At 59.0% G+C, this 56,078-nt stretch carries 55 protein-coding genes and 5 pseudogenes (1 of these 60 only partly in view); 15 read left to right on the top strand and 45 right to left on the bottom strand.

All coding sequences use genetic code 11. The annotated features are described in order from the left end of the window. The 5 genes and pseudogenes from FHT71_RS19545 to FHT71_RS19525 form a co-directional block, all read left to right on the top strand. On the top strand, positions 1–1,000 hold the 3' portion of the coding sequence (locus FHT71_RS19545; RefSeq protein ID WP_132589773.1) for an alpha/beta hydrolase. 47 nt of this gene lie to the left of the window's left edge; only the last 1,000 of its 1,047 coding nucleotides appear in the window; the start codon falls outside the window, past its left edge; it ends in the stop codon at positions 998–1,000. A gap of 24 nt (positions 1,001–1,024) precedes the next feature. Continuing rightward, positions 1,025–1,537 (top strand): cytochrome P460 family protein, encoded by a 513-nt coding sequence (locus FHT71_RS19540; RefSeq protein WP_132589775.1) that lies wholly within the window; start codon positions 1,025–1,027, stop codon positions 1,535–1,537. Between the two features lie 41 nt (positions 1,538–1,578). After that, entirely contained in the window at positions 1,579–2,427 is an 849-nt protein-coding gene (locus tag FHT71_RS19535; protein ID WP_132589548.1) for an oxidoreductase, read from the top strand. 81 nt (positions 2,428–2,508) lie between these two features. Further along, entirely contained in the window at positions 2,509–3,285 is a 777-nt protein-coding gene (locus tag FHT71_RS19530; RefSeq protein ID WP_132589550.1) for an alpha/beta hydrolase, read from the top strand. Beyond that, positions 3,282–3,785: pseudogene (locus FHT71_RS19525) on the top strand (alcohol dehydrogenase catalytic domain-containing protein); the annotation flags it as partial. The gene FHT71_RS19530 and the pseudogene FHT71_RS19525, both read left to right, overlap by 4 nt. A 189-nt stretch (positions 3,786–3,974) precedes the next feature. On the opposite strand, the gene FHT71_RS19520 reads toward FHT71_RS19525, so the two are convergent. Beyond that, positions 3,975–10,808 carry a peroxidase family protein gene (locus tag FHT71_RS19520; protein WP_183721510.1) on the bottom strand — a complete coding sequence of 2,278 codons (6,834 nt, stop codon included), beginning with the start codon at positions 10,806–10,808 and terminating at the stop codon, positions 3,975–3,977. 446 nt (positions 10,809–11,254) lie between these two features. Between FHT71_RS19520 and FHT71_RS19515 the strand changes: the two are divergent. Continuing rightward, positions 11,255–12,042: pseudogene (locus FHT71_RS19515) on the top strand (HAMP domain-containing sensor histidine kinase); the annotation flags it as partial. Positions 12,043–12,134: 92 nt separating this feature from the next. After that, a complete protein-coding gene (locus FHT71_RS19510) occupies positions 12,135–12,680 on the top strand; it encodes a tyrosine-protein phosphatase (RefSeq protein ID WP_132592578.1) in 546 nt (181 codons plus the stop codon). A gap of 166 nt (positions 12,681–12,846) precedes the next feature. Here the strand turns inward: FHT71_RS19510 and FHT71_RS19505 are convergent, their stop codons facing one another. The 13 genes and pseudogenes from FHT71_RS19505 to FHT71_RS19440 all read right to left on the bottom strand — a co-directional run bounded on the left by FHT71_RS19505 (position 12,847) and on the right by FHT71_RS19440 (position 23,720). Then, positions 12,847–13,602 carry an isoprenylcysteine carboxylmethyltransferase family protein gene (locus tag FHT71_RS19505; RefSeq protein WP_132592580.1) on the bottom strand — a complete coding sequence of 252 codons (756 nt, stop codon included), beginning with the start codon at positions 13,600–13,602 and terminating at the stop codon, positions 12,847–12,849. Positions 13,603–13,613: 11 nt separating this feature from the next. Beyond that, positions 13,614–14,375, bottom strand: a complete 762-nt coding sequence (gene cmoA / locus FHT71_RS19500) for a carboxy-S-adenosyl-L-methionine synthase CmoA (RefSeq protein ID WP_132592582.1) — start codon at positions 14,373–14,375, stop codon at positions 13,614–13,616. Positions 14,376–14,483: 108 nt separating this feature from the next. Continuing rightward, positions 14,484–15,125, bottom strand: coding sequence for a phosphatase PAP2 family protein (locus FHT71_RS19495; protein ID WP_246718046.1), 642 nt, complete (start codon positions 15,123–15,125; stop codon positions 14,484–14,486). Positions 15,126–15,172: 47 nt separating this feature from the next. Continuing rightward, a complete protein-coding gene (locus FHT71_RS19490; protein ID WP_132592586.1) occupies positions 15,173–15,526 on the bottom strand; it encodes a response regulator in 354 nt (117 codons plus the stop codon). A gap of 33 nt (positions 15,527–15,559) precedes the next feature. Continuing rightward, positions 15,560–17,191 (bottom strand): phosphoethanolamine--lipid A transferase, encoded by a 1,632-nt coding sequence (locus tag FHT71_RS19485; protein ID WP_165933155.1) that lies wholly within the window; start codon positions 17,189–17,191, stop codon positions 15,560–15,562. A gap of 146 nt (positions 17,192–17,337) precedes the next feature. Next, positions 17,338–17,638 (bottom strand): annotated as a pseudogene (locus tag FHT71_RS19480) (hypothetical protein). A 253-nt stretch (positions 17,639–17,891) separates the two neighbouring features. After that, positions 17,892–18,110 (bottom strand): hypothetical protein, encoded by a 219-nt coding sequence (locus tag FHT71_RS19475; RefSeq protein ID WP_132592590.1) that lies wholly within the window; start codon positions 18,108–18,110, stop codon positions 17,892–17,894. Further along, positions 18,107–18,862: a COG4280 domain-containing protein gene (locus FHT71_RS19470; protein ID WP_132592592.1), complete on the bottom strand. Its 756-nt coding sequence runs from the start codon at positions 18,860–18,862 to the stop codon at positions 18,107–18,109. Before FHT71_RS19470 ends, FHT71_RS19475 begins: the two co-directional genes overlap by 4 nt. Before the next feature lie 296 nt (positions 18,863–19,158). After that, positions 19,159–19,932 (bottom strand): ABC transporter ATP-binding protein, encoded by a 774-nt coding sequence (locus FHT71_RS19460; protein ID WP_183721504.1) that lies wholly within the window; start codon positions 19,930–19,932, stop codon positions 19,159–19,161. Further along, positions 19,913–20,521: an ABC transporter permease subunit gene (locus tag FHT71_RS32365; protein ID WP_245505524.1), complete on the bottom strand. Its 609-nt coding sequence runs from the start codon at positions 20,519–20,521 to the stop codon at positions 19,913–19,915. The genes FHT71_RS19460 and FHT71_RS32365 overlap by 20 nt, the downstream gene beginning before the upstream one ends. A 299-nt stretch (positions 20,522–20,820) precedes the next feature. Further along, positions 20,821–21,492 (bottom strand): annotated as a pseudogene (locus FHT71_RS31815) (ABC transporter permease subunit); the annotation flags it as partial. Between the two features lie 222 nt (positions 21,493–21,714). Continuing rightward, on the bottom strand, positions 21,715–22,716 hold the full coding sequence (locus FHT71_RS19445; RefSeq protein WP_183721501.1) for an extracellular solute-binding protein: 1,002 nt from the start codon (positions 22,714–22,716) through the stop codon (positions 21,715–21,717). A 95-nt stretch (positions 22,717–22,811) separates the two neighbouring features. Continuing rightward, the gene (locus FHT71_RS19440) at positions 22,812–23,720 is read right to left on the bottom strand and encodes a MurR/RpiR family transcriptional regulator (RefSeq protein WP_132592600.1); all 909 of its coding nucleotides are present in this window, start codon (positions 23,718–23,720) and stop codon (positions 22,812–22,814) included. Between the two features lie 228 nt (positions 23,721–23,948). Between FHT71_RS19440 and FHT71_RS19435 the strand changes: the two genes are divergently transcribed. Next, positions 23,949–24,389, top strand: coding sequence for a hypothetical protein (locus tag FHT71_RS19435; RefSeq protein ID WP_132592602.1), 441 nt, complete (start codon positions 23,949–23,951; stop codon positions 24,387–24,389). A gap of 386 nt (positions 24,390–24,775) precedes the next feature. Here the strand turns inward: FHT71_RS19435 and FHT71_RS19430 are convergent, their stop codons facing one another. The 4 genes from FHT71_RS19430 to speB are packed head-to-tail and all read right to left on the bottom strand — an operon-like array spanning position 24,776 to position 28,034. After that, positions 24,776–25,429 carry an amino acid ABC transporter permease gene (locus FHT71_RS19430; RefSeq protein ID WP_132592604.1) on the bottom strand — a complete coding sequence of 218 codons (654 nt, stop codon included), beginning with the start codon at positions 25,427–25,429 and terminating at the stop codon, positions 24,776–24,778. Next, positions 25,426–26,094, bottom strand: a complete 669-nt coding sequence (locus tag FHT71_RS19425; RefSeq protein WP_132592606.1) for an amino acid ABC transporter permease — start codon at positions 26,092–26,094, stop codon at positions 25,426–25,428. The genes FHT71_RS19430 and FHT71_RS19425 overlap by 4 nt, the downstream gene beginning before the upstream one ends. Positions 26,095–26,130: 36 nt before the next feature. Further along, on the bottom strand, positions 26,131–26,922 hold the full coding sequence (locus tag FHT71_RS19420; RefSeq protein ID WP_132592608.1) for a transporter substrate-binding domain-containing protein: 792 nt from the start codon (positions 26,920–26,922) through the stop codon (positions 26,131–26,133). Between the two features lie 50 nt (positions 26,923–26,972). After that, positions 26,973–28,034 carry an agmatinase gene (gene speB / locus FHT71_RS19415; RefSeq protein WP_132592610.1) on the bottom strand — a complete coding sequence of 354 codons (1,062 nt, stop codon included), beginning with the start codon at positions 28,032–28,034 and terminating at the stop codon, positions 26,973–26,975. A gap of 272 nt (positions 28,035–28,306) precedes the next feature. On the opposite strand from speB, the gene FHT71_RS19410 reads away from it, so the two are divergent. Both FHT71_RS19410 and FHT71_RS19405 read left to right on the top strand, forming a co-directional pair. Next, complete coding sequence (locus FHT71_RS19410; protein ID WP_183721498.1) at positions 28,307–29,167, top strand: LysR substrate-binding domain-containing protein; 861 nt, start codon at positions 28,307–28,309, stop codon at positions 29,165–29,167. Between the two features lie 108 nt (positions 29,168–29,275). Beyond that, positions 29,276–29,635 (top strand): Rid family hydrolase, encoded by a 360-nt coding sequence (locus FHT71_RS19405; protein WP_132592614.1) that lies wholly within the window; start codon positions 29,276–29,278, stop codon positions 29,633–29,635. A 118-nt stretch (positions 29,636–29,753) separates the two neighbouring features. On the opposite strand, the gene FHT71_RS19400 is transcribed toward FHT71_RS19405, so the two are convergent. The 9 genes from FHT71_RS19400 to FHT71_RS19360 all read right to left on the bottom strand — a co-directional run bounded on the left by FHT71_RS19400 (position 29,754) and on the right by FHT71_RS19360 (position 35,741). Beyond that, entirely contained in the window at positions 29,754–29,930 is a 177-nt protein-coding gene (locus FHT71_RS19400; RefSeq protein WP_165933151.1) for a hypothetical protein, read from the bottom strand. A gap of 103 nt (positions 29,931–30,033) precedes the next feature. After that, complete coding sequence (locus FHT71_RS19395) at positions 30,034–30,447, bottom strand: hypothetical protein (RefSeq protein WP_132592616.1); 414 nt, start codon at positions 30,445–30,447, stop codon at positions 30,034–30,036. Positions 30,448–30,612: 165 nt separating this feature from the next. Beyond that, positions 30,613–31,413, bottom strand: coding sequence for a transporter substrate-binding domain-containing protein (locus FHT71_RS19390; protein WP_132592618.1), 801 nt, complete (start codon positions 31,411–31,413; stop codon positions 30,613–30,615). A 27-nt stretch (positions 31,414–31,440) separates the two neighbouring features. Further along, entirely contained in the window at positions 31,441–32,166 is a 726-nt protein-coding gene (locus FHT71_RS19385) for an amino acid ABC transporter ATP-binding protein (RefSeq protein ID WP_132592620.1), read from the bottom strand. An 11-nt stretch (positions 32,167–32,177) separates the two neighbouring features. Continuing rightward, the gene (locus FHT71_RS19380; RefSeq protein WP_132592622.1) at positions 32,178–32,855 is read right to left on the bottom strand and encodes an amino acid ABC transporter permease; all 678 of its coding nucleotides are present in this window, start codon (positions 32,853–32,855) and stop codon (positions 32,178–32,180) included. A gap of 12 nt (positions 32,856–32,867) precedes the next feature. Beyond that, complete coding sequence (locus tag FHT71_RS19375) at positions 32,868–33,545, bottom strand: amino acid ABC transporter permease (RefSeq protein ID WP_132592624.1); 678 nt, start codon at positions 33,543–33,545, stop codon at positions 32,868–32,870. After that, positions 33,542–34,465, bottom strand: coding sequence for an NAD(P)-dependent oxidoreductase (locus tag FHT71_RS19370; protein WP_132592626.1), 924 nt, complete (start codon positions 34,463–34,465; stop codon positions 33,542–33,544). The genes FHT71_RS19375 and FHT71_RS19370 overlap by 4 nt, the downstream gene beginning before the upstream one ends. 42 nt (positions 34,466–34,507) lie before the next feature. Then, positions 34,508–34,954, bottom strand: a complete 447-nt coding sequence (gene rpiB / locus FHT71_RS19365) for a ribose 5-phosphate isomerase B (protein ID WP_132592628.1) — start codon at positions 34,952–34,954, stop codon at positions 34,508–34,510. 28 nt (positions 34,955–34,982) lie between these two features. After that, the gene (locus FHT71_RS19360; protein ID WP_132592630.1) at positions 34,983–35,741 is read right to left on the bottom strand and encodes a FadR/GntR family transcriptional regulator; all 759 of its coding nucleotides are present in this window, start codon (positions 35,739–35,741) and stop codon (positions 34,983–34,985) included. Positions 35,742–35,884: 143 nt separating this feature from the next. Between FHT71_RS19360 and FHT71_RS19355 the strand changes: the two genes are divergently transcribed. Further along, the gene (locus FHT71_RS19355) at positions 35,885–36,781 is read left to right on the top strand and encodes a ribokinase (RefSeq protein WP_132592632.1); all 897 of its coding nucleotides are present in this window, start codon (positions 35,885–35,887) and stop codon (positions 36,779–36,781) included. A gap of 140 nt (positions 36,782–36,921) precedes the next feature. Here FHT71_RS19355 and FHT71_RS19350 read toward each other — a convergent pair whose 3' ends face one another. From FHT71_RS19350 to FHT71_RS19300, 11 genes are all read right to left on the bottom strand, one after another. Continuing rightward, complete coding sequence (locus tag FHT71_RS19350; protein ID WP_132592634.1) at positions 36,922–37,254, bottom strand: cupin domain-containing protein; 333 nt, start codon at positions 37,252–37,254, stop codon at positions 36,922–36,924. A gap of 10 nt (positions 37,255–37,264) precedes the next feature. Beyond that, a complete protein-coding gene (locus FHT71_RS19345; protein ID WP_132592636.1) occupies positions 37,265–38,269 on the bottom strand; it encodes a zinc-binding alcohol dehydrogenase family protein in 1,005 nt (334 codons plus the stop codon). A 40-nt stretch (positions 38,270–38,309) separates the two neighbouring features. Continuing rightward, positions 38,310–39,188 carry a 3-keto-5-aminohexanoate cleavage protein gene (locus FHT71_RS19340; protein WP_132592638.1) on the bottom strand — a complete coding sequence of 293 codons (879 nt, stop codon included), beginning with the start codon at positions 39,186–39,188 and terminating at the stop codon, positions 38,310–38,312. Next, positions 39,188–39,949 carry an SDR family oxidoreductase gene (locus FHT71_RS19335; protein ID WP_183721496.1) on the bottom strand — a complete coding sequence of 254 codons (762 nt, stop codon included), beginning with the start codon at positions 39,947–39,949 and terminating at the stop codon, positions 39,188–39,190. Before FHT71_RS19335 ends, FHT71_RS19340 begins: the two co-directional genes overlap by 1 nt. A gap of 3 nt (positions 39,950–39,952) precedes the next feature. Continuing rightward, on the bottom strand, positions 39,953–40,879 hold the full coding sequence (locus FHT71_RS19330; protein ID WP_245505518.1) for a dioxygenase: 927 nt from the start codon (positions 40,877–40,879) through the stop codon (positions 39,953–39,955). Positions 40,880–40,911: 32 nt separating this feature from the next. Next, entirely contained in the window at positions 40,912–41,694 is a 783-nt protein-coding gene (locus FHT71_RS19325) for a glutathione S-transferase family protein (RefSeq protein WP_132592642.1), read from the bottom strand. 67 nt (positions 41,695–41,761) lie between these two features. After that, positions 41,762–42,805: a branched-chain amino acid ABC transporter permease gene (locus tag FHT71_RS19320; RefSeq protein WP_132592644.1), complete on the bottom strand. Its 1,044-nt coding sequence runs from the start codon at positions 42,803–42,805 to the stop codon at positions 41,762–41,764. Further along, the gene (locus tag FHT71_RS19315; RefSeq protein WP_132592646.1) at positions 42,805–43,683 is read right to left on the bottom strand and encodes a branched-chain amino acid ABC transporter permease; all 879 of its coding nucleotides are present in this window, start codon (positions 43,681–43,683) and stop codon (positions 42,805–42,807) included. Before FHT71_RS19315 ends, FHT71_RS19320 begins: the two co-directional genes overlap by 1 nt. A gap of 13 nt (positions 43,684–43,696) precedes the next feature. Continuing rightward, positions 43,697–44,428 (bottom strand): ABC transporter ATP-binding protein, encoded by a 732-nt coding sequence (locus FHT71_RS19310; RefSeq protein ID WP_183721493.1) that lies wholly within the window; start codon positions 44,426–44,428, stop codon positions 43,697–43,699. Continuing rightward, complete coding sequence (locus FHT71_RS19305) at positions 44,428–45,174, bottom strand: ABC transporter ATP-binding protein (protein WP_183721490.1); 747 nt, start codon at positions 45,172–45,174, stop codon at positions 44,428–44,430. The genes FHT71_RS19310 and FHT71_RS19305 overlap by 1 nt, the downstream gene beginning before the upstream one ends. Before the next feature lie 72 nt (positions 45,175–45,246). Beyond that, positions 45,247–46,524, bottom strand: coding sequence for an amino acid ABC transporter substrate-binding protein (locus FHT71_RS19300; RefSeq protein ID WP_132592652.1), 1,278 nt, complete (start codon positions 46,522–46,524; stop codon positions 45,247–45,249). Positions 46,525–46,755: 231 nt separating this feature from the next. Here FHT71_RS19300 and FHT71_RS19295 point away from each other — a divergent pair, with 231 nt between their 5' ends. Continuing rightward, the gene (locus FHT71_RS19295) at positions 46,756–47,784 is read left to right on the top strand and encodes a LacI family DNA-binding transcriptional regulator (protein ID WP_132592654.1); all 1,029 of its coding nucleotides are present in this window, start codon (positions 46,756–46,758) and stop codon (positions 47,782–47,784) included. A 45-nt stretch (positions 47,785–47,829) separates the two neighbouring features. On the opposite strand, the pseudogene FHT71_RS19290 reads toward FHT71_RS19295, so the two are convergent. Further along, positions 47,830–48,349 (bottom strand): annotated as a pseudogene (locus tag FHT71_RS19290) (transposase); the annotation flags it as partial. A 179-nt stretch (positions 48,350–48,528) separates the two neighbouring features. Next, positions 48,529–48,891 carry a helix-turn-helix domain-containing protein gene (locus tag FHT71_RS19285; protein ID WP_132592656.1) on the bottom strand — a complete coding sequence of 121 codons (363 nt, stop codon included), beginning with the start codon at positions 48,889–48,891 and terminating at the stop codon, positions 48,529–48,531. 98 nt (positions 48,892–48,989) lie between these two features. Here FHT71_RS19285 and FHT71_RS19280 point away from each other — a divergent pair, with 98 nt between their 5' ends. Both FHT71_RS19280 and FHT71_RS19275 read left to right on the top strand, forming a co-directional pair. Next, positions 48,990–49,316, top strand: a complete 327-nt coding sequence (locus FHT71_RS19280; RefSeq protein WP_132592658.1) for a nuclear transport factor 2 family protein — start codon at positions 48,990–48,992, stop codon at positions 49,314–49,316. Then, positions 49,313–50,095 carry an SDR family oxidoreductase gene (locus tag FHT71_RS19275; RefSeq protein WP_132592660.1) on the top strand — a complete coding sequence of 261 codons (783 nt, stop codon included), beginning with the start codon at positions 49,313–49,315 and terminating at the stop codon, positions 50,093–50,095. Before FHT71_RS19280 ends, FHT71_RS19275 begins: the two co-directional genes overlap by 4 nt. A gap of 453 nt (positions 50,096–50,548) precedes the next feature. Here FHT71_RS19275 and FHT71_RS19270 read toward each other — a convergent pair whose 3' ends face one another. Then, on the bottom strand, positions 50,549–51,277 hold the full coding sequence (locus FHT71_RS19270; protein WP_245505519.1) for a class I SAM-dependent methyltransferase: 729 nt from the start codon (positions 51,275–51,277) through the stop codon (positions 50,549–50,551). A gap of 278 nt (positions 51,278–51,555) precedes the next feature. Continuing rightward, on the bottom strand, positions 51,556–51,744 hold the full coding sequence (locus FHT71_RS19265; RefSeq protein ID WP_132592664.1) for a hypothetical protein: 189 nt from the start codon (positions 51,742–51,744) through the stop codon (positions 51,556–51,558). Between the two features lie 381 nt (positions 51,745–52,125). Here FHT71_RS19265 and yghU point away from each other — a divergent pair, with 381 nt between their 5' ends. Beyond that, complete coding sequence (yghU, locus tag FHT71_RS19260) at positions 52,126–53,016, top strand: glutathione-dependent disulfide-bond oxidoreductase (protein ID WP_132592666.1); 891 nt, start codon at positions 52,126–52,128, stop codon at positions 53,014–53,016. Positions 53,017–53,222: 206 nt separating this feature from the next. On the opposite strand, the gene FHT71_RS19255 is transcribed toward yghU, so the two are convergent. The 3 genes from FHT71_RS19255 to FHT71_RS19245 are packed head-to-tail and all read right to left on the bottom strand — an operon-like array spanning position 53,223 to position 55,805. Beyond that, positions 53,223–54,011: an ABC transporter ATP-binding protein gene (locus FHT71_RS19255; RefSeq protein WP_132592668.1), complete on the bottom strand. Its 789-nt coding sequence runs from the start codon at positions 54,009–54,011 to the stop codon at positions 53,223–53,225. Beyond that, positions 54,011–54,811: an ABC transporter permease gene (locus tag FHT71_RS19250; protein ID WP_348649313.1), complete on the bottom strand. Its 801-nt coding sequence runs from the start codon at positions 54,809–54,811 to the stop codon at positions 54,011–54,013. Before FHT71_RS19250 ends, FHT71_RS19255 begins: the two co-directional genes overlap by 1 nt. 55 nt (positions 54,812–54,866) lie before the next feature. Continuing rightward, the gene (locus FHT71_RS19245) at positions 54,867–55,805 is read right to left on the bottom strand and encodes an aliphatic sulfonate ABC transporter substrate-binding protein (protein WP_183721562.1); all 939 of its coding nucleotides are present in this window, start codon (positions 55,803–55,805) and stop codon (positions 54,867–54,869) included. Between the last annotated feature and the right edge of the window lie 273 nt (positions 55,806–56,078).

Here is a 56,078-nt window from a genome sequence, read left to right as displayed (position 1 = left end):
TGCCGCCACCCTGGCCGCGGCGCAGCTTGGCGCTATTGGCATTGCGCGTGCACAAGGTGCCGGTACGCAAGCCGCAACCTCCGGCGCAATAAAGCGACGAACATCATTTGCTTCGCTCAAGCGGATCAACGCGGGTCTGCTCAACGTAGGATATGCCGAGGACGGCCCTCCGGGCGGACCGCCGGTCATCCTTCTGCACGGCTGGCCCTATGATATCTACAGCTATGTCGACGTAGCGCCTTTGCTTGCGAACGCAGGGTACCGGGTGATCGTGCCCTATCTACGCGGCTACGGGGCGACACGCTTCCTGTCGGACACCACTGCACGGAATGGCCAGCAGGCAGCGCTCGGCGTTGACGTCATAACTTTGATGGATGCCCTGGGAATTCAGAAGGCCGTCGTCGCAGGTTACGACTGGGGCGCGCGGACCGCCAACATCGTTGCCGCGCTCTGGCCGGAGCGCTGCAAAGCGATGGTATCGGTCAGCGGCTATCTGATCGGCAGCCAAGCGGCGAACAAGGCTCCACTGCCGCCGCAGGCAGAGCTTCAGTGGTGGTACCAGTTCTATTTCGCCACCGAACGCGGTCGCGCCGGCTACGCCAAAAACACCGACGATTTCGCCAGGCTCATCTGGCAGCTCGCCTCTCCGCAGTGGAAATTCGACGACGCCACTTTCGCGCTGAGCGCGGCAGCCTTCGCCAATCCGGACCATGTCGATATTGTCATCCACAACTACCGGTGGCGGCTCGGTCTCGCCGATGGGGAACCGGAATACGATGACCTGGAGAAGAAGCTCGCCACGTCTCCAATGATCAGTGTGCCCACGATTACGATGGAGGGCGATGCCAATGGCGCGCCCCATCCGGACCCCAGCGTCTACGCCAAGAGATTTGCCGGCAAGTATGAGCACCGGCTGATCAAGGGCGGCATCGGTCACAACCTGCCGCAGGAGGCACCTCAGGCCTTCGCCCAGGCGGTCATCGACGTCGACCGGTTCTAGCCACTCGACAGAAGGATCATAATGATGAGACGCCTTAATCTCGCATTGGCCGGGCTGGCAGCGACATTGATCGGAGCCGCGGGCGCCGCGCTTGGAGCCGGTGCTGGTTCGAACGTGACGAATGCGTCGCCGATCTACGGCGTGACGATCCCCGACGGCTACCGGGGGTGGGAACTGGTCGCGCCGGCGCTGGAAGCGGACCCGCTGAACGAGCTTCGTGCAGTCGTCGGGAATTCGATTGCAAGCGAAGCATATCGGGCTGGCACGCTGCCGTTTCCGGATGGCACGGTCCTCGTCAAGCTCGCATGGAAGCGGGAGCAATCGCCTGAATTCGAACCCGCATCCGTTCCCGGCGCGGCAACAACCGTCCAGGTGATGGTCAAGGACTCGAAGAAATACGCTGCCACCGGCGGATGGGGTTTTGGTCGGTTTGTCAACGGCAAGCCCGTCGATGAGGCTCAGCACCAGACCTGCTTCGCCTGTCATGAGGCGAGCGTTCAGGGGCACGACTACGTCTTCACGCGGTTCGCGCCGTAGCCCATATATCGGCAGTGCTGCTGCCTAGAAAGGAAAAGGCCATGTCACAACGATGGCTGATTACTGGAAGTTCGCGCGGCATCGGCCGGGCCTTATCCGAAGCGGTCCTGGACGCGGGTCACCGCCTCATTGCAACAGCGCGTGATCCTGTGCAACTGGCCGATCTCACTGAGCGCCATGGTGAAGCTGTCCGGGTCACTGCGCTCGATGTCACCGATCCGTCCGCCGCTCAAGCGGCAGTCCACTTGGCAACAGAGAGCTTTGGCGGGCTTGACGTGCTCGTCAACAATGCCGGTTACGGCGATGTCAATTCAGTCGAGGACACGGATCTTGATGAATTCCGCAGACAGTTGGAGACAAACCTCTTCGGGACGGTCATCGTGACCAAGGCCGCCATTCCGATAATGCGTGAGCAGCGCCGCGGCCATATCATCCAGTTCTCATCGGTCGGCGGACGCGTCGGCGCTCCGGGTCGCGCTGCGTACTCTGCCGCGAAATGGGGTGTGGAGGGCTTTTCCGAGGTGCTTGCTCAGGAAATGGCCTTGATCGGCGTCAAGGTCACGATCATCGAGCCGGGGGGCTTCCGGACCGATTTCGCGGGATCTTCAACCTTGCTGAAAGACGGAAGGTCAGAATACGACGCGGTCGTGGGGGCCGCAGCTCGTATGCAGCGAGCTTTCAATGGCCGTCAGCCCGGCGACCCGGCGCGGGCCGCAAAGGCTATCCTCGAGGTCACTGCGATGGATCGGCCACCGTTACGCCTGCCGCTGGGTAGCGATGCCATAGAGGCAATCGAGCGGGCCGATCGTACGAAACTGGAAGAGCTCCGCCTCTGGCGAGAGCTGAGCCTGTCCACGGATTTCCCGCAGGAAACCAGCACGTGCGGCTGATCGCCGGAGCAATCCGACGTTCCCATCGCCTGCGCGCCCACCGCAGCCGGCCATTTCGATCAACCATGAAGGATATATCATATGAAAACACTGCTTGCAGTCTTGGCAATCGCCAGCGCTTCGTTCGGTAATGCTTATGCGCAGGCCGACAAACCCACCATCGTTCTGGTTCACGGTGCGTTTGCCGATTCCTCAAGCTGGAACGGCGTCGTCAAAATCCTGGAGAAGGACGGCTATCCCGTTGTGGCTGTCGCCAATCCGTTACGCGGCGTGAAAAATGACGCCGGCGACGTCGCCGACATCCTTGGCTCCATCAAATCGCCTGTCGTCCTCGTTGGGCATTCCTACGGCGGCTCTGTCATCAGCGAAGCGGCCGAAGGTTATGCAAACGTCAAGGCGCTGGTCTATGTCGCGGCATTCGCGCCGGATGCGGGCGAGACCACCGCGCAACTCGCCGGCAAATTTCCCGGCAGCACGCTTGGTCCGACCCTCGCGCCACCGGTCGCCCTGTCGAGCGGAGGCAAGGATCTCTACATCCGGCAGGACAAGTTCCACGAGCAGTTCGCCGCCGACCTTCCTGAAGCCGAAGCCAGGCTCATGGCAGCGACACAAAGACCCATTCAAGAAACGGCGCTGAACGAAGCCCAAACGGAAGCGGCATGGAAGCAGATCCCCAGCTGGTTCATCTACGGTGACGGGGACAGGAACATACCGCCGGAAGCTTCGGCTTTCATGGCTGCACGGGCACACTCGCGGGATACCGTGGTGATCAAGGGTGCCTCTCATGTTGTGATGGTTTCGAATCCCGAACCGGTCGCGGGGCTGATAGAGAAGGCGGCTGCGGAGGCATCGCGATGAAAGCAATCGTAATGAGGCGAACCGGGGGACCGGAAGTTATCGAACTTGTCGAGCGTCCGGAGCCCGTCCTTGCGCGTGGAGAAGTCCTGGTTGAGATTGTGCCGCGGGCGTGAATTTTATGGACACTGGCGTTCGACGCGGGCTCGCCTGGACGGATACTCCGAATCCGAAAGTGCTAGGCGTGGAGGGCGCCGGTCGCGTGATTTCGATCCGCGCCGGAGTCGACCGTTTCCGGCCTGGCGACCGCGTCGCCTGGGTTTAGGCGGGAAGTTACGCGCAGCGGGCAGCGATCTCGGGGGATGCGCTCGTTCCCGTGTCGGATTCGATCGACGATCGCACCGCCGCCGCGGTGATGATGCAGGGGCTCACCGCCAGCCACTTTGCCACGGACTTCTAACCACGGGGAGGGCGATATCGCTCTCGTGCATGCAGGAGCGGGGGGCCTTGGCCTGCTTCTCACCCAGATCATCAAGCTCAGGGGCGGTCATGTGATCGGCCGCAGGAACCGGGTGTTGCGAACCCTCGCAACCAACAATTCCAAAACTATTAAAACTGTGTCGCCTTCCCATCGGGAGGCAGGAGTGGCGAGGCTGACGATCAGGGGTTCGAACCGGGTTAAGGGTCACAGCCTAAGCCGCTAGCTTTGACCCCGACCGGGATCCCCCGGTCGGGCAGGCGCGCTCGTCCCCTCAAGAGACGCCGTTGAAGTCGCTGGCCGTCAGGTTGTAGTTGCCCTTCAGCATCAGCACGAAGTCGGCATCGGTGTTGCTGTCGACATTGCCGTGGATCACCGTGAACTCGTCGCCGTTCAGCACCTCGTGGGTGACCACCACCTGGCCGGCCGCCGTCAGCGAACCGCCTGCCGCAAGCGAGAAGTGCTGCACACCGGCACTGCCCGTATTGGCGTCGATGGCCGCAAAGTCGATCTTGTCGCCCGGCTGGAAGCCATGGATCGTGTCGCCATCGGCAGCGCCCGCCGACAGGAAGCGGAAGGTGTCGTTGCCGAGCCCGCCGTCCATGACGTTGACCGCAGCCGTTGCCGTGATCGTGTCATGGCCGGAGCCGGTGATGACGTTCTCGAAGCCGTAGACGACATCCGTCCCGGTCGAGCCCCCCGACACCTGGCCACGCTGCATGAAGCCGTTGCCGAGGTCGACCGCCAGGTTGGCGCTCGCCACCGCATAGTCCAGCGTGTCGATGCCCTCGCCGCCCCAGTACTGGTCGTCGCCGTCGCCGGCAGAGGCGATGATCCCGTCATCGCCGGCCCCACCCCAGACCTGGTCGTCGCCGGCCCCGCCCTCGATGAAGTCGGAGCCGCCCTCGCCATGGATCATGTCCTTGCCGGCATTGCCAAACAGCATGTCGTCGCCTGACCCGCCATGCAGCTCGTCGTCACCGGCCCCGCCCGTGACGCTGTCGTTGCCGTCGCCAGCCGTCACCACGTCGTCGCCGTCCTCGCCGCGCAGGATATCGTGGCCGCCATCGCCGACCACGATATCCCCGCCGCCCCCGCCAAGCACAACGTCATCCCCGGCAGCACCAAGCAGCACATCACCAGCCGCCGTCCCGATCAACGTCCGTGCCGCAACCGGAAGCGGATCCGTGCCACCGTCACCGGAGCCATCGTCACCGCCGCCGTCATCGCCACCCTGGTTCTGGCCATCGTCGTCGCCACCGTTGCCGCCATCATCACCACCGCCATTGTTCTGGCCGCCGTTGCCCCCATCATCGCTGCCGCCATTGTTGTCACCGTCGTCGTCGTTGCCGCCGTCATCGCCGCCGCCACCATTTTGACCATCGTCATCGCCGCCGCCGTTCTGGCCACCATTGCCACCATCATCACCGCCGCCCGGGTTCTGACCGCCGTCGCCGCCGTCTTGGCCGCCATTGCTTCCACCGTTACCACCGCCACCATTGCCAGGGTCGACTTCGAAGGTCGGCGTACCGGCGCTGGCAAAGGTGATCGAATGCGTACCGTTCGACATTGTGGTCATGCCGTTGGCTGTCGTCGATTGATAATCGGCCAGCGTCGACCCGGGCGCGAGCCGCACGATATCCTGCGGACGCAAGGTCCCGACGATCGTGTCGTGACCGCCATTCGAGGTGAACACGATACGGTGTGCCGATGTCAGCGAACTGATATCGACGGTATCGTCACCCGCCGAGCCGTCAATATGAACAGTATTGAGGTTCAGGCTCGTGCTGGCAAAATTGCCGATCAGTTGCACGGTATCACCGTTTGCGGTTCCGGGTGTCGGTGTCGTCGTCACCGTCGTAGTATTGATACGGATCTCCTCGATCTCGCTGAGTTCGGCAATTACGCTCGTCTGCACGCCCCCAATGGGTGGCTGAACGGTGCGCGTGATGACGATTTCGGCCGCGTTGGTCGCGGCAACCACACCCGCGGTCACCGCAGCATCATGGGTGTAGATCCGGTACGTCTCAGTTGACGCAGAGCCGTTGATGACGACCGTGTCCCCGACGGTTCCTTCCGTGCCACCGTTGATGACATCGCGACCGTCGGTCGCAATATCGAAGCCCAACAGGCTGGTCGCGCTCCAGCTAATGGTGTCGTCGCCGGCCCCGCCTGCTATGGTATCGTTCCCGGCACCACCGTTGAGGGCGTCGTTGTCATTACCGCCGTCGAGCGTGTCCGCGCCGGCGCCGCCGTTCAGGCTGTCATTGCCATTGCCCCCGTTCAACGTGTCATTGCCACCGCTGCCGTTTAGGACATCATTGCCGTCGTTGCCGTTGAGGGTATCAGGACCGCCGCGACCGTTCAGGAGGTTCGGACCGGCGGTGCCGTTGAGGGTCTCAACGGCGACGTTGGCATTGTTGCCGACACGCGCCGTCATCACCGATGTCACAGTTTCGGCAGTGCCACCCTGATCGGTGTAGTCGACGACTACGCGCACGAGCTGTCCGACCCGCGCAGCAGGAACAGCGAAGCTCTGTGTAGTCGCCAGTGTCGTCGACCAGGTGAGGCCCTCGTCGGCTGACGCTTGCCAGCGGAAACTGAAGGCGCCGAGTCCGTTCGGGTCGGCGATGCCGGTGGTGTTGGCGGTCAGCACGTTCTCGGCGCCGGTAATCGTCGGTGCCCCGGTCGGCGGGCGGTTGACGATCATCACATCGCGATCGGTGAAGCGCAGCGTCTCGATGTTCCAAAGCTTGTCGATGCCGTCGTCGCCATCGGTGGCATCGGTGTCTGTAACCGTCCAGCTTCCGTCGAGATTATGCTGCCATGTGTAACCGGTCGATACGCCAAAATAGATCGAGACGTCATTGGCGGTATTGTCAGTATCGCCATCAAGGATTTCCCTGATCATCTCGAGCTGGCCCGGATTGAGCGAGCGGTCAAGCATCGCCTGCGACATCGTCTTTCCGTCTGCCAGGTAGATTGGGCTGCCATCCGGGTTGAACCTCAGATTTCCCGCGGCATCAACGGCATTGACCTTCATCGCCATACCGTCCGACGTGCCGATGACCGCGCCTGTGCCGTCCTTGTTGGCATGCACCAGGATGCGAACGTTAAGCCAGGAATCACCATCGATGATGTCATTGCCGGCCCGACCAGTGATCCGGTCGCTGCCGCCACCTCCGAGGATAATGTTTGCGCCGGTGCTGGTATTGAGGCGGATGCCGGGATGGGTGACGCCGAACTCGTCGACGTCGTCGTCGTCAATGCCGGTCAGCAAAGCGCCCAAACCGCGAATGCGGTCGACGCCTTCCTGCGTCAACGCGCTATCGAAGATCGTGCCGCCGACGACTTCCGCGCCGCCCGCGCCGACCGCACCGATCGGCTCATTGCTGCCCCATAGCTGGTCGTCGAACTTCCAGCCGGAAAGACCTTCGGTCGAGTCAAAACGGTCTCGCAGCGTGAGATCCTGCTGGATGTCGAAGCCGTTGATTGCCGGAATACCGTTGGCCGCGATGCCGAGCGCCAAATCGGAATGGGCGGGATTGGGGTCGAACTTGTGGACGCCCCAGTCGAAGCCCAGCATGCCGTTGTTGCGCTGAATGCCGGGACCTTCGAACATGATGTCGTCGCCGGATTCGCCGTCGTAGTCTGTATCGTTGTTCTGGCCGTTCAGGATATCGTGGCCGATGATCGTCGAGTTGAAGAACAGCTGCGAGTTTTCACCTGATAGCGTATCGAAGCCATCGCCACCTTCGATCCAGTCATCGCCTTCGTTGCCCATCAAGCCTTCGTTACCGATACCGCCGAGAACGAAGTCATTGTCTCGACCAGCAAACACCTCGCTGCCATCGGTGCCGGCAAGAATGAAGTCCTGACCTTCGCCCCCGAAGATTGTGTTAAAGCCCGCACCGGCGCTGACGACGTCGTTGCCCGCGTCCCCGCGCAAGAAGTTGTCACCGAACGGATCGACAATGATGTCGTCGCCGTCACCGCCGAAGACCTGGTCAGACTCCGTCTGGGCGTTCAAGTAGTCGTCGCCAGCGTCGCCCCAAAGCGTGTCGATGCCGCGGTCGCCGATCAGCGTGTCGTTGCCTTCCGTGCCCCCTAGTACAACATGCTCGCCGCCGCTGAAGCGCAGATAGCCGCCGTCGCCCTGCCCGTCCCCGTCCACGTCCGCCCCGGGATTTATGCGCGTAACCTTGGGATCAATCGCCTGGAGGATGTCACTGTCCTGCATCGGATCGGCAGAACCTCCCGCCTGGAAGATCGCGTGCCCAGTGGCATCCAGAACAAGATTGGTAATCTGCTTGATCGTGGGATCTAGTTCGAGAATGAGGTCCGGCGTGTCGAACAGCGTGCCCGGCAGGTGCGAAGAATGCGTGTCGCCGAGATCGGTGTTGCGCATGACAAGAGCTGCGAAGGTATTGGGCTCCAGTTCGTTCAGCAAGTTCAGACCCTGCAGACGGCTGAGGTAGTAGAGCCGGTCGCCATTCTGCAGCTTCTCCATCTGGTTTTCGAAGACATAGTTGAAGGTCGAGCCCAACATGCCACCGAATTCAGTCTTGCGTTCCGCCAGGCCGCCGATCCAGAGATCGACGAGGTTGAGGCCAGATTCTACGCCTGCCCAGGCACCGGTACTGTTGAGGAAGGCGATGCGATCGGCAATGCTGGCACCGATGACTGTTCGATCATCGGCCGCTGTGCTCGGATCTCCCAGGATGGTTTCCGTAGTGCCAAGCACCAAAGCGGTCGCGACCGCACGCTTGCCCTCCAGGGTCGTTTCAGCGAGGAGCAATGGATGTGTACCGTATGCGGCGATAAAGTTGACGATCGACAGCGGGTTCTTGAGATTTTGGGCGTAGGCCAGCCAGTTGTCATACGGCTTCAGGTCAATGTTTCCGCTATCGTGATAGAAACCTGCGCGAGCGACGTTGAAAGCTGGAACACCGGTATCGCGTCCGCGGGCAAGATTGAGTGCGGCAAGATCGAGCGGCAGACCGAGGAGGCGATTGCGCAGCGTGTCGACGACAAACTCGTCGATCTCGTTGCCTGCCTGTCGGGTCATGCCGCGAATGATCGCGCCCGCGGCTTCCGAAGCCGTGATGCCGCTAGCCTCGAATGCCTGCGGATTAAGGAATCCGTCGAAGAGCGCGATGTCATCGGCATTCATGTTGATATCGAGCCGATCGATCGTGTCGGTGAGCATCGAGTGTCCGAAGCGATAGACGACATGCGCGAATTCGGCGACGATCGCCGGATTGATATCCGGTGTGTTCGTAAACACGAATGGATTGACAGCCGGCTGAACCTTGCGGGCGAATTCCTCGAAGACAAGGTGCTGGTATTCCATCTCGGTTACGAATTTCGCCGATTGGAACAGGCGTTCGCCGTCCCAGACGAGCGATCCGGTGTTCGCGGGTGTCGGCAAGGCCGTGATTTGATGGTCCTTGTCCAGCCACTGATTGATGAAGGCAAGATCGCCTGAAGCGAGGATCGTCTGCTTGTTCGCGTCGACAAGCCGGTTGTGCTCGGAATGAAAGATGTTGTGAACAGCAGTCAGGCCGATATTCTCGTTGCCGCGCCCATCACCTGTAACGAAATGCGCGTCGAGCATTTCATTGTCGTAGGTCAGTGGGTTTCGGTCATCTGCAATCAGGTCGGCCGCAGTGATCTCGCCGTCGAGATTGACGTCGGCGAGATCGGCCAGGTCAATGACGCCGTTGTGATCGGCATCCTTAATCTGCCCGGCGCCGGCAGCCAGGTCAGCCGCATTGATCACACCATCCCCGTTGAAGTCGAGAACATCCGTATCCGCAACCTGCCTGACCGCAGGCGTTCCGGGGTCATGGTCCGTGTCGACCATGACCGGTTCTGCGTGATGGGCAATGTCGTTCAGGAACGCATGACCGGTGCGGAGCGCCGTTGGGGGGATTGCCAGCCCCGTTGCCGTGCCTTCCAAAAGCCAGTTGGTGGGATGAGTTGCATCCGGCGGCATGACCAATTGCGCAAAGCCGTTCGGTCCGCGGATGAATTCGCCATAAGGGTCAGTTGCGAGCAGCGGCACGTTGAGAACATCGTAATCATCGACAATGAGGCCCAGCATGGTCTTTGCCTGAGCCTTCGTATCAGCCCAGGTAGCGATGCCTCCGTGGCTGCCGTCCAGCAATTTTCCAGTCGAGACGGCGTGCGAGTCGAGTGTTCCATCGCCGTCGGAGTCAACCGAGAAAGCATATTGGCGCAGGAAAACCTGATGCGACGGATGGGAGGTGTAGGTCTGGTTCTGATCTACCCATGGCGTCGTGGTGTTTATCGTTTCATGATGCGTGTCGTCGGCCGTTCCCATGATACCGTCGGCACCGGGACCATCGACCTGCGTGCTGCGGGTAAGGGCCATGAAGTTGGGCGCCCCAGGCGTTGGGTCGTATAGCGGATCATCGGGCTGCAATGGGACGAAGACCGTTCCGTTGCTGCCTTTCGTGATCAGATCAAGACCATGGTCGAAGAACTGACCGAAGAAGGTCATCCAGCCGTTGAACTGCGGCGACAAGCCGACATCAGGCGATTGGTTCGGAATATTCGACAGGTCGGCGTTCGTCAGCTCGACATCGTTGGGATTAACTGCCTCTCCGGGCGCAACCGGGTTCATGCCGGGATGGGCATCTTCCCAGGCGGCAACGGATAGCGGATTGGCAAACCACGCGGCGATCGCCGCTGGGTTGGTTACGGTCATATCGACTATGAGATTGCTGATCGTGCGCGGGTCGGCGTCGACGACGCTTCCTGACGAACCATAGTCAGTGTTGGTCAGCACCGGCGCAGGCGGCGGCCCGAACGGCAAGCTGTCTCCATCCTGATCATTGAGGAAGTTCGGATCGAGCAAACGCGGCAGAATCTGGTCCGCCGCGCCGACAAACTGTCCGCCGGGCAACAGGTTGTTGTTGCTGCCATCGACGTGGCGTAGACCCCAGGGAAGAATTGCGGCATTCGGCCCGATGATCGATTGCAGGCTTTCTCCGGCAACTTCGCGCTCGGCGACGATGATCTGCTTCAGAATGTAAGCAAGGTCGTCCTGGTTGACTGTGAAATTCGGATTCTGCGTGGCCATGTCGATCCCCTCTCCCGAAAAAAAGCCGCCCGTCGGAAAGGACCTTCATCCTTTCCGTTCAAATCGGCAGACAACAAATGACTGTCGGAAGTTGTATATGTGCGTAGGGGCAGTTATCCAGAGTACAAGGTCCATCGAATATTGGCACCAACAGGACAGTCGACATCTGTCACAAAGGTCTAAACGTCGTCGGACACAAGTCGCGATATCGGGGGACTAAAGTCCGATGTTGGTAGGCGGGCGTCCGGCATGGCCTTTGCTCATTTTTCCGAGCAAAGAGCGCCGGCCCGCCTCTGGTTCCATTCATAAAAAATCAACAAGCCTGGACCTTATCGCGCGCGTTCATCGGCGTTCCGCGCTGGTGTCGTGCGCCGACACGCTGGGGGAAATGGGTGCCGCTGGCGATGCAGACCAACTCCCGCCGCGTCCACGGCGGTGTTACGCGAACGATGCTGGACGTCTCCAACGGCCGCCTCGATAGCCGCATTCCACTTCGAGACGCTGATGACGATCTGGATCATGTGTTCAAGCAGATAAACGACGCGCTTTCCCGCCTGGCCGGCCTTGTCGAAGGCATGTGTCAGGTCAGCGCAGACATCGCTCACGAGCTGAAGACGCCGCTCAACCGACTGAGAATGACACTGGAAGAGGCCCGCAGGGTCCACGAAAGACGTCGCCGCACTGCTTGAGGAAGCGCACGGCGAGAGCGGCCAGATAAACGCAACCTTCGAAGCGCTCCTGCGAATATCTCAAATCGAGGCGGGGGCGCGGCGTCTTAAATTTCATTCAGTCGACCTTCGAGACATTTTGCTCCTGATCGATGATGCCTACACCGAGGTCGCGGAGGACAACGACCAGACCTTGACGGTCGAGGAATGCGTGCCGACCCTCGTCCAGGGAGATCGCGAACTGCTCATCCAGATGGTCGTCAACATAGTGGAAAATGCCATCACCCACTGCCCGCCCAAGACCAAGACCAAGATCAACGTCTCCCTTCGATGGGAACACAACTTCGCGGTCGTAAGTATTGCAGACACGGGGACCCGGTATTCCTTCCGCTGAGCGAGAGAAGGTATTCAGCCACCCTTATCGGCTGGACAACAGTCGAACCACACCAGGAAGCGGGCTCGGACTGAGCCTCGTGAAGGCGATCGCAGATCTCCACGGCGCGCAGATCGACGTGGAAGACAATCGTCCGGGTCTGAAAATTTCGGTCCGGCTCCAGGCCGTCTAGTGTTTCAGGTGCTCGTCAGCATTTGATGGCATTGCTCCCTGTATTCCAGTTTTAAGGACCACAGGGCGCAAATGGTTTCCAGGCGTTTCTCGATGATAACAGCATGCCTGGCATTTGCCGGCATCGCGACCGCTTTATATCCGGCGTACTTGCAGCTGGCCGGAAATTTTCACACGGTCATAAAAGGCGAACTCTATCGGTCCGCTCAGCCGAGCCCCCGTCTGTTGGAAACCTATGTCCGGGAAAACGGCATCAAATCGATCATCAACTTGCGGGCAAGCGGTGACAAGGGGACCTGGTACTCCGCGGAGGTGGCAACCAGCCAACAACTCGGCGTCACCCATGTCGACTTTCCGATGTCTGCTTCGAAGGTGATGTCGTCCGAGCGCGCTGATGAACTCGTAAAGCTGATGGCCTCCCTTCCCAAGCCCATCCTGATCCATTGCCAGGCGGGAGCGGACAGGTCGGGCCTTGCTGCGGCGCTCTACAGCAACCGAATAGCCGGTCGCGATGAAGAGACCTCAGAAGGGCAACTGTCATTCTACTTCGGGCATGTCAGCATCCCTGGGCTCTCCGCGGCGTACGCAATGGACGAAAGCTGGGAAAATTTCGAACAGCACAGCCCAACTGCGGGTTAGTTTCCAATTAAAAATGAGCGCGCTGGCGCTTCGCGATCGCAAGAGGAACCGCAAAGTTGTCAGATCGCAAGGACAGTCTATCGCAGCGGCTTGTATGGCTCTGGACATCAGGCTTGCGCCAAAGTGGACCCACGGGGACCTTTGTTGAGGGCCCCGTGGTCCGCCTTCAGCCCCTATGGGCTGCGGTCATTTCTTTAAAGACACCAAGCTTCTTCAGGGAGCTGGTCACTCCCGTGAGGGCGAGGACTGCAACGAAAAGTGCCACCAGCACAATCGCGTAGGAAAGCTCCTGCTGCGTAATCGTGTCGGCGGCGACCCGATAGAACTCCGTTGCCAGGACCGCGATGAGCGTCGACGACATAGTTGAATAGTCCTTGGCGATGACCCGTTTCCAGTTAAATGCCATTCCCTCCGTAGAGGAGGAAAACGCACTGAGCTTGAGACCCCACCTTGGAACATCACGGCAATAGGCGCCATAACCCTCGCCGAACTTGTTGGCGAGAAACTCCTCTTCAGCGTAGACGATGCACTGGTAGATGAACGCGAATAGCAGGCATCCAACGACGACGACGACTGGATTTCCGTGGAACAGGAAAAGTCCCGAGTAAACGAGCATATTCCCGACATAAAGAGGATTACGGCAGACGCCAAACATGCCTTCCGTGACAAGATCATCGGCATAGACCCGTTTGTTCAAACCGCCTCGCCTGATGTAGGCATACCCGACTACGGTTGCACGCAATGCCAGCCCAGCCAGGATAATGACCAGGGCGATGGCGTCCTTCCACCGCTCGAGTTGTGCGCTTCCAAATGTCGTCACCGTGGGTGGCGATGCGACGAACAGTGCGACGATGATCAGCGGGAAAGCCTGGTTCCGGTACTTGAAAAAGAAGGTCCCGATTTTGAGCATCACATTCTTCATGGTATTCCGCCTTACTTGATCGCGACAATGCCGCAGAAATTATACCAGCGGAAGAAGACTTCCGTGCTCTTGAAGCCCACCTCACGAAGCAGTTGAATGTTCTCCTCGAGGCGGTAAGGAATGAGGACATTTTCCAAGGCTTCACGCTTCTTCGATATCTCGATGGAAGAGTAGCCGTTGCGCCGCTTGAAATCATAGTAGTGGTCGATGAAGAGGCGGTTGAACGTGGTGTCCTCACTCGTCAGCTTTTCGATCAGCAACAGGCAGCCGTGTTCGTTTAGCCCGTCGTAGATCGTCTTCATCACGCGTTCGCGAAAAAGCGGTCGCACGAACTGAAGGGTCAGCAGCATTGTAACGACGCTCGCGTTTTCGACGGAGAAGCCGCGATGAAGGTCGGCCGTGACCAAGTCGATTGATCGGTTCGTACCGGATTCCTCGATTTTCTCCGCCGCCTTCTTGAGCATGTCCGGAGCGTTGTCGATTCCGACGAAATCCACGTGGTTGTCAACGATGTGGTCCAGCGCCAGCAGCGTGGTCGCGGTCGAGCAACCAATGTCATAGAGGCTCGACTGCGGCTGGGCAAAATCCCGCGCGAGTTCGCAAACCATCCGCTGCATCTCTCCGTAAAACGGAACTGAGCGGCTGACCATGTCGTCGAAGACGTTTGCAACGGTCGAGTTGAAAGAAAAGTCCGCAACCGCATCGCGTTCGTCGGCAAAAACCTCGTCACGCGAATTCGTATGCAGAACAAGACGGTTAGACTGGTCGGTCATATCCGCTCCAAATATAGCAAATGATGATGGGCGTGCCTTTCCCCAAGACACACCCGGCGCGTAGCGATTTGGCCACAAAAGCCTGACGGTAACCTGAAAGCCTACCGCTCACGTCGATGGAGAAAGAAACCGCCTGAAGGCAAGCCAGCAGGTCAGCGCCCACACGCTGCCCGCGAACCAACCAAAGAATACATCAGTAGGGTAGTGCACGCCAAGGTATATTCGGCTGAGGCCGATTGTGCACAGCAGCAGGCCGACCACCATGAAGACATATACCTTCTGCGCAGGACTGCGCAGAAATCGGACCAAGACGGCAGCCAACGTCAGGTATGTTGCAGTCGAGACCATGGCATGACCGCTGGGGAAACTCGCATCGGCGACGGAAACCAAATGGGTGACCACATCCGGTCGCGGTCGCGCTATCCATATCTTCAAGGCATTGCTGCACAGCCATCCGCCAACAAGGCCTGCTGATACAAAAAGCGCATCAACGGGACGACGACCGATCAGGAGGAATCCGACCGTCGCCAAAACGATCAACAGAAGCACGGCCACACCGCCGAGGCTGGTGTAGTTTACCATCGCGGTTCCAAGCCAAGCCGGACCTACAGGTCGGGTAACGTCATCGGCGTGCCTCAGCGAGAGAAGAATCGCCTGATCCCAACCAAGAGTATCGCCCTCGCGGACTTCTATGGCCAGGTGCAGCAGCGGAACTGCCAACAGCGGCAATGCGATGGGAGCAGCCCGCAACGCTGAAGTCCAATTCAGCCGCACGCGAGTACTGTCTAGAGGCCCCTTCATTGCCTGATGTGCCTTATTCGCGAAGAAAGCTCATTCAGATCGAAAGGCTTGACCAGGAAATCTGTGGCACCTCCCCTCATGCCGGCCAACCGATCGCTGTATTGATCCTGTGCCGTCATTATGATCACCGGAACCCTTTCACCCCCTCCACGGATGTCGCGCAACAGCGAGAGGCCGCTGCCGTCCGGTAACCGGAGATCCAGAAGCACAAGGTCGTATTTTTCCGACACAAGCTTGCGGGAGGCATCCGTCAGGTTGACGCACCAGTCCACGTGGTGGCCATCAGCCTCCACGTGCGCTGACACTGCGTCCCCGATTTCGACGTTGTCTTCAACGACAAGCACGTTCACCCGGCTATGCTCCTATCGTTCTCGTTGCCGTCGTCAGGAGTTCCCGCGTGTGCATGCAGCGAACACGTCGAGCTTGCGGTCGTACACAGAAGTCGACACGCTCATCATGCCAAGTACGCTGTGGAAGAGATTGTCGTGGGACGTCGGCGACGACGTTTCCTTTCGAAGACACGAGGGATCCAGGCCCATGGATTTCGTGAAATCGTCGTCAAACCAGGTCAGGAACGGCACATGTGTCTGCTGGGAGGGCGCAAAAAGGTACGGCGTGCCATGGAGGTATAACCCCTTCTCGCCCAAGGACTCCCCGTGATCCGACATATAGATCATCCCTGCGGCCATCTGGCCCGACCGGGCCTTGAGACGATCTATCACCGTCGCAAGGAAGTAGTCCGTGTACAGGATGGAGTTGTCGTAGGCATTGACGATCTCCCCAGCCGAACACTTGCCGAGTTCCGGCGTGCGACAGTCGGGAACGAACGTACCTTGATGCTCGGGATATCGGAGATAGTAGGCGGGACCATGGCTTCCCAGTTGGTGCAGCACCAGGACGCTGTCGCCCTTGACGTGGCTTAGCCACTGGTCGAGCTTGTCCAGGAAAATGCCGTCGAGACACTCTCCCTCCTGACAGAACCTCGGATCCTTCGAGCCCGCCAGATCGAGGTAATTGATGCGATCAGCGACACCCTTGCTTCCAGTATTATTGTCGAACCACGCAATGTCGATCCCGGCATGCGCAAGCACGTCAAGGAGGTTCTCGTTGCCCATTGCCTTGGCGTGGCTGAAGTCCGACCGGCCGAACCGGGAAAACATGCAGGGGATTGACGTCGCCGTCGCCGTTCCGCAGCTCGTCGTATTCGAGAAGTAGACGACGTTGCGGGCCTTCAGTTGCGGATTCGTCTCGCGTTCGTAGCCCCCAAGCGAGAAATTCTCGGCGCGCGCAGTCTCGCCCGCGACAATGATTGTCACGCGAGGCTTGTTGATAGCGGTCACCGGCGGCCTGACGGCAGCATCGACCCCGACAGGCTGAACAACGATCGCGGCTTCTTTGCGCAAACTGAGGAAATATCGCGCGGTGCTGACGATCGGCGTCACGGGGTTGAAGCTTTTTGTGATGTCCCTCCGCTCTCTGACGGCCGCCGTATACTCGCGCGAGTAAGTTGCACCACAGACGCTGAATATCGCGAGCGAGGCAAGGATCGCGACAACGTTCCAAACGACCTTTCGCATGAACGGGTGGTGGTCGACCTTCACCCAGCCGATGAGCATCGATGGCAAAATGCCGAAGATGGCGACATGGACGATGAGATCGGGGGTGATCAGATGCTGGGCTTCAGCGGGCGTGGTTTCCATCGCATTGCGAATCATGTCGCTGTCGATGACCACCCCGAAGGTGTCAGTAAAATGGGCGGCCACCGCTGCAACCATGACCAGAAAGATCAAAAAAGGCTTGATCAGATACTTGGTAGAAAACGGCGTGACGGCGGCGACGAACAGCGCCGCCATTGCGAGATACAGCGCCCACAAGGGACCGCTGCCGCTACCGAGATAGTCCGAAGCCTTCTGCCAAAATGTGTTGTTGCAGGAAACAAGAATGTAGCAGCTAGTAAGGATACAGAGCTGGATGCTGCCAATCCTCGGCCGCATCGAGCTCACATTTGCAGGCATTTTCGTCAACTTTAACTCTCCGACGCAAACCTGCTTTTGGAGAGTATTGCTGACAATTACCTGAAATCGGCAAAAGCCGCCGAGCAAGTAAAGACCAAGGCGGCCGCGTGCTTCGCGCGGTCGCCTTTCACCTTCATGACATGCGTCTATTCGCAGACGCGGACGCTTTCCACGTGCCAGCCACCGTCATAGGCGTTCTGCACGCCGCGATCCTCGACCCCACAGTGCAGCGCGCAGGCGGCGGACCGGGATCGACACAACGTGGTTCATGGTTGTTGGCGATTGCACCGCCTACCAGTCCGCCAATGACGCGGCGGCAATTTCGCCTGCCACGGCAGCACCTGTGTTGTTATGATGATGGTGATGTGATCGGGCAAGCGTTGGTTCGACAATACCTGTACTTGCGGCAACGACCGCAATGACTCCTGACAAAATGAACTTCTTCATCTTCCCGTCTCCAGATCTGACATTCTCGCCCGGCACCGGCTCCGCGCTGCGCAAAACGCGTGGGTCCTAAGCTACCGGATGTTCCAGAGAGAAAACGCATGGAACCCCACAAATGGTTCCATGCTGATTTTGACGCGATGACAAATATTACTGCAAATACAATGAACTACATGCGAAAACGCCCAAGGAAATAGCCCGGCCGCATACGAAGGCAGTCCGATGCCAGACTGCCCTCCCCTGTCAGGCGGCTTGATCAGTCTTTGAATTTGCGACGCGCTGCCCTGGCGACGCTCTCGGCGAGGATGAGCAAGCATCCAATGAAAAGGATGGCCGCACCCAGTAGTCCGTCGATGCCCGCATATTTGACGAGCCCCCCCGTAAGCGCGATCAATAGGGTTGCAAACAGAGCAAGCGCCCCGTCATCGATGAACAGGCCAACCGTTTCTTTCAGGATTATTTTCAGGATGTTCATCGTGCGACCTGCTTCGTATGGGTGTCAAAATACTGTTGGAGCATCCGAACCAAGCCGAACGACACGACGATCAAAACGGTGAGAATTGGGATCAGTGAAAGGTCAGCTCCCGGCCACTCGGCGCCGATACCCTCGCCGACCCAGAAGATGCCAAACGCGCTGAGGAGCAGGCCGACGACGAACTTGAGGCTGTTTTCGGGAACCGTGGAAAGCGGCTTGTGCACGAACAGGCCGATCACGAGAATGAGGAGGCAGGCTGCCAACGCGCCGATACTCGCATAGCCGATCATGCCGTGGCCAGCACCCGTTGCAATGACGATGAAGACCACCTCCACGCCTTCGAGCAGAACAGCCTTGAATGCCGCGATGGCGGCCAGGACGTTCGCGCGCCTGTCGGATGCCTGACGTCGAAGGTTGTCCGTCTCTTCTGCGAAGACCTTCTCTTCGTCATGGAGCGCAATGAAGCCGGAGGCACGCAAAATCGCCTTGCGAAGCCACCGCAAACCAAAGAGGATCAGCAAGCTCCCAATCACGAACTGCATGAGTTCGATCGGTATCATTCCGAGAAGCGGTCCGAGCGCGAGCACCAGGATCGCCAGGACTGCGAGGGCAAGGCCAGTTCCGATGAACGCCGGACGCCAGCTTTGGGTCACGCCCACCGCAAGGATGATTGTAAAGGCTTCCACGACCTCGACGAGGGAGCCGAGGAACGACGCCGTTATCGTCGAGGTTATGCTTGTTATCGTCGTCATTTGATCTGTCCGTTTTTCTCGGTGGTGTTCATGCAGGCAACACAGTGCAGCGCTCCGGCGGGAGCGAGAATGCGAGCGGCGAGCCCGGCTGTTCGCGACGCGGCCAGTCGATGCGCACCACGTCGCCTCCCACCCTCACTTGAAGCCTCCAGCAGCGCCCATGAAAGGCACTGTCGAGGACCTCGCCGGTCAGGTTGTTATCGGGATAATCGGTAGCTGGCCGGCCATCTTCGGGCCGGACAACAAGCATGGCGGAACCGTTGTGTCCGGGCGAGCTATGGTTGAGGATCGCGCCGTTATTGCCGACCGCAAATCGGAGCTCGCGCGCTGTCCCTCGGGGAGAACCCTCCAAGGAAGCGTGCGACGAAAGCGTTTGCCGGCGCGGCGTAGATATCTTGCGGGGCCGCGAATTGGACAATTGAGCCGCTATCCATCACCGCCAGGCGATCCGATACCGCCATGGCCTCGACTTGATCGTGCGTGACGTAAAGCGCAGTGATGCCTTCGAGACGAATGAGACGCATCATCTCGGTGCGAAGATCGTCTCGAAGCGCAGCGTCGAGGTTGCTGAGTGGTTCATCGAGCAAGAGCAGCCTCGGGCGCATCGCCAAACAGCGAGCAATCGCCACCCGCTGCTGCTGCCCGCCGGAAAGCTCGCTGGGACGGCGTTCGGCCAGCGGGCCAAGCTGTGTGATGTCCAGGGCGTGGTCAACGCGCCCTGCGATCTCGCTGCGCGGAAGTCTCCTGACCTCCAGGCCAAAGCTCAGGTTTTTTCGAACCGTCATGTGTGGCCACAGAGCGTAGTCCTGAAATACGAGCCCTAGGTTGCGATCTTCAGGGGCAACAGCGCTATCGCGGGTCCACACGGTGTCCCCCTGGATTCGGATGGAGCCATTGTCGGGCGTGACAAGGCCGGCAATTGACCTGAGCAAGGTCGACTTGCCCGAACCGCTTGCACCAACAAGCGCGACGACCTCGCCTTGCTGGACGCTTAGATCGAGCGACCTCAGGACCGGCTTGCCGCCGAGCGATTTCGAGAGAGAAAGGCATTCAAGAGCGGGCTGGTTCACGATCGACCCTCCGATCCGTTTGGAGTTTGTTGATCGCCGCCCCGATGGCCGCGACCACGGCAACGGCGACAAGGGTAACTAGCGCAAGCGCGCAGGCAACGGCGTCGCGATCTTGCGTGAAGTCGTTTACGATCAGAGCCGCCAGCGACGGTCCGGCACTCGGCATCAGAAATTGCGCCATTGGAAGCTCGAAAATCGACCTTATGAGCGTCACGCCGAATGCCACCGTGACAGCACGGCGAATAAGGGGAACGACGACCCGCTGCAGGTGCTGTGTCGGCGTCGCGCCCGAAAGCCTGGACGCCTCTGCGAGAGATGGACCGAGCCGATCCAGGGCCGCCCAAGGAAGATCAGGCAATAGGGAAGTGCCGCCGCGGCATAGCCGATCACGAGCAAGGCACGTGATCCGTAAAGGCCCGTATCCTTGAAGCCGATCAGGCGGTTGTAGAGAAGGATATAGCCGAAGGCCAAGATTATCCCGGGAATGGCGACAGTCACCATCGCCAATCCGGCAGAGACCAGCCTCGTCGTGCGCGAAGCCATCGCGATACGGTAGGCAAACAGCGTTGCGAAGGTGACCGCGACGCACGCGGCCAGGAAGGCATAGACAAAGGTCCAGATGAGCGCCTGTCCGGCAACGGTGGTCGCGTCGAACACCGTGCGGATTGCATCCAACGAGAAGTTATCTGGTGAAAGCGCTGCAGCAAGCGATACCGTGAATGCTCGCAGAGCGATCGCCATAAGGGGCACGATAGCCGATGCAAAGCTGAGCGCTGCAAGCAGGATTACGGCCAACAGCTGGTATGGTCCAAGGCTATACGTGGAGAGGTCACGATTGCGGCCCGTCAGGAACCGGGTATCCCGATTGCCGCCGCTCAACGCCGTTGCGAGGATGGATCCGGACACAAGGAAAACAAGGAACAAGGCCTGCGCACCGGCTGCAGCGAAGTCGACCGGGAAGCTCGCTGTGGCGGCATAGATATTGTAGGTCAGAAGGCCGAAGTTCATGGAACGGGCGATCGTGTTGGCAATACCGAAGTCGCCGACGATTTCCGCAAAAGTGGTCAGAAGCGCCAATGCGATGGCTGGAAGCAGCATCGGAACCACTATCCGCCTCGTCACCTGAAATGGACGAGCCGATGCCATGCGCGCCGCGTCGACAAACTCGCCGCCGAGCCCCTGCAGCCGCGAGCGCGCTATGAAGTAGGGAACAGGAAACAGCGATATCGCCAGAATCATGAGCAATCCGACCGGACTGAAAAAGGCGGAAGCGTGTTCAGGGCTAAGGATGCCGAGATACACGACGTAGCCGCCCGGCGACATGAGCAATACCCACGCCAGCCCCTTGAGATAGCCCGGCGTCGCAAAAACCGCCCAGGGTACAAGTTGCCACAGTCTGCGGCCCTTCACGCTTGTCAGGGTCAGCACGAGGGCCAACGTGACCCCCAATGCCGTCGATACGAATGCTCCAACAAAACCGAGTACAACCGTGTTTACGATGCCACGCAACAGCCGAGGCGATGAGGCAAGGCGCGACAGTGCAGCAAGCGAAGGCTCCATGGTCGGTGACACTGGATCGAACATTCGCGGCAAGACGGCCTGAGCGAGAACGAGGAGCAGCGGTAACCCGATAAGGATGAACGAAACAGCCCAGAGGAGCGGTGCTCTGCCTTCCCAATTGGGCCGTCGGGGGCGGATTTGAGCTTTCATGACATCAATTCTCGTCTTGGCACTCGGGCAGAAAAGGGGCGCGGGTGTGCACTTACGCCCCTCGGCGTCTATTCAGGGAACGAACTGATCGCGGAACCACTGCTTCCATTCGGTTTCGTTGGTCGCTGCGGTCTTGTCGTCCAGGATTTTCCAGGTCGACGTATTGTCGACCCGGGCGCCACGACCGGTCACGCCCTTGATGACAGGAGCGAAGTATCCGTCGCCGCCTTCGGTCTTCAGCATCGCGGTTTCGCCGTCCTTGGTGAGCAGGAACTCGACGAAGGACTTTGCCTGATCTTCGTGCTTCGAAATCGCAGCAATTCCCGCACTCGCCGGGATTGCGACCACGCCATCAGAAGGATAGACGATGGAGACCGGCTCCTTCTTGTCGATCAGGGCGTAAATTGAATTATCCTGCTGGATCGCAAGTGCCGCATCGCCCGTGATCAGCGACTTGTTCACGGCACCACCGCTCGGAATGCCGCTCAGCGACTTGTTTGTCAGGATACTTTGAAGCTCGGTCTTTCCGGCGTCCACACCCTTGGCTTCGAAGTAGCCCGCGAGCCATTGGAACGCTGGACCGGACAGGTTGGGATCCTTTGCCGCGACCTTGCCTGCAAACGCCGCCAGCTCGGTCCACGACCGGGGTGCGGTAACCCCGTTCAGCTTGCTATCATTCACAGCGATGGCGGTCGTCGATACACTCACCGGGAAATATGCTTGACTTTCCGGCACCAACTTCCGGCCGAGTTCGGTATAGTCCACGTTGTCGGCCAGTCCAGGTTCCGGCTTGAGAATGCCCTGCTGCGCCAGGCGGCTCATCACAGCAGAGCCTTCGACCCAGATGACGTCGAACCTCGGGTTGTTGCCTTCCGCAGCAACCTTGCCCAGGAGTTCGCCCGTCGAAAGCCGGACCAGGTCTACTTCGATCCCAGTCTTTTGCGTGAATGCCTTGCTCGCACTTTCGACGGTGTCCAGCGCTGAATAAACGACTAGCTTGTCGGCAGCCGACGCCATGCTGGCAGCAGCGAATGCACAAGCTGAAAGACCAAATGCAATTGTGCTCCTGATCATCTCACAATTCCTGAGGTTTATCTTAAAGTTTCACACAGTACGCATGCGGATTATAAATCATCTATATTTCACCTATATTACAAACTTGAAAATAGTTACTTTCTTTTAGGGTTGGACCTTACACCCCTCTTCTGCCAAAGCTTGTCGATCGAGCCTCTGAGTTCAGCGAAGTTGGCCAGAGATTCGAGAGCAGCGGAGCGGTCGCGGTCCGCCATCGCGACGATCATTGCTTCCACAAGGACCATCGTCGCACCGTGCATGGCAAGGTGATCGGCTTTTCCACGGGGCGTCGGCAAGATCTCAGCCGTCCGTTTGCGTATGAACGGGCCGAGCGTATCCCCAACCAAGACAACAGGAACGTCGTGCTCTTCGGCGTAGTCGAGGATCACCGACACTTCCCGATAGATCGGAGCGTTGGCGATCATCATCACCGCATCTCCCTGCCGCAAGCCGAGAAGACTGTCGGCCAGGCCAATTCCGGTATCGGACAAGGGTACCGTAGAGAGGCCGATGCGATTGAATTGCAAAGCGGTATAGTTTGCCACGTATCCGGACGGGCCGATGCCAAAGACGAAGCGGCGATTGGCAGAAAACAGTATGTCGATTGCGCGGTCGAAGGCCGAGGAAAAATCCGGCGACGTCATTGCGTCAATGCTTTCCTGATGAGCCCTGAGCACATGGCCAAGTGCTCCCCCTGTCGTGTTTGCCACATCGGCGAGCGTTCGGCTTAGTCTTCCTTCAGGACTGGTCGCCGTCAGATCAGCGAGGATGGCTTCGCGCAGAGAAAACAGGCTGTCAAAGCCGAGCGAACGCGCGGCTCGCACCACGGTTGCGTCGCTCGTCCCCGCCTTCTCGGCGATCTCGGCAGCCGAGTTCAACAAAACAGCTTCCTTCTGCGTCCGAAAGAACGATGCCATTTTCTGTTCGGCCGGGGAAAGCGAGGCAAAGTTGGCCTCTATGCGCTCCTCCAGGGAGCCATCACCAAGCACTGCACCTTCGGTCATCAAACCCACCATGTCGTAATCACTACAGGATATCGTTATGCGTAATGTCTGTTTCAATAAAATGACAGGAAGGTGCATTGGGCTCCGGCAGGGCGCGGCTCCCGTCGGCAGGTCCAAGCCTCGGCAACGACGATTAGGTGCCAGGAAGAGTGGTTCAGCGCTCACAGTCATTAAGCTGACTGTCAGCTATGGAAATTAAGCTGACGTCAGCTACAAAGGAACCCGACAATGCAGTTCAGAACCGACAAAGGTCGCATCCAATGCTACGCTTCCTATTACGACAGCAGCGCGAAGCGAACCCGGCAGAAGCTGGTTTACATCCTCGGCAAGTATGGGATCAATACCAGGCCGACGCCCGACCAGCTCATTCCGGACTTCGGCACCCCAGAGCAACGCCAACGCTGGAGCGATGAGATCGCCGCCTACATCGATGAGCACAACACAGTTCTGACAACAGAGCGCGTTGAGCGTCTTCCGCTCGCTCTGAGGAGCAACGTCGACGCCATCCTTGCCGACCTGCGCAGCAAGACCCCGATCCTTAACGTGTGGCACCGGGCCCGCATCAAGACCGAGATCGAGCGGCTGGCCCGCGGCGTCGGCCTTATCACCCGCGCGAAGCCGAAGCCAGCAAAGAAGGCCAAGCCATCTGCGACGTCGAATCCAGTTTAAAACCCGCCGCCTAAAAGCGCATACCGCGCCCCGGATCCGCATCGGAGGACGCGCTACTCCCCTACCCTTAAAGGCCCTGGCCAGCTCGGCCACCAAAGCCGCCAGCGGCGCTTTTTCAGTTTGTCGTCCAACGTGCCACGCGCACGCCCAGTCTTGCTAGTTGGCTGCCGGGGCTGACTTGAAGGTCCCGATTTTCGACCTGGAAATGACGTTTCTGAAAGGTGCCTTTGACGTTGAAGACGGACTTGATCATTCCGCACCGCGTCAGACCATCGGCCTCCCGCAGCAGCTTTCAATCGCTGGCTCCCGGGCTTGAAGGAGACAGAGTGGGTCCAGCCACCCCGGCTCGATATGGCGGAAGAAACGCCGCACCCGTCATTTGCCGGCTAGTTTGAACAAACCGCGGCTTCCCTTTCAAGCTTTCGCGCATACTCGGTAAGTGGATAGCAAAGGACAAAGAAAATGAGGGCGACCAACCCGTAAACCTTGAAAGGTTCGAATGTTGCATTGTTGATCGCGTTTGCCGTTCGCATCAGCTCCTCAAAGCCAAGAATGGACGTCAGGGCCGTACTTTTGATGAGCTGCACGAGAAACCCGACGGTCGGTGCGCGCGTTATCCTGAAGGCCTGCGGGAGGATAATGAGACGAAGCTCTTGCAGGCGATGCAGACCGAGACTTGCGCCAGCGTCCCACTGACCGCGCGGAAGCGCCTCGACACCGCTACGCCAGATCTCGGCGAGATATGCGCTTGCATAAAATGTGAGCCCGCACACGGCAGCCGTCCATGGCTCGATTCGAAAGCCCAGCATGGGCAAACCAAAGAACATCAGGAAAAGCTGCATCAGGAGCGGTGTTCCCTGAAACAGTGCAATGTAACCTGACGCCAGACGCCTTGGCCAGAAACCCGTCGATATCCTCGCAAAGAGGATTGCCATGCCGACGCTCGCCCCGCCGACGAACGCAGCAATCGACAAGAGCAGCGTCCAACGCGTCGCGAAGACAAGATTGCGCAAAATATCCCAGAACGTGAACTCGATCATGATATTCCCGCTCCCAGGAACCGACGACCGCCAGCGATCAGCAGTCGCCTGAGGCTTGCCGACATGGCAAGGTAGATCAGGGTCACGACAAGGTAGGTCTCAAATGAACGAAACGTACGGGCCTGCAGAAGGTCAGCCTCTTGCGCCAGTTCGCGAACGGAGATCTGTGAGACCACAGCCGATTCCAGCATCATGATGACGATCTGACTTGTCAGGGCCGGAAAGATAATCTTGAGCGCCTGGGGCAAGACGACCTTGAAAAATACGTGCCTGGGCTTCAGCCCGAGCGCGCGCGCTGCTTCGCTTTGCCCTTTGGGGATAGCGTCGAGGCCAGCGCCAACGACCTCGGTCGTGTAGGCGGCCATGTTCAGGGTCATTGCGAGCAATGCCGCGGTTACCGGGTTAAGACGGATGCCGAGGCTCGGCAGGCCAAAGAAGATAAAGAACAGTTGGACCAGGAATGGCGTGTTGCGGATGACTTCCACGTAAATGCCAACGGCCCGGCGCAACCATTGAAACCGACTTCGGCGCGCCGCGGCACCAAAAACACTCAGTATCGTCCCAAAGACGGTGGTGCAGGCAATCAGAAAAAACGTCATGCCCGCGCCGTAAGCAAGCGCCCCCGCACCGCTCCAGAGCCAATCGAAGCCAAGGCTATAGGTCATCGCCACTCCTTTCACGGCGCGGAGCAGTCATGTCGATCAGTCCTTGAGGTTTTCAGGATTGAGCGGCGTCTTCAGCCAGGCCTTTGAACTTGCGTCGAGTTTCCCCTCGGCGATCATCTTGGCGACCACGTCGTTGACGGCGTTCTTCAGGCCATCCTCGCTCTTGCGCAGAGCGATGTGCGAAGGCGACGTCAGGAGCTGGAACTTCTGCTCCGGTTTCAAGGCGTCCTGGCGTGCCAGGACCTGCGCACCAACATCGTTTCCAACCACCATCAGCTGGGTTTGACCCGAGATGAAGGCCTGGATGACGGAATTGTAGTTTTCGAAACGCTGGATGGTTGCCGATGCGGGTGCTGCGGCCGTCAGGGAAGTGTCTTCAAGCGTGCCGCGGTTGACGGCAATCGTCTTGTCGGCAAGATCGTCCTTGCCGCTGATCGCGACTGCTGCCGGCCCGATGACCGCAATATAATACGGCGCGTAAGCGGCTGCGAAATCGAGGACTTCGGCGCGCTCCTTCGAATAGCCGACGCTCATCAGGATATCGACGCGCTTGTCGTTCAGATAGGCAATCCGGTTCTGTCCGGTCACGCTTACGAGGTTGAGCTTCACGCCAAGACTGTCGGCAATGTTCTGGGCGACATCGACATCATATCCCTTGAGGCTCATGTCGGCGCTGGCCGATGAGAATGGGGGGAAGTCGGAGAAAATGCCGACGCTGATTTGGCCGGCAGCCTTGATGTCTGCAAGGTCGTCGGCATGGGCCGACAGTCCGACCAGAGTGAATGCTGCGGCAGCGGCGATGGTTCGTCCAAGTTTGCTGATATTCATTTTTCTGTTCCCTTTTTTGGTTCTGGATGGTCGAGGAGATCCTTGCTGTCTCAGGCGGCGCGCTTGCGAGCGGATGGACTGAACATGGCAAGGCAAAGCAATTCGAATAGGACCTGCGCGGCTATCTGGGCGGTGTTGGACGTCGCGTCATACTGGGGCGCGACTTCCACGACGTCGCCGCCCACAAGATTTACGCCTCGAAGACCCCGCAAGATGGCGAGAACTTCTCTCGGGAGCAATCCTCCTACCTCAGGCGTCCCGGTTCCCGGCGCAAACGCGGGATCGAGGCTGTCGACATCGAAACTGATATAGGTTGGTCCGGAGCCGACTACCTCGAGAGCGCGTGATATCACCGCCTTGATGCCCATCTCCGCGACTTCCTCGGCGTGTATAACCGTCATTCCCGACGCAAAGGAGAACTCCCAGAGATACTCGGCTCCTCCACGAATGCCGATCTGAATCGTTTTCTTAGGGTCAAGCACACCGGCAAGGACAGCCTCTCGGAACGGAGCGCCGTGGTGGAACTTGGAACCCTCGTACGGGCCAGCGGTATCGCAATGGGCATCGATGTGAATCATTCCAACGGGCGTGCGACTGGCAAATCCCTTAAGAATGGCGCCGGAAATGGAATGATCTCCGCCCACCGACAGGGGTAGCACCCCAGTATCGGCGATCATGCGGTAGCTGGCTTCGATATCCGCATGGCATCCGGCGAGATCAAAGCGGCTTCTCATCGGAACGTCGCCGACGTCAGCGACCTTGAGCTTGCCCATTGGGGCCACCTTGAGAACATGTTCGTAGGGGCCAACACGTTCGATCGAGCGAACCGCGCGCGGACCCAACCGCGACCCGGCGCGATTTGTGACACCAAGGTCCATCGGCACGCCGATCAGCGCCACATCCAGCGCTGCAAGAACGTCGGCCCTGATGCCGTTTTCGATAAAGGACGCGCCAAGGAACGTCGCCGGGTCCGCAAACGGCCACTTGCGGCTGTCGCCGTCCTTGAAGACACTTGCCGCAACTTCACGAAAGTGCGGGTCGTGCATTTCGCCGCCGGCGGCATTGCCGAAGCGACGGCGTAGGTCTTCCAGAAAATCCTGGTCAATCGTCAAGATAAGCTCCCCCGGCTCTCGGTCCGAGATGGCATCATTCGCCTAGCCAGAATCCTTTACAACCTTGATATTTCGTGAGGGCCTATAACGATTTCTGATAGCCTTGCAGCCCCAAGCGCCATTTTCGGCCACCGACCGTTCAGATTACTTTATAAGGGCAAGGGCGATCCTCGGCCCGTTGCCTCCCGGATGAAGATCGTTCAATGTCGAATTTCGCTGTCATGAGTAGAATTCGGATAGCGCGCCTTTAACGCAACCGAAGACCCTGTCGAATGCTTGATCTCGACTCATATCTGCTGCGGGCATTCCTGACGGTCGCCGAAATTGGAACGGTCAACGGCGCCGCTGCCAAATTGCATCGAACTCAAGCGGCGGTCAGCATGCAAATCCGCAAGCTCGAGGAGCTCGTGGGGGTAACGCTCTTTTCTCGATCCTCCAAGGGGCTCGAGCTCACGGCTCACGGCCAGGTCATGGTGGCCTATGCCCGGGAGATTGTGCTGCTCAGCGATGAGGTCGGCCGTCGGCTCACCGGAAAGGTACTCCAAGGGCGAATCCGTCTCGGGGTCGTCGAGGACTTCGCCGCTAGTCGACTGATCAATATCCTTCGTGATTTCAGGACCCAGAACCCCAAGGTAGATATCGACATAATCGTCGAGCCCAACCGGCGTCTGGCAGAAATGTTCGAAGAGGGAAAGCTCGATCTTGCCGTATGCGACATCACCGTCCTCAACAGGAAACCTATACTGATCTGGACCGAGTATCTGACATGGGTCGTCAGATCGGATTTTGTGGTCGACGCCAGCAAACCGCTCCCCGTTATCATGTTTGATGAAGGCTGCCCCTGGAATCTCCAGACCATAGCGACGCTGTCGCAGCGAAACATAAAATGGAAGACGGCCTGCGTCGCTTCCACGTTGGTTGCCATGGCGACGGCGGTCAGGGTCGGCATCGGTGTCGGTCCCATGCTCGAGGCAACGATCCCGGAGGGATGTCGTGCGCTCGACAAGGCCGCCGATCTACCTGGCGCTGTGCGCATCGAGATTGGATTTTATGCTCAGTCAGAGGCGTCCGAAGGCGCCCGTTATCTTGTCGAGTTCGTGTCGCGACACACCGCGATGACCGACCGCCCATAACATTCCGTTATAGCCGCGAAAAATAAAACGGCCTGTTCAACTGGCGCGGTGGCTGCAATTTGGCCTTGGCAGCAACCGACGCGCCAATTGAAACAGGGAAACCGGCCGATGGCTATCGAGCACCCGACCGTCGACGAGGAGTCGCCACTTCAAACAGTCCATATCATCGGCCAGACCGCCAGTTTTGCCGCCGGGGGCAGCGTTCGTGCACAGGCTGCCGAGATTCTTGATCGCATCGATGCCCTGCTCGCGATGGAGGGCACGGACAAGTCAGAACTGATCCAGGCCAACATCTGGCTTCGCGATCTCGGGTCTTTTGCAGAAATGAACGCGGTTTGGGAACAGTGGGTACCTGCGGGCACAACACCTCGCCGAACAACTTTTGAAGATCATGGTCTGCCAGCACCATGCGACCTTCGAATCGACGTGATCGCCTGGCGAAAGAACCAGGAGTCCGCCTCGTCGTAAAGGCGTTGATGGGATGCCTGCCGCAGAAAACGGCGCCTCCCGAAACACGTCCCGCAGGAATTCGCATCGCTCGTCAAGAAACCGCTTGAGCAGCGCCCTGCCTTCGCATCGCGCTCGTTCAACTCAGCGACCAGGCCGTCGATCGCGTGCGCTGGAAGGCACTGAGCGGGATACCCCGAACAACGGCAGCCCAGCCGGTAAACGTATCGATCACAGCCCACCGGCCATCGAAGATCTTGCTGTTTTCAGCGCGATAGCGGGGGTGCTGACCGGTAGGACGCTCCGAACGAGCCATGACGCCCATCTGCCATCGTGGAATGCGTGAGATACGGATTGTAGGGCATCGAGCGGCGCCGCTGTACGCACTTAGTTAGGTGCCTCCCGTATCCCCGCGATTGTCAATTGGCAGTGATACGCGCGATTTTGCGTGTGGCCGCGAGACCTCTGTGGTCAAAATATCCATTTCCATCCATGAGGTGCCAGGTGAGCAACTCTTCAAACGAAGCACGGTTGGATAAGATGGTCGCAGCAAACAATGCTGCCGGGCAGTAGCTGTCGAAGGAGATGGTGTGATGCTTTGCGAGCGGCGGTTCGAGCGGCCAATCGCCGCCGCCAATGTCGATGCCGTCAGCCGAAAGCCGCACTGTCATACCTTCGAGCCCGAAGTTGGCCTTCGCGAGCCAGGCGAGGAGCCGCGCAATCTCTTTTTCCGCTTGGAGGCGGGCATCCCGATGCCCAGGCTTGCGGTATGCTTTGGGCTGCCCCAGGTCAAAAATTCGGTCGAGGGTGGACGGGATGATCGAAGCGTCCAAGACACGGCCTCCCGGGAAACGAGCCATTCTCAGGCGCTTGCTGCAAGCTTACCGCGGATGTTGATTGCGAACTGCCATTTGGACCTCGATGCTGACAGCCACCTGAAACGAGCCGCGCGCAAGGAGACGCAGTTCACCTGCGCCTCCAAGCTTGGGCTTTCGCAGTCACTCCCCTTCGACGATTTCCTTCGGCAAGGGCGAGCCGTGGTACTTTTGGTAGATCTCGTTCAGCTTGCCGTTCTTCAGGTTCTCCTTGATCCACTCGTCGAGCTTCGCAAGCAATTGTGGCTCGCCCTTGCGCACGCCAATCGCAAGGTTGAGAACACGGATCGTGATCTTGGGTTCAAAGGCCTTCGCCGTATCCTTTTCATGGATCTGCTTCACGAGCGTTGCCGATGTTGCAATGATGCCCGCCTGCCCTGACACGGCCGCAGTCACCATGGTCGCGTCGTCATCGTAGCGGGCGATCGTAAAGCCCTTTTCCGACGCCAGCTTGGTCAGCTCGGTATCCTGCGTGGTGCCGCGGGTAACAGTTACCGTCTTCCCCTTCAGGTCGGCCCAGTCTTTTATTGGTGAGGCAGCAGGTGCCGCAATCACGGAAAGGAGACCCGCGTATGGCGTCGAAAAATCGATGACCTTCTGTCTCTCGGGCGTTACCGACAGTGTCGAGATGACAATGTCGGCTTTATTCGTCTGAAGATTAGGAATTCTGGTGGCGCCCGTCGTCTGGATGAACTCCAGTTGAAGCCCCCAGTCCTTTGCCAGAAGCTCGGCCGTCTCGACATCCGAGCCAACGGGCTTCAAGTTCGCATCCAGCATGCCGGAAGGCGGAATGGCAAGGTCGGTCGAGATCCGGATCTTTTTTGCCGCCATGATGTCGCTCAGCGTGTCGGCGGCCGCCGGCACGGCACTCGCCGCCGTAAGCCCGAGAATTGCCAGCATGGCAAGGGATTTCGTAAGTTTCATAGGTTCTCCTCCAGGTTTGATTTGTGATTAGAGATCGTGGCTGAGGAAGTCCTTGAGCTCGGCCGTAGCCGGTGCGTTCAGGATTTCCGCTGAGCCCTGCTCGTGAACCAGGCCGTGATGCATGAACACGACCTTCGTCGCGACCTTTCGCGCAAAGTTCATTTCGTGGGTCACCATGATCATCGTCATGCCGCTGGTGGCCAATTGCTCGATGACCCGCAGAACTTCGCCGGTCAGCTTCGGATCGAGTGCGGATGTCACCTCGTCAAAAAGCATGACCTTGGGTTCCATTGCCAGCGACCGGGCAATGGCGGCACGTTGCTGTTGTCCGCCTGAAAGCTGCTCAGGATAATTGTCGACCTTGTCCAAAAGACCAACCCGGTTGAGCGCGTCGGCGGCAAGGTCCCTCGCCTCAGACCTGGCAATGCGCTTCACCGAGCGCGGCGCGAGCATGACGTTTTCGCCGATTGTCAGGTGCGGAAACAGGTTGTAGCTCTGGAATACGATACCAACGTCGAGCCGGAGCTTGCGCAAATCCAGCTTGGGATCGTCGACCCGGTGGCTTGCGACCTCAATGCGGCCGCTGTCAACCGTCTCGAGCCTGTCGATGCACCTCAGCGCCGTGCTCTTGCCCGAGCCGCTTGCGCCGATCAGGGTTGCGACCTCTCCCTTCTCGACCGAGAACGTCACTCCCTTGAGAACCGGAATGGCGCCGAAGCTCTTCTTTACTTCATTCAGGGCAATCATTTGCATGTGCGTTTCTTTCAAGCTGGGACTGCGGCGTTGGCACGCCCGCGCATTCTCGGACCTCTTCGTTCAAGCCGCCGGCTGAACACCGAAAGGGGAAAGCAGAGGCAGAAATACAAGGCCGCGACGATCAGGTAGATCAGGAAAGGCTCGAAGATCGAGTTGTTGATGAGCTGCCCGGCACGGGTGAGCTCGACGAACCCGACGACGGATGCCAAGGAGGTATTCTTGACGATCTGGACGCTGAACCCGACGGTCGGCGGCGTTGCCAACCGAATGGCCTGGGGCAAGATCACCTTGAACATGCGCTGCGGCTTCGACAGGGCGAGGCATTCGGCAGCTTCCCATTGCGACTTCGGAACAGCTTCCAGGCAACCACGCCAGATCTCTCCGAGATAGGCGCTGACGTAGATCGTCAGCGACAGCCCGGCTGCAAGCAGCGGCGTGATCGAATAGCCAAGCGCGGGCAAACCGAAATAGATGATGAACATGATCACGAGGAGCGGCGTGCCCTGGATGAGCTGGACATATCCGCCTGAGATCAGCCGCACCGTGCGCATCGGTGCGATCCGGGCAAGAGCGACAGCAAATCCGCCGATGCCCCCGCCGATGAACGCCATAGCGGTCAAAACAATCGTCCACCATGCGCCTTCCACCAGAAACTGCAGGTGGTTGATATTGAAAGCAGTTGTCATTTCATGGCCCTCTCAAAGAGGCGTTCCAAGTCGACGCCGGCGCGGGAATAGCGCAAGGCCAAGCGCCCAGAACCCGGTCCGCATGACGAGCGACAGACCGAGATAAAGTGTGGCGACGACGATGTAGGTTTCGAATGGACGGTAGGTATCCGACTGGATGAAATTTGCCGCCGCGGTCAGCTCTTCCGTCGATATCTGCGAGGTGATCGACGACGCCAGCATCAGCAGAATGAACTGGCTGGTTAGGGCCGGATATACCCGCTCCATCGCCGGACGCAGCCCGACATGCCAGTAGAGCTGGACAGGCGACAGGCCAAGACATTCGCCCGCCTCCCATTGGCCCTTCTGGATGGAATCGAAGCCAGCGCGCATGATTTCTGCCGTGTATGCACCCACGTTCACCGTCAGCCCTATGACGGCAACAACAATTGCCGAAAACGAGAAGCCGAGACTGGAAAGCCCGAAATAGATGACGAAGATCTGCACCAGGAACGGCGTGTTTCGGATGCATTCGACGTAGGCGGCGGCGATCGCGCGGATGGCAAGGCCGCCGGATCTGCGGGCTATGGCGAAAGCGGTTCCGATGACGAAACCCGTCACGGTCGTGATGAGCGCGAGCTTGGCAGTCAGCTCCAGGCCGTTGACCAGCATGTCCCACCGCTCAAGGACGACTGAAAAGTCAAACATCATGGGTGGACATCCGCAACCGTTGCAACCGACCCACCGTGACCCGTCATCCGGTCGTAGACGCGAAACAGAGCCTGATTGCCGTTGGACCCCTCGCCGTGGGCGCGGGCCTCGACGTACTGCGACGTGACCAGCGCGGTTGCAGGCAGCGGAACGTCCCGTTGTCCAGCCATCTCAAGGACCAGCCGGAGGTCCTTCAGCATCAGGTCGATGCGAAAGCCGGCCTGCGCGTCCCCGGCGATCATCGAGGGGCCGAGCTTCTCGAGCATCCAGGACGACGCCGATCCGCCGAGCAAGACATCACGCATCTGGGAGAGATCGACGCCGCTTGCACGACCCAGCACCAGCGCCTCGCAGACTGCCTGGATGTTGATTGCACAGATCAGCTGGTTGCAGAGTTTCACGGTCTGTCCAGCACCTGAGGTGCCGACATATGTGACTGTTGTTCCCATCGTCTTGAGGACGGCCAACGCGCGGTCGAAAGCAAGCCGCTCTCCACCAACCATGATCGTCAGCGCGGCATTCTTCGCTCCAATTGGCCCACCGGATACCGGCGCATCGAGCATGCAGATCTCATTTGCGGCGAGGTCGACTGCAAGCCTGCGCGTTGCCTCAGGCGAGATCGTGCTCATATCGATATAGACGCCGCCGCTCTTCATGTTGGCGAGCACGCCGTTCGAATAGACAACCTCTTCGACCTGGGGCGTGTTCGGGAGCATGGAGATCGCAACCTCAGCATCCTTGAGCGCATCCGCCACCGATGCGCAGCGCTCGGCGCCCTTTGACACCAGCGCGTCACACGCGCTCGAAGCGATGTCGAACACCCTCACAGGATATCCAGCGGCGACGAGATGCCCGGCCATCTCGCGTCCCATTACGCCAAGCCCAATGAATGCCACTTGCGGCAAACGCTCCTGCGTCATGTCGCTCACTCCTCCTGAAAATTTCTGACGTTTCGAACGCGCTCAGATGCCTCGCTCCAGCGCGGCAAGCTTCTCCACACGGCGCACGAAATCCTCGTTCCGGTCGAATTGCGCGCCGAGATAGGCGGCAACGAGGTCTCGTGCGAGCCAGGGTCCGACGATCTGAGCACCAATGCACATGACGTTCACGTCATCATGCTCGACGCTCTGGTGAGCGGAATGCACGTCGTGGCAAACCGCCGCCCGGATGCCGTTGATCTTGTTGGCGGCGATCGCAGCACCAACGCCGGTGCCGCAAACAAGAATACCGCGTTCTGCCGCCCCTTCGCGCACCCTGGAGCACAACGCGCGGGCGATATCCGGGAAGTCGACCGGCTCCGGCGTGAAGCTGCCGATGTCCTCAATCGTGTGGCCAGCTTCCTTGAGGTAGGCGACCACGTCCGCCTTGAGGGGAAATCCTGCGTGATCGCTACCGATTACAATCTTCATGGTCTTCGTCTTTCCTTGAATGAAATTGCTATTTGGAAGATGCGGTACTTGCTGCGCCGATAACCCGCAGGCTCGCCCGGCGGCGGAAGTCGGCGCCAATTTCAAAGTGCTTGTCCAACAGCGTGTCGGCGGCAACCCGATCGCGCGCGATCAAGGCGTCGAGAATTGAACGGTGGTGATCGACCAGGAACTCTTCGATCCCCTCGACCTGAATTATCTTTTCACGACGCTCGAGATGGGAACGCATCATCAACTGCGCGATCGATGCGTAAAGCGTGACGAGGGTCGGCGAATGTGACGCCTGGACAATCGCCTCATGAAATTGAAAGTCGGCAAGGCCACCCTGCTCGGGATCGTGGATCGTCTCAACGATGTAGCCAAGCGCATCCGTCAGGCGAGCGAAGTCCTGCTCCGTCGCCCGCTGGCAAGCGAGACGCACGGCATGATGCTCGATCGCCTTTCGTGCCTCCATGATGTCGCCGATCACGTCCGACTGGTGTGCAAGCATGAAACTGAAAACGTCGCCAAGCGCCGTTACGTCCGGTCGCTTTACGACGGTCCCCACCCCATGGCGGATTTCGACGGCTCCGACCATCGCCAGAGCGCGCAGCGCCTCTCTCAGCACAGGTCGGCTGACATTGAGTTGGGACGCCAGTTCCCTCTCGGGCAGCAGCAGATCTCCAGCCTTCAGTTCGCCCGACAGCAGCTGATCACGCAGGAACGACACCACACGGCTATGGGCACCGGTATCCGACTGGGATCTGCGAACTGATTTTTCTAAGGTCATGTAACTTCCCTTCAGTGGTAAGACCACTTATATTGCCACTGTCGGAGCCGAGTCAAGCCATTCAGGTGAGATTCATATTTACAACACGTTTTCAGATGCTTAGTTCAGCTCTTCGCGAACTAGCCGCAAGTTTGGAGTTCACCGTGATAACTGTCTTGGGATCAATCAACGTGGATCTCGCCGCTGATACGGAGCGCCTTCCCCTTCCCGGGGAAACGGTCGCGGGCCATCGGTTCACCATTGCGCCAGGGGGCAAGGGAGCGAACCAGGCACTTGCTGCCCGACGCGCAGGAAGCGATGTCCGGTTGGTGGGTGCGGTTGGCAATGACCGGTTCGCTGCAATTTCGTTGGAGATCCTCAAGGCCGAGGGCGTTGATCTTTCCGCAACGCAAGTGTTCGGCAATCAGACCGGAACGGCCGTCATCTACGTCGCAGCCAATGGGGAGAACATGATCGCCGTCGTACCCGGAGCGAACGCTTCGGTGTCAACCTCCCAGGCACTTGAGGCCGTCGACGCAATGAATTCAGGTGACATGCTGATGCTTCAGCTCGAGATCCCCGCCGCCACCATCGAGCGCGCAATCGAGGCGGCAAGGCGCAAGGGCGTCCGGACGGTGCTGAACACCGCACCGTTGACGAAGGAGGCAATTGAGCTCGCAAGGTCCGTCGACATCCTGGTGGCAAACGAGACCGAGTATGATTTGCTCGTGGGTCGGAACCCAGGCCAGTCTGATCGGGCGGGCTCCCTAAGGGCGCTTCATGCCGAAAACGGCCAAACCATCGTCGTCACACTGGGTGCTGAAGGGGTTGTTGCAATCCATCAGGGCGAAATCGTCTCGGTCAAGGGGCTGAAAATCGATCCAGTCGATACGGTTGGCGCGGGCGATACCTTCTGCGGATATTTTGCCTCCTCGCTCGACCACGGCCTCGCGCTCCCGGACGCATTGCGAAGGGCGGCGGTCGCTGGTTCCCTTGCATGCCTTTCATCCGGAGCGCAGCCCGCAATCCCTGCGCGGCTCTTGGTCGAAGCCAATTTGTAGGAGGTGCGTTCGAGGGGCGACTGACGGGTGCTTTGGTCAAAACGGCCACTTTGACCCTGAGACGTGCTTTGCGCCTTGCTCAAATCGGCAACGCCCCTCGATTGTCCATGGCGCTCTTTCGGCAAGCGGGCAATGTGCATCTATACAGGCATCGCCAGGAGAATGGTCGCTGATGCACCTGACTGGTTGAGGAGCGCGCGTGCTTCGCCCGGTCCCAGCCTGCAACTATCCAGTTGTCTCAGCGTGACAGTCTCGGTCTCTGTCTGAACTGTTACTTCGCCCGAAATCACCACGTAGATTTTTTCAACGCCGGCGCCCTTCAAGGAGGTTCGCGCGCCGGGTAGCAGGTGCGACAGGCCAATCCAGATCGTGTCGGTGTCAGTTGCTTCCTTGCCCTGAAGGCGCAGGCATTGCATGTCATAGTGCTCGGCCGCTTCGTAGGGCCGAGCTTCGTTGTAGCGTGTTACTTGCATGTCGCTTGCCTCAAGGCTTCAACAATACGCGGTCCGCCGTTCCGCGCAGGACAGACGCATATGCCTTGGCCGCATCATCGAGCCCGTAGCAGCTGGCCGGATTGATCGGAAAGGGCTTGAGCAGCCCTTCCTCGAACTTCGCTCTCAGCCGGTCGAAGATCCGCGCTCCGTCGACCGACGACAGTGCGAGCGTATCGATGCCGATATATTTGTGGCGGCCGCGGAAGAAGTTGAAGATATCGAACGGCACGGCGCGATCGAAGGTAGAGATGAAGATCTGCCGCGCCTGTTTCGCCATCGCCTTGTTGGCCAGTTCGAAATACGGGCTGCCGACGGTGTTGAAGACGATGTCGGCGCCATGGCCGTCGGTCCGCTCGCGAACGAACGTCGCCACGTCATCCTTGCTGCTATCGAGCATTTCGACCGGGCCGTTGGTGTGGCCCATCAGCGGCTGGGCATTGTATTCGACGGCAAAGACCTTGGCGCCGGCCAGCGTCGCGAGCTGGATTGCCGCCTGGCCGACCTTGCCGTTGCCGCCGCAGACCAGCACGACATCGGTTGGCTGGACGCCACCGGCTTCACGCAGCCCCTCATAGGCGGTGATAAAGGGAACACCGATCGAGCCCGCCTCCTCCATCGTGAAATTGGCGGGCTTCTGGCGTACGGCCTTCTGGTCGAGCACCATCCATTTGGCATGGCTGCCGTCCTGGCTGATGCCGAGCTCACCGCCGCCGCCCCAGATCTCCATGCCGATGAGGTGCTTTGGCCCCTCGCGCACGATGCCGCCGAAGTCGCGGCCCGGCGTGCGCGGCCACACCGCATGCGGCATGTGCCCGAGCGAGGCCTTTACGTCGCTCGGATTGACGCCCGCCGCCATGATCTCGACGAGGACCTGGCCAGGTCCGGGATGCGGTACACAGGTATCTTCGATCTCGATCTGCAGGTTGTCCAGATCCGGCGAGGGAACCGTAACGCGCAGCGCCCTGCCTACCTTTGCATCAATCTGAATGTTCATTGGTATTGTCCTTTCTGAGGCCGGATCGGCCATCGGGATTTCAGGCCTTCAGGTTGAGAATTTGGCGCGCCTGCGACGGCTCGGCGATGCGGCCGCCGAGCTTTTCGATGATGTCGCGTGCGCGCTCGACAAGTTCGCCGTTTCCCTTCGCAAGCACGCCCTTGGCGATGTATGAATTGTCTTCCAGGCCGACGCGCACGTGTCCTCCAAGCAGGTAGGATTGTGCGACCATTGGAAACGACATTCGTCCGACACCGAACCCGCTCCAGACCGCATCCGAGGGCAGCATGCGCGCGGCGGTCGCCATGACATCGGTCGTCGAGGGAAAGCCGTATTTGACGCCGGTGACGATGGTGAACATTGCCGGCGACTTAAGGACGCCGGCGGCAAGCAGGTCCCGGGCAAGCTGGATATGGCCGGTATCGAACACCTCGAGCTCCGGCTTCGAACCGGCGCCTTGGATGATTTCCGCCATGATCTTGATGTTGCCGGGCGTGTTGATCACGACCTCGGAGCCGAAGGTCATCGTATTGAGATCGAGCGTGGCGATATCGGGTTTCAGGACGACGATATGCTCCACGCGCCTTTCGGGCCGCATCAGCGTTGTCCTTGGTCCGGCGACCGCCGGATTCTCGTCGCTCGGATGATAGCGCCCCCCCGGTCCCGTCGTGATGTTGAGGATCAGGGCATCGTTCTTCGCCCGGATACGCTCGACGACTTCGCGATAGTATCCAAGCTCCATCGACGGCTTGCCGGTTTCGGGATCGCGCACGTGAATATGGGCAATTGCGGCGCCGGCATCGGCGGCTTCAAGGCAAGAATTGGCGATCTCCTCGGGCGTCACCGGCAGTCCGGGATGGTTTTCCCGCGTTGTGAGATTCCCGGTGACAGCGCATGTGATGATAACGTTCTGCTGCATCAGAGATGCCTCCCTCCGTCGACGACGAGACGAGTGCCCGTGGAGAATTTGAGATGGGTCGCGCAGGCGAGGATGGCCTCGGCCACATCGGTCGGCGTCGTGATACGCTTCAGCGGCGTTGCCGCAGCCGCCTTGTCCTTGAACTCCTGGCCGCGACCGGGAACGAATTCGGTATCGACCACGCCTGGTGAAACGGCCATCACCCGGATTGCCGGGGCAAGCGCTCGCGCTAGCGAATTCGTCATGATGTCGAGGCCTGCCTTGGCGCCGCAGTAGGCGATGTTCGACCCGATGCCGGTGAACGCCGCAATCGACGAGACATTGACGATAAGACCGTCGTCGGTGGCAGCTAGCGCCGGCGCAAAAGCCCGGATGGTCGCAAAGACCCCGCGCCAGTTGTTGACAAAGACCTGGTCGATGATCTCGTCGGTGAGCGCCTCGAGATCGGCGTGCGGCACCGGCTTCGTAGCGCCGGCCGCGTTTACCAGGATGTCGGCGCGTCCGCAGGCCGAAAGCGCCGCGGCATGGAACGCCACGATCGACGACGTATCTTCGATCGCAACCGGAAGCGCGATGTGGCCGCTTCCCGGCAACGCCTCGGCAATCGCCCTTGCCGTCTTCTCCGCGGATCGATAGCCGATCACCACTCTCGCCCCCGCCTGGGCAAGGAGGCGGCACGCCTCACTGCCGATGCCGCCGGAGCCACCGACCACGACCGCGACCCGGCCCTTGAGAGCATCGGATTGAACAATCTCGCTCATGTGTCAGGCCTTCGTTCCGGAGATGGGCGGGATCGGATAGGTCGACTCGCCGGCAAGCAGCTTGAAAGTGTATTCGCAGGTATAGAAGGGGAGCTGCTCGCCCGGATAATCCGGGTGCGGCTCCCAATGCTCGACAAAATCGCCGACGATCTGCGCCTTGGCGCCGAACACGACGTCGCTCGCAAGCGCTTCGCGCGTATCGGAAAATATCTGCGTGATCAGCGTCTTGTGGCCGGGTGCCGAAACGATGAAGTGTATGTGCGCCGGCCGCATCGGGTGACGCTTCTGCGCGTGGAGCAAGACGCCAACCGGACCACCCGTCGGGACAGGATAGCCAGCGGGCTTGACCGACTTGAAGCGGAAGCTGCCCGTCTCGTCCGTGTGGAAGACGCCGCGCAGATTGAAATCGTCCTGGTCACTGTCCTGGTTCTCGTAGAGACCCACGGGGGACGCCTGCCAGATGTCGAGCTTGGCGCCTGCGACAGGCGCTCCATCCACACCGATCACGCGGCCGGAGAAAAACAATGCTGGTCCTGGGGTCTCGGATCGCGCAATGCACTCGCCGTCCGCGCATTCCGGCGCATGGCCCCTGTAGAACGGGCCAAGCAGCGCCGACATCGTCTCGCCCTGCATGCCGTCATTGTTGATGAGATCGATCAGCGTCGACGCGCCGAGAACATCGGCTGCCAGCACGACCTCATTGTTGGTTTCGTGCGTGTGGTGGCCAAGGGCCGCGATCCAGCGCAGCCCATATTCGAACTCTTCCTCGGTTGGGCGCGTCTCGACGATGAATTGGTGGAGATGGTTGATCAGGGCGTCCATGACCGCCTTGAGACGCGGGTTGTTGGTGTTCGCCATGGCGGTCAGCACCGTTGGCGTGACGTCCGCGATCGTCGCGATTAGTCGCGGTTCGATGGTTACGTGTTGCACTGTAGTCTCCTCCTATGTGCTGGCGCGACCGCTCACGCCGCGACATGCGCCGTCTGTTTCAGGGATTGCAGGTGGGGGTATTTCTCGGTCAGCAGTGACCCGTGATAGTAAGTCTGCACGAATGCATCGCTCGCCTTGATGTTGTGCAGCCAAAGGTCGATCTGAGGTGCGTCGGCCCAGAGATGGCTAAGGTTGATGTCGTCCATCCGGATGATGACCGGCATGATGGCGATATCGGCCAATGTCAGATCGGCGCCGAGCAACCAGGGGCCGCCACCTTCGCGCAGCCAATGGGCCATGCGGTCGATCCCCCGTTTCAGGCGCCCGATGGCTTCGTCCATCTCCGATTGCGCAAAGCCCGTCCGCCCCATCTTCAACAGGAACTCGCGGCGCAGAGGCTTGTTTTCACAAACGGCGAGGAACTCCGCTTCCGTCATCGCCTGGTAATGCGGCAGGAAAGCCAGATTGTAGGATGGCACACGCACGGCTGGCGTCGGCACCTCGTCGATGAAGCGCATCATTGCTCGCATCCGTGCAACCTCCAGGGGGGCGCGTGGTCGCAAAGGCGCGATGTCGCCAAGCGTGTCCTCGAGATATTCCATGATGACGGCGGAATCGACGATCGGCGTTCCGTTGTGGACCAGGGTCGGGACGACGCCATTCGGGTTGATCGCCAGATACTCGGGCTTCAACTGATCGCCCCTGAAGAGGTCGAGCCGATGCTCCTCGAAGGCCTTTCCCTTGGTGTGAAGCGTATAGCGAACGCGCTGACTGCAGGTCGATTGGGGCGCATTGTACAGTACGTATTCAGACATGGCTTTCTCCCCTTGCCGCCTTGGGCAAGTTCATTTCGGACGATGAGTGGTTCTTCGCGTTGACCGATCAGTCCCAGTTCAAAACCCGCGGAAGCTTGCCTTTCTTGGCAAGGGTTCCAACGAGACCGAGCGGGAAGAAGACGAGGCCCAGCGCCATGATCAGGCCGGTTCCAAGGATATTCAGCTCGGAGGCGCCCATCGTCGCCACGAAAGCCTCATTGAGTGCGACAATGGCGATGGCTCCGATCACCGGGCCTGCGATCGTGCCCTTTCCACCCAGAATGCACATCAGGACAAGGTTCGCCGAAATGCCGATGATGATGAAGATGTTGGGGCGCAGGTAGGTCAGATACTCACCCCAGACCGCTCCGGTCATACCTACGAAGAACGCCGACAGCGCGAAGGCCAACACCTTGTAAAGGCGGGTGTTGATCCCGGCGCTTTCCGCCTTGATCTCATCCTTGGAAATCGCTCGGAGGCCCAGTCCAAATTTCGAGTGCTTGATCCTGTAGCTTGCCCAGACCGTGAAGGCGGCAATCGCGATGAAAGCGTAGTAGTAAGGCAATTTGGTCCATTGCGCCGACAGGCTGTTGGCCGGAAGCGTCAGGCCGTTGGTGCCGCCGATGAACGCCCAGTTGTCGAAAAGGATTCGGGCAATCATCAGAAGCGCGATCGAGGAGATGATGAAGCTTGGGCCGCGAACGCGCAAAGTGATTAGCCCGACAAGATACCCAACCGCCGCCGAGACTAGACCAGCCAGAGGTGCCGTCACGATCGTGGAGATACCGTACCGGGCAAGCAGCATTCCGGCCACGTAACCGCCGACACCGAAGAAGACGCTGTGGCCGAGTGAGATATAGCCCGCGAAACCTCCCAGTATGTTCCACCCGGAGGCCATCGCCGCAAAAGATGCAGCGAAGAGCACCAAGTGAAGCAGGTAATTGAAATTGCCCGCGAACTGCAAAAGTGGCAGGGCGATCAGGATCGTGAGGAGCATGACCGGAAACCAGGCTGCCCGCGTTTGATCGGCCTTCAGCGCCAGTTTCTCGTTATGAGCACGGCGGGCTTCAACCACGCTGTTCGTGCTTACGTGAGGAAAAGTGACTGTCATTACGCCATCTCCGGTTTTTCGCCGAACAGCCCCTGAGGCCGGACAAGCAGGACGATGAAAAGGGCCAGGAAGAAAGTCATCGTTGACCAGGTCGCGCCTACCCAGGCACCAACGAAGGCCGCGATGACAGATAGGCCAAGGGCTGCCACGACCGTGCCAAGGATGCTGCCCATGCCTCCCAGAACCACGACAGACATCAGCATCGCCACCCACTCCCAATGCTTTGCCGGGAAGAAGCTGAAGACAAAGCTGACGAGTGAACCGGCGGCACCCGCGAGACCAATGCCGATAGCGAACGCCAGGATGCTGATCGCATTGACATTGACGCCCAACAATTCAGCGGCCTCGCGGTTCTGCGTCGTCGCGCGGATGGCATTTCCCAGCTTCGAAAACTTCAGGAAGAGCGTGAGGCCACCGACGATCAGTAGCGAGACTATACCGGCATAGAGCTGGCCCTTCGGAATGAAGAGGTCGCCAATGAAGATCGCGTCGGTCGCATAGGCTGGAGAGGTGATGCGTTGCGTGTTGCTAAAAAGGCCACCGAGCAAGCCCTCGACCATCGTCGCCAGGGCGAAGGTTAAAAGCACCGTCATCTCCGAGTACCTCGCGCTCTTCGCCTCGCGCTCGAACAGCAGCTTGTAGAGAACGACCCCCACCACAGCCATGACAATCGAAGCAACCGGCAGCATGAGGATCGGATCGAGACCGAGCATCTTGAAGGCCCAATAGGCGATGTATGCACCGCCAATTATCAGCGCGGGATGAGCAAGGTTCACGATACGCATGACACCAAAGACCAGCGACAGTCCTGATCCCATGAGAGCTATGACGCCGCCGAGCGCGAGCCCGAGAACCAATATCTGGATAAGTTCAGCCATGTTGTTCCCCCTTTCAGGCAGCAGCCTTCTTGCCGCCAAGGTAGAGTTCCCGGACGCGAGGGTCCGCTAGAATATCGGGCGCAGGCCCTTGGAAGATCGTCCGGCCGAGGTCGAGCACGACCCCCCAGTCTGAATTCTTGAGGCCCATCAGAGCATTCTGTTCGACAAGCAACACCGTGATGCCGTCCGATGACATCATCTTCATGATGTCGAACATCTCCTGGATCACTTTTGGGGCCAGGCCGAGCGATGGTTCGTCCAGCATGACGATGCTTGGCTTGATGATCAGCGTGCGGGCCATGGCCAGCGTCTGCTGCTGTCCACCCGACATCGTCCCGGCGTGCTGATCCGCCTTTTCCTTGAGCATCGGGAAACGTTCCAGGATTTCATTAACGCGCCGTTGAAGCACTTTTTGATCATTCAGGATGAAGCCACCCATCCGCAGATTTTCTCGTACCGTCATCTTCGGGAACAGCGCTCGCTCCTGCGGGACGAAGCAGATTCCTTCACGCAGGATCTGGTCGGGACGCATGCCGTTCAGCCGCTTGCCCTTGAAGATCACGTCGCCGTTGCGGATCTTGAGCATGCCGCAGATTGATTTCAGCAGGGTCGACTTGCCCGCGCCATTCGGACCGATGATGCAGTGAACCTTGCCTGGCTCGACAGTTAAGCTGGCACCATCGAGGATAGCGGGGCCATCCCCGTAACCAGCCGTGATGTTAGTAACCTGGAGGAGTTCGTGCATCACGCCGCCTCCTCTTCCAGCACACCACCGAGATAGGCGTCGAGGACTTGGGCGTCCTTGCGCACGATATCGGGGGGGCCCGAACAGATGACCCTGCCCTGCGCCATGACCACGACCTTGTGGGATAGGCGCATGATGAGATCCATGTTGTGCTCGACGATAAGGACCGTGAGCCCCATTTTGTTGAGCGCCCGAATCCGATCGACGATCTCCTCCATGAGCGTGGGATTAACGCCCCCCGCCGGTTCGTCGAGCAGGATGATCTTCGGATCCGACATAAGAAGTGCTGCAAGGTCCATCAGCTTCTTCTGTCCATAGGAGAGGTTGTGCCCATCCTCGTAGGCGATGCGTGTGATCCCAAGAAAATCCAGGATCGACATCGCCTTGTCCTTCTCCTCGCGGCTCATGGCCGGTCGGAAGAGGCCGCCAAGACCGTGCACCTTCGACTGGACGATGACATTTTCGATCACCGTCATGTCCGACAGATTGCGAGATATCTGGAAGGTGCGGCTGAGCCCTTTCGCCGTGATCTTGTGCGGGCGCAGCTGGTCAATGCGTTCGCCATCCAACCAGATTTCGCCGGATGTCGGTGTAACAGTACGGCTGATGCAGTTGAAAGCGGTGGTCTTTCCCGCTCCGTTCGGTCCGATTAGAGCCGTGATCGATCCTTTTTCGACTGTGAAGGAAGCGGCGTCGACCGCGCGCAATCCTCCATAGTGCTTGCATAGATTCCTGACCTCGAGCATTGCCCGGCCTCCTTGTCGTCTGCTGGCTTGGAAACCGCGGAGCGGCTTTTAGCGACCCCGCGCGAGGTCTCGTCAGAAACCGGCCTTGGGATAGCTGAGCGCCGAAACGCCCTGAAACTCATCCTTGGGGTAGACAAACTTCAGCTGCCCACCCTGCCACTGCGTCATGATGTACGACTTGTCCTTGGCAAGACCCCGATCATCCCAGGAGAAACGACCAAGCACGGTGCGCACCGGATTGTCCTTTGTGCGCTCATGCAGCCATTCACCCATCTTAGCATTGTCGGTGGAACCGGCCCCGGCGATCGCCTGCTCGATCCCCTGGCAGACAGCAAAGGGAATGGCGCTGTCTTCATCAGGATCGATCCCATAGGCAGCGTTGAACGCGTTCACGAAGTCGGCGTTGGAGAATGGCTTGCCTGCCAGCGTGCTTTCGAAGGGAGCATCCTTGTGCCAGTTGGCGTGAACCATCACGCCTTCGGCCGCGCTTGCGCCGACGCCCTCGATAAACTCGTGCTGGGCGCCCTGGCTGAGATAAACGAATTTCGGCGTCGCGCCGACTGTCTTGAGCGCACGTGTCAGCTGCACGGCCTCCTCCTCGGACGCGGTCAAGCCGACGATCAGTTCGGCGCCCGAACGCTTGATCGAGTTGGCAAGGTTCAGCCAGTCATTGAAGCCGTCATCGGGCCATTTTTCCTGCATGACGACGTCGATGCCCGCTTCCTTGAGATATCCCGGCGCGAGGTCGGCGATCTGCTTGTTTGTCGCCGCGTCGACCACCTTCTCGCCAAGCAGGCCCGAGGCGATCGCGTTGGCGAAGAAGTCATCGGCATGAACGATCGCGGCAGACTTCGGCCCCTGCCCTGCCGGGATCAAGTCCTTGATGACGTTGACCACGTCCTTGCCGGTGTACTCGGCAGCACCAACTTGAAAATAGAAGAGGTTCTTGTAGCCCTGCTCATAGATGCGCAACGCGCCCCCGGAAGGGACTGCATGGACCATGTTGTACTTGGAAAGAATGCTTGCCACCGGATAGGTCAGGCGGCTCGAGAAGGTCCCGTATACGGCGTCGACCTTGTCGACATTGATGAAACGCTCGTACTGATTGATTGCCGTTGCCGGATCCGAACGGTTGTCGCTGACGACAAGATCGACCTGGCGGCCGAGAATGCCACCGGCGTCGTTGATCAGCTTCGTGCACAGCTCATAGCCGCGCTTGTGCTTCTCGCCACTGACGGCGAGGCCGCCGGTAATCGGCAGTGAAGCGCCGATCTTGATGTCTTGCGCGTGCACCAGTGACGCGTTGAGCGCCAAGGCCGCTGTTGCTGCCAGAAGGACTGAAAGTTTCATCGATGCTCCTCCATTCGCCGAAACTTAATGCAATCGATTGCATAAATCCGCAAAGCTCTCCCCGGACCGTCGGCTCCCCGCCAAAGGCTGCCAGAGCCCGCCGACCATCGCTTCACGCAATCGATTGCACAGTTCATAGCACGCAAGTTTTCAGATCGTCAACGATTTCATGCAATCGATTGCTTAATTTTGCGCAAGTCGTAGAATGAAAGCCGTCGAGGAAACGCGTCTATGTTGAAAAAACGAATTACATTAAAGGACATAGCCAGAGAGACCGGGGTTCACGTCTCCACCGTCTCGCGCGCGCTCGATCCTGTTGAACGCAAGCATTTGACCGGCGAAGTCGCCAGCCGCATTCAGGCTGCCGCGGATGCCCTGGGGTATCGCCCCAATCGGATAGCCGCCGGTCTTCGCACGAACAGGACCATGACCGTCGGCGTGATGATCCCTGATATAACCAACGTGATCTTCCCGCCGATCCTTCGCGGCATAGAATGCGTCCTCGAGCCGCTGGGCTATGCCTCCATCATCGTCAATACCGACAGCGACGCTGAACGGGAAGAGCGACTGATCGACGTGCTGCGCGAGCGTGGCGTCGACGGGATCATCCATGCCGCCGTGCTGCGCAGCGATCCCGCGATCGCCAGGGCCGCCCAGGACGGCTTGCCTGTGGTAACGCTGAACAGAAAGGTTGATGGCTCGCCCATTCCCTCGGTCGTGAACGACGAGGATTCCGGCATCTGCCAGATGCTGCGGCACCTGAAAAGCCTTGGCCATACCCGCATTGCCCATATAGCCGGCCCGCAGGATTTGTCGACGGGCCAGCTTCGCCTGGCTGCGTTTCGCAAAGCAGCCGGCGACATGAACGTCGACGTCGCCGATGATCTGATCGCTGTTGCTCCACGGTTCGACGAGGCAGAGGGCGCGCGCTGCCTTGCGGCGCTTTTGGCAACCGGCAAGGCGTTTACGGCCGTCCTTTGCGCCAACGACCGATTGGCGCTTGGCGCTATCGAAGCATTGAGGGAACGAAACATTGCGTGCCCGCAACAGGTTTCGGTCACCGGATTCAACGATATGCCATTCCTGAACCTGATTCAGCCTAAGCTCACAACGATCCGCATCGAGCAATTCGGAGCCGGAAAGGCGGCTGCAAACATCCTCCTGCAGCTCTTGAACAACGACGGCGCGGCTGCGAGGGAAACGATCTTGCCTGTGAAGCTTGTCGTTCGCGACAGCACGGGCCCCGCCTCATTGCACTGAGATATATTGGGGTCGGAACAAGTTCGAATTCGTTCGAGGCTTTTATCAACGAAAGACAGCTAGGGCAGATTTGATGGTGATGCCTCCGCTATGACTACGGCGCATTTGGCGGCCGGTAGCAGCACGGAACACTTGCATTAAATTGCAGTGCAGGAGGTACTCGTGACCAAAGGATCTTCTTGCTTTCCTTGTCGTTTCGGCTTTTGCGCACTGCTTGGCCGGTAACAGCGCGCTGGGACCATCTGAAGCCGAATTCATGGAAATACAGATCGGCAAGTTCCGGGCTGATGTGGTGAAAGACGCCTGCGATGGTTCGCCGGACCCGTGCATTGAACCCCTCGGCTGAATTGACATGGACGGCATCCCGGACACATTCGCGGCTGGAGTGGTTGACCGTCTCGTGTGCGGCAAAGCTTTCGTCTATGGCAACGAATGCCTTTGCTTCGTCACTCATCAAATGCGCTCGAAGTTCAACTTGTGTTGCAACTGCTCGAACGGCAGCACGCAACGAAAGGCCGGTGACGACAGCCGCACGGGCATCGCCGGCACTTGAACCCGGTGTGAGCGAAAAATCGCATCAAAGATACTACGTTACAAGGAACTTGCTGTCTTTGGTTGATAAGAGCCGCGTACGATTTCGCACTCTCTTGTTCCGCCCCCAATCCGGGGCAAAGTAGTCATCGATGCAAGGTGGCAATAAGGCGAGCTGTCCTCTGTCCATGGCTTCAATGAAGCTCATATCCCTCAGTCCTGACTTGTCGCTTCCTCGCGCTCCGAGTCCTTGTTTTCGCGCTGCGTCGCCCAGGTGAGCAGCGCGTCCAAAGCCGGGCACAGGGCCTGTCCCCAGTCCGTGAGGCAGTATTCGACCTTCGGGGGCACCTGATGGTGGACGATGCGGCGCACGATCCCGTCCTTTTCCATCTGCCGAAGTTGCTGGATCAGCATTTTCTGGGAGATTCCCGGGATCGCGCGTTCGAGATCGGAGAAGCGCAGAACATTCCCGCCAAAGAGGTGAAACAGGATCACCAGCTTCCAGCGCCCCTCAAGAAGCTTGAGCACGTTCTCGACGCCTTCGGCTGCTGTTTCTCGCGTATATGGGTGCGACATACTTTTCTGTAAGTACCTTACTTTTTTGTGTGTTCTTGCGCTTTTGGAAAGTTAGGCCATTTTCGACAATCAAACAAGTTCAAACCCGGAGATCGATCATGCCCCTCGCACTACCCAAGCCCATAGACGACTACTTTGCCGCGGATACGACGGATGGTATGGCAGTTGCGAAATGCTTCACGCTCGATGCCGTGGTCATCGACGAGAAGAAGACGTACACGGGGCGCGATGCGATCGCGGCGTGGAAGTCCGAGGCATCCGCAAAGTACAATTATATCGCCGAGCCCGTAGCCATTGACGATCAGGGCGACAGGGTCATCGTCACCGCACATCTGACCGGGAATTTTCCGGGAAGCCCGGTGGACCTTCGCTATGCTTTCACGCTCTGTGGTGATGCGATCGCCCGGCTGGAGATCGTCCCATGAGCTTCGATCTGGGCCTTGATGGAAAACGTGCCCTCGTAACGGGCGGCACCAAGGGGGCGGGTGCAGCGGTCGTTCAAGCATTGGCGGCCGCAGGCGCGCACGTCGCGGCAACGGCCAGGACCGTACCCAAGAATGGAACGGGGAACATCCATTACATCGCGGCCGACCTGTTGACCGCACAGGGTTGCGCCAAGGTCGCCGAGAAAGTGCTTCAGACATTCGGCGGCATCGACATCCTCGTCAATGTGCTTGGAGGATCAAGCGCGCCGGCGGGTGGCTTTTCGGCATTGACCGATCAGGAATGGCAGAAGGAAATCGATCACAATCTCATGCCTGCCGTCCGGCTCGATCGGGCGCTGCTTCCGTCGATGATCGCACAGGGATCAGGCGTCATTATCCATGTGACGTCGATCCAGCACGAACTGCCTCTGCCGGAATCGACGACGGCCTACGCAGCAGCGAAAGCGGCGCTGTCGACCTACAGCAAGAGCCTGTCGAAGGAAGTGACCCCCAAGGGCATCAGAGTTGTTCGCGTGTCGCCGGGCTGGATCGAGACAGACGCCGCCGTGGCGCTCGCGGAACGGCTCGCGAGGGAGGCCGGCACCGATTATGAGGGTGGCAAGAAGATCATCATGAATTCGCTCGGCGGAATTCCGCTCGGTCGACCCGCTAAGCCAGGTGAGGTCGCCGATCTGATAGCCTTCCTGGCATCGCCGCGTGCCGCAGCCATATCCGGCACTGAATATGTCATCGACGGCGGGACCGTTCCCACCGCTTGAGGCTTCAGAGTTGCGGTGTCGGCGTCTCCTCCACGCGTTTTCGCACAGCCTGCCCTGCGACGCCCCCCCGTAACGATGACAACCTTACTCATAGTCCTGTCCTTCCAAGAAATATCTTGGTTGCGGCATGCGCTCAATGCGATCCGCGTCCAATGGGTACGCAACCGATATCGGTGATTTCACCTCCCGCGATAATCGGCAGGTTCCGAAGTCACCTTTCGGAAATTGCGAGAAATCACCTTGAATTTCGCAGGAGGAAGCGTCGCATGCGCACCTCTCGCCACTGTCAGCGAAGTCATAAGGCCAAGGATGCGGTCCTTTAGGCAAAAGCGCCCAATCGGGTAGCGGATTTTCTAGAGCGCGTCCTTTGAAATCGGAATCCGGATTGGGCCCCACGAATGCGCCAACTACGTCGCGGCTGCAGGATATGACCCTGATTGAAAGTGGCTGCTCTTAGATTGCCGCGTTCCTGCAAACCGTCAGAACGAAGAATTCGCGGTAGCAGAAATCAGGCTGATCAAGCAGGCTCTCCGGATTTGCTGCCAGTTCCTTCCAATAATACTGATCGCTTTCAGGGAGGTCGTAATTTGGCGCTGCAGTCGTGAAATAGGAGATTAAGTCGCGTACATAATTGCGCGTGTGCTCGCCAGCAGGGGCCCACCGTTCAACGAGCCAGCCTTTGCGCCAGACGATCTCCATCCCTGCATCTCGCAAAAGTCTGGGAAGCGAAGAGCCACAATCGGTGCCAAGCACTCCCTTGTCGCGGAACGTCTGCAATCGCGCCGTCATGAAGCGGCTAAACACCCCGCGATCCATAGGTAGTATCTGCAGAAGCGTCGAATCGAAGTCCTTTACGGCGAGGATGCCGCCCGGCTTCAATACGCGCTTTACCTCATCCGTGGCCTGCTGAAATTCCGCCAGCGTGAGATATTGCATAACATTGGCCGACCATACGCAATCGAAGGAAGCATGATTGAAAGGAAGTGACAGAATGCTGCCAACGCGGGTGCGCACCTTCGACCGATCCAGGACATCCTTAATCAAGCTCTCGGCGCGTTGAATATTCTCAGGCGCAAGATCAAGAGCTGCCACGGACCCGTTGGAGCCAGTCAGCTCGCAGATGAGCGGAAGGAAGCTTCCGCTCCCGCATCCCGCATCGAGCACGTCCCAGCCATGTTGCATTCCAACTTGGGTAAGTGCGTCTTCGTATTCCGGCCGTGATGACTCGAAATGAAGATCGAGCCAGCTTGCGTCACTCGCTTCATGGCCGGTCGATGTTGAATTTCTGCTGGTACTGATGTTCCCCTCCGCGAATCGCCGATAATATCGGACCTCGATAACTGGCTGAGGTAAACAGACGCGACATCTGATGGCAACTAATCCGTTATCGCCATAAGACGCCCGCCGGACGCATAGCGAGATGACCCTGATTAAAACGGACGTGCTCTACCTAGATCCCGCTAGTGCGTTCGTGTTGATGCAGGATCAATTTCGATAACAATCCCGTACCTTAGAGCCTTATCTCTGGTTTCGTCGATTGCCTGCTGGATCCGAGAGACCACAATGTCGAACTCGGGGCCCTCCAGGGATGCCATCTCCCGAGCGACGCTCAGGGCGAATATCAGTTGCGCTATGTTGGCTTCATCCATGGCAGCGTCCTCGCCGACAACAAAAAGCCTATCGACATTCCACGGATGCTGCAATGCACAATATTGGTAAGGATTATTCAGCAATAAAGGTCCCGACCGGACGCCATAAGTGAGCCGACAGGAACCAGCTTCAGCCGGGTGAAATCCTCCGGGAAAAGGACTTGCTTCCGCTCGGTACAGAGTGCTCATTTCCTGCGATCTACGGAAAAGCCGTCCTATCCGTTAACCTGCGAGGGTAGACGCATATGCCGGGTCAATACGACCATGAAGTGCGCTCCACCGACGCGAAGCGGTAAAACCGCAAGCGTGCCATTGGCACGACCCGTCATTTCCTCTACGGCCGAAGCCGACCTACGACCACAGAACAAAAGGATCCATGTGATGACCGAGAAGAACCCCGCCGGCAACTTCCCTGCCGGGTATGAAGTACCCAAGGTATGGACCTGGGAGAAGGGAAACGGCGGGCAGTTTGCTAACATCAACAGGCCGATCGCTGGCCCAACCCACGACAAGCAACTGCCTGTAGGCAAGCATCCCCTGCAGCTCTATTCGCTGGCGACGCCGAACGGCGTCAAGGTGACGATCATGTTGGAGGAACTGCTTGCACTCGGACACACAGGCGCAGAATACGACGCGTGGCTGATCAGGATCGGCGAAGGCGACCAATTCGGCTCAGGCTTCGTGGAAGTCAACCCGAACTCGAAGATCCCTGCCCTGATCGACCGGTCGACGCCTGAGCCGACGCGCGTTTTCGAAAGCGGATCGATCCTGCTCTACTTGGCGAAGAAGTTCGACGCCTTCCTTCCAAAAGAGCACAAGGCGCAGACGGAAACGATCAACTGGCTCTTCTGGCAGATGGCCTCGGCGCCCTATCTTGGTGGCGGCTTCGGCCATTTCTATGCCTACGCGCCGGTGCACATCAAATATGCCATCGACCGCTTCTCGATGGAAGTGAAGCGGCAGCTTGACGTGCTCGACCGTCATCTTGGCGCCAACAGCTTCATGGCGGGCGACGAATATTCGATCGCCGACATCGCAATCTGGCCCTGGTACGGCAACCTCGCGCAGGGCAAGGTGTACGGGGACGCCGGAAGCTTTTTGGACGTCCAGACCTACAAAAACCTGCAGCGCTGGAGCGCCGAGATCGGCGAACGTCCAGCAGTCAAACGCGGCCGTATGGTCAACCGGACAAACGGCGATCCGTCGGAACAGCTCCACGAGCGTCACGACGCCTCCGACTTCGAAACAAAGACGCAAGACAAGATCGGCTGAAGGACCGGAGGAAGCAGCTAGGCGCGGCTCACATTTGTCCGCTGGCCTGCTGTTGGTGTGACCGCCCAGCTGCTCAACCCTGCTGAGAGCTCCCGTCCGACTGCGCCAGCAGTCGCGGGGGTTCTTCCGCCAATCGTCGTGCCAAAGCACAGCGGCTGTCGCGCGTGGGCAAAATCAGAAAACGTTGATTTCTTAAGTCGCCGAACTCATGCAATGTCTTCGACGATTGATATGACTTCGGCGTCCCGCATCACGGCCCCAGATTTGCTGAGCGAGCGATTGAGCGACGCCCTCACCTTTTTCTTGTAGCGATCGACGGCCTGCCCGCTGACCTCGCGCGGCATTGGTAAATTGATTGCTATTTCTTCCATGATGCGACCGGGCGAAGGCTGCATGACGATAACCCGGTGCGCCAAAGCAACCGCCTCCTCGATATCGTGCGTAACGATAATCATCGTCGAGTGCGTCTGGCGCCAGATGCCGACAAGGTGGTTTTGAAGTGCTGAGCGCGTCAGCGCATCGAGCGCCGAAAACGGCTCATCGAGCAGCAAAACCTCCGGCTGCGTCACCAGCGCGCGGGCAATGGCAGCGCGTTGCGCTTGTCCGCCCGAAAGCTCCTTCGGCAGGCTGTTCTCGTAACCTGCCAGATGAACCTGAGCCAACGCAGCCGTTGCTCTTTTATCGCGCTCACGACGGTCGAGATGGCTCAGACCGAAGCGGATGTTTTCGCCGACGGTAAGCCACGGCAGCAGGCGCGGTTCCTGGAATATCAGATTGATAAGTTGGTGCGGCGCACGAACGGCCTCGCCATTTATGGCGATTTTACCCGCCGTCGGCTGATCGAGCCCGCTGATCAGTCGCAACAACGTACTCTTGCCGCAACCCGAGCCGCCAATGACGGCAACGATTTCTCCAAGATGGACCTCAAGGCTGAAGCCCTGGAGTGCGACGACGCCATTCTGATAGGTCTTCGACAAGCCTTCGACCGACAACATCACGTACCCCCCTTTTTGTAGTTGTCCTGCCAGGCGACGAGGGGCGCGCTTATGGAAACGATCAGTCCGTCGGATAGCTTGCCGATAATGGCAAAGATGATAATTGCCGCGACGATCTGATCGGGCTTGCCAAGCTGCTGGCCATCAACGAGCAGATAGCCCAACCCCTCGGAAGCGCCCATGAATTCTGCCGCAACGACGAACATCCAGCCAAGCCCCAGGCCGGCCCGCAGCGCCACGATCAAGGCCGGCAGGACGGCGGGAAAAAGGATGCGTCGGGCAAGCTCCAACCCGGAGAGGCGGAAGATGCGGCCCACCTCAACGATCTTACGGTCGACCGAAAGCAGAGCCGTGGAAAGGCCGAGATAAACAGGAAAGAAGACCCCTGTCGCGATCAGCATCACCTTGGATGTTTCAAAGATGCCAAACCAGAGAATGAAGAGCGGCACCCAGGCAATCGATGGGATGGCACGAAGAGCCTGAAGGCTCGGATCGACCAAAGCCCGCGCTGTGGTGAAAAAGCCGGTCAACGTTCCAACAACCACGCCTGCTGCAGCCCCGGCCAGAAAGCCAAAGAGAACACGTAGACAGGTGGAGGCGACATGTCGGTAAAGTTCGCCGTTCTCTGCGAGCTGCCAGAGCGCAGCGATAATGCGGGAAGGAGGCGGCACCAGCCGTCCGGAGGAAAAACCGAAAGAGACTGCCGCTTGCCAAAGCAGAAAGGCGCCGGCCGGCACAGCAATGGAAAGTAAGAACCTTTTCCAAATTGCCGGCCGGGCGCCTGTCCTATTGCCCGCTATCCGTTCACGCAGCTGACCTGACAAGACTTCAATTGCTGTCAACGCTTGTGATCCATTACTGAGTAGCGGCGCTATTGAAACTCGTGTCGATCAGGCTGGTGGTTATCGCAGCGAGATCCGCATCAGCCGGAAGCACGCCGGCCTGCTGCAAAGCAACACCGGCCTTCAGCATCGTTACCCGCTGCTCGTCGCCGATCTGCGAATGCGTCAAGTCCGTGCGCTCCAGTTGCTTCGAGATGACAGCATCGGGAAGCTTGGCGGCTTCGATCAGAGCAGACTTCAGTGCCTGCGGATCGGCAACTGCCTGCTTTCGCGCCGTCTCGTAGACAGCAAGTACGCGCTTCACAATGTCTGGGTGCTCTTTTGCGAAGGTCTCCGTCGTGTTGAGTACGCCCCAGCTATTGTTCTCCGGCTTGCGGAAGAACAGCTTGGCGCCGTCTTCCACCTCCGCGGCCGCCATCAAAGGATCAAGACCTGCCCAAGCATCGACGTCGCCGCGGGTAAGGGCCAGACGGCCATCGGCATGTTGCAGAAGGACAAATTTGACGTCGCCTTCCTTGAGACCAGCATCGGCCAGAGCGCGGACAAGGAAAATATGCGGGTCGGTACCGCGCGTCACGGCCACGGTCTTGCCCTTGAGATCAGCGACGCTGGCGATCTTCGAATCCTTACCCGTAACAAGTGCTGTCCATTCGGGCCGTGAAAAGACATAGATCGACTTCACAGGGTTACCGTTGACGCGCGCAATCAAAGCCGCAGCGCCCGCCGTGGAGCCGAAATCGATTGAAGCGGCATTGAGAAACTCGAGCGCCTTATTCGAGCCCGCAGACTGAACCCAACGGACAGCAATGCCATCCTTTTCGAATTCCTTCTCCAGCAAGCCCTCTTTTTTGAGAAGCAGGCTCACCGGATTGTAGGTTGCCCAGTCGACGCGAATTTCGGAAACGTCCGCGGCGGAAACCTGCTGCAGTCCTGCGCCAATAAAAGCGGCCATCGCCACGATACGCAAAATGATCGACTTCATATCCCTCTCCAGCTTTGCATTATTGCCGTGTAGCGTAGGGAGGGACGTCAAAAATTTCTAGAAATGACGTTTCAATGTCCACTAAGTTTATGGAATTTATGACGTGCTTACGCGTAGCTTTGAGGTCTTATTCAGCTATCTGCGGGCCGTTCAGTTGTTTGACAGGATGGCCGTCACTTCGCGTATGTTCATGGATGATCTTTCCGGCGAAGTTCGGGATGTTCAAAGGCGACAGAATCCAGG

This window comes from Rhizobium sp. BK060, assembly GCF_014193145.1.
Classification (GTDB): domain Bacteria; phylum Pseudomonadota; class Alphaproteobacteria; order Rhizobiales; family Rhizobiaceae; genus Rhizobium.
The sequence above is the reverse complement of the archived record's forward strand: the minus strand, read 5'-3'. Positions and strand labels throughout refer to the sequence as shown.

What these genes read in the sequence shown, in the direction of transcription:
- FHT71_RS19540 (WP_132589775.1), top strand. Translation starts at nt 1,025, where the DNA reads ATGAGACGCCTTAATCTCGCATTGGCCGGGCTGGCAGCGACATTGATC.
- FHT71_RS19535 (WP_132589548.1), top strand. Translation starts at nt 1,579, where the DNA reads ATGTCACAACGATGGCTGATTACTGGAAGTTCGCGCGGCATCGGCCGG.
- FHT71_RS19530 (WP_132589550.1), top strand. Translation starts at nt 2,509, where the DNA reads ATGAAAACACTGCTTGCAGTCTTGGCAATCGCCAGCGCTTCGTTCGGT.
- FHT71_RS19520 (WP_183721510.1), bottom strand. Translation starts at nt 10,808, where the DNA reads ATGGCCACGCAGAATCCGAATTTCACAGTCAACCAGGACGACCTTGCT.
- FHT71_RS19510 (WP_132592578.1), top strand. Translation starts at nt 12,135, where the DNA reads ATGATAACAGCATGCCTGGCATTTGCCGGCATCGCGACCGCTTTATAT.
- FHT71_RS19505 (WP_132592580.1), bottom strand. Translation starts at nt 13,602, where the DNA reads ATGAAGAATGTGATGCTCAAAATCGGGACCTTCTTTTTCAAGTACCGG.
- cmoA (WP_132592582.1), bottom strand. Translation starts at nt 14,375, where the DNA reads ATGACCGACCAGTCTAACCGTCTTGTTCTGCATACGAATTCGCGTGAC.
- FHT71_RS19485 (WP_165933155.1), bottom strand. Translation starts at nt 17,191, where the DNA reads ATGCCTGCAAATGTGAGCTCGATGCGGCCGAGGATTGGCAGCATCCAG.
- FHT71_RS19475 (WP_132592590.1), bottom strand. Translation starts at nt 18,110, where the DNA reads ATGAACATCCTGAAAATAATCCTGAAAGAAACGGTTGGCCTGTTCATC.
- FHT71_RS19470 (WP_132592592.1), bottom strand. Translation starts at nt 18,862, where the DNA reads ATGACGACGATAACAAGCATAACCTCGACGATAACGGCGTCGTTCCTC.
- FHT71_RS19445 (WP_183721501.1), bottom strand. Translation starts at nt 22,716, where the DNA reads ATGATCAGGAGCACAATTGCATTTGGTCTTTCAGCTTGTGCATTCGCT.
- FHT71_RS19440 (WP_132592600.1), bottom strand. Translation starts at nt 23,720, where the DNA reads ATGACCGAAGGTGCAGTGCTTGGTGATGGCTCCCTGGAGGAGCGCATA.
- FHT71_RS19435 (WP_132592602.1), top strand. Translation starts at nt 23,949, where the DNA reads ATGCAGTTCAGAACCGACAAAGGTCGCATCCAATGCTACGCTTCCTAT.
- FHT71_RS19430 (WP_132592604.1), bottom strand. Translation starts at nt 25,429, where the DNA reads ATGATCGAGTTCACGTTCTGGGATATTTTGCGCAATCTTGTCTTCGCG.
- FHT71_RS19425 (WP_132592606.1), bottom strand. Translation starts at nt 26,094, where the DNA reads ATGACCTATAGCCTTGGCTTCGATTGGCTCTGGAGCGGTGCGGGGGCG.
- FHT71_RS19420 (WP_132592608.1), bottom strand. Translation starts at nt 26,922, where the DNA reads ATGAATATCAGCAAACTTGGACGAACCATCGCCGCTGCCGCAGCATTC.
- FHT71_RS19410 (WP_183721498.1), top strand. Translation starts at nt 28,307, where the DNA reads ATGCTTGATCTCGACTCATATCTGCTGCGGGCATTCCTGACGGTCGCC.
- FHT71_RS19405 (WP_132592614.1), top strand. Translation starts at nt 29,276, where the DNA reads ATGGCTATCGAGCACCCGACCGTCGACGAGGAGTCGCCACTTCAAACA.
- FHT71_RS19400 (WP_165933151.1), bottom strand. Translation starts at nt 29,930, where the DNA reads ATGGCTCGTTCGGAGCGTCCTACCGGTCAGCACCCCCGCTATCGCGCT.
- FHT71_RS19390 (WP_132592618.1), bottom strand. Translation starts at nt 31,413, where the DNA reads ATGAAACTTACGAAATCCCTTGCCATGCTGGCAATTCTCGGGCTTACG.
- FHT71_RS19385 (WP_132592620.1), bottom strand. Translation starts at nt 32,166, where the DNA reads ATGCAAATGATTGCCCTGAATGAAGTAAAGAAGAGCTTCGGCGCCATT.
- FHT71_RS19380 (WP_132592622.1), bottom strand. Translation starts at nt 32,855, where the DNA reads ATGACAACTGCTTTCAATATCAACCACCTGCAGTTTCTGGTGGAAGGC.
- FHT71_RS19375 (WP_132592624.1), bottom strand. Translation starts at nt 33,545, where the DNA reads ATGATGTTTGACTTTTCAGTCGTCCTTGAGCGGTGGGACATGCTGGTC.
- FHT71_RS19370 (WP_132592626.1), bottom strand. Translation starts at nt 34,465, where the DNA reads ATGACGCAGGAGCGTTTGCCGCAAGTGGCATTCATTGGGCTTGGCGTA.
- rpiB (WP_132592628.1), bottom strand. Translation starts at nt 34,954, where the DNA reads ATGAAGATTGTAATCGGTAGCGATCACGCAGGATTTCCCCTCAAGGCG.
- FHT71_RS19360 (WP_132592630.1), bottom strand. Translation starts at nt 35,741, where the DNA reads ATGACCTTAGAAAAATCAGTTCGCAGATCCCAGTCGGATACCGGTGCC.
- FHT71_RS19350 (WP_132592634.1), bottom strand. Translation starts at nt 37,254, where the DNA reads ATGCAAGTAACACGCTACAACGAAGCTCGGCCCTACGAAGCGGCCGAG.
- FHT71_RS19345 (WP_132592636.1), bottom strand. Translation starts at nt 38,269, where the DNA reads ATGAACATTCAGATTGATGCAAAGGTAGGCAGGGCGCTGCGCGTTACG.
- FHT71_RS19340 (WP_132592638.1), bottom strand. Translation starts at nt 39,188, where the DNA reads ATGCAGCAGAACGTTATCATCACATGCGCTGTCACCGGGAATCTCACA.
- FHT71_RS19335 (WP_183721496.1), bottom strand. Translation starts at nt 39,949, where the DNA reads ATGAGCGAGATTGTTCAATCCGATGCTCTCAAGGGCCGGGTCGCGGTC.
- FHT71_RS19325 (WP_132592642.1), bottom strand. Translation starts at nt 41,694, where the DNA reads ATGTCTGAATACGTACTGTACAATGCGCCCCAATCGACCTGCAGTCAG.
- FHT71_RS19320 (WP_132592644.1), bottom strand. Translation starts at nt 42,805, where the DNA reads ATGACAGTCACTTTTCCTCACGTAAGCACGAACAGCGTGGTTGAAGCC.
- FHT71_RS19315 (WP_132592646.1), bottom strand. Translation starts at nt 43,683, where the DNA reads ATGGCTGAACTTATCCAGATATTGGTTCTCGGGCTCGCGCTCGGCGGC.
- FHT71_RS19310 (WP_183721493.1), bottom strand. Translation starts at nt 44,428, where the DNA reads ATGCACGAACTCCTCCAGGTTACTAACATCACGGCTGGTTACGGGGAT.
- FHT71_RS19305 (WP_183721490.1), bottom strand. Translation starts at nt 45,174, where the DNA reads ATGCTCGAGGTCAGGAATCTATGCAAGCACTATGGAGGATTGCGCGCG.
- FHT71_RS19300 (WP_132592652.1), bottom strand. Translation starts at nt 46,524, where the DNA reads ATGAAACTTTCAGTCCTTCTGGCAGCAACAGCGGCCTTGGCGCTCAAC.
- FHT71_RS19295 (WP_132592654.1), top strand. Translation starts at nt 46,756, where the DNA reads ATGTTGAAAAAACGAATTACATTAAAGGACATAGCCAGAGAGACCGGG.
- FHT71_RS19285 (WP_132592656.1), bottom strand. Translation starts at nt 48,891, where the DNA reads ATGTCGCACCCATATACGCGAGAAACAGCAGCCGAAGGCGTCGAGAAC.
- FHT71_RS19280 (WP_132592658.1), top strand. Translation starts at nt 48,990, where the DNA reads ATGCCCCTCGCACTACCCAAGCCCATAGACGACTACTTTGCCGCGGAT.
- FHT71_RS19275 (WP_132592660.1), top strand. Translation starts at nt 49,313, where the DNA reads ATGAGCTTCGATCTGGGCCTTGATGGAAAACGTGCCCTCGTAACGGGC.
- FHT71_RS19270 (WP_245505519.1), bottom strand. Translation starts at nt 51,277, where the DNA reads ATGCAACATGGCTGGGACGTGCTCGATGCGGGATGCGGGAGCGGAAGC.
- FHT71_RS19265 (WP_132592664.1), bottom strand. Translation starts at nt 51,744, where the DNA reads ATGGATGAAGCCAACATAGCGCAACTGATATTCGCCCTGAGCGTCGCT.
- yghU (WP_132592666.1), top strand. Translation starts at nt 52,126, where the DNA reads ATGACCGAGAAGAACCCCGCCGGCAACTTCCCTGCCGGGTATGAAGTA.
- FHT71_RS19255 (WP_132592668.1), bottom strand. Translation starts at nt 54,011, where the DNA reads ATGTTGTCGGTCGAAGGCTTGTCGAAGACCTATCAGAATGGCGTCGTC.
- FHT71_RS19245 (WP_183721562.1), bottom strand. Translation starts at nt 55,805, where the DNA reads ATGGCCGCTTTTATTGGCGCAGGACTGCAGCAGGTTTCCGCCGCGGAC.